Source organism: Comamonas sp. UBA7840, from assembly GCF_002501455.1.
Lineage (GTDB): Bacteria > Pseudomonadota > Gammaproteobacteria > Burkholderiales > Burkholderiaceae_C > Comamonas > Comamonas jiangduensis.
In genome coordinates, this window is sequence record NZ_DLTI01000039.1 from 1 (window position 1) to 53,504 (window position 53,504).

At 59.9% G+C, this 53,504-nt stretch carries 37 protein-coding genes; 14 read left to right on the forward strand and 23 right to left on the reverse strand.

Features of this window, described 5'->3' with window-relative positions:
* On the forward strand, nt 1-301 hold a 301-nt coding region (locus B3R00_RS14470), incomplete at its 5' end, for a hypothetical protein (protein WP_286999601.1).
* Nucleotides 302-375: 74 nt separating this feature from the next.
* Here B3R00_RS14470 and B3R00_RS14475 read toward each other — a convergent pair.
* The 6 genes from B3R00_RS14475 to B3R00_RS14500 form a co-directional block, all read right to left on the reverse strand.
* The gene (locus tag B3R00_RS14475) at nt 376-2,637 is read right to left on the reverse strand and encodes a hypothetical protein (RefSeq protein ID WP_286999602.1); all 2,262 of its coding nucleotides are present in this window, start codon (nt 2,635-2,637) and stop codon (nt 376-378) included.
* A gap of 104 nt (nt 2,638-2,741) precedes the next feature.
* On the reverse strand, nt 2,742-4,298 hold the full coding sequence (locus B3R00_RS14480) for a methyl-accepting chemotaxis protein (RefSeq protein ID WP_286999603.1): 1,557 nt from the start codon (nt 4,296-4,298) through the stop codon (nt 2,742-2,744).
* Between the two features lie 214 nt (nt 4,299-4,512).
* A complete protein-coding gene (gene dinB, locus B3R00_RS14485; protein ID WP_286999629.1) occupies nt 4,513-5,715 on the reverse strand; it encodes a DNA polymerase IV in 1,203 nt (400 codons plus the stop codon).
* 63 nt (nt 5,716-5,778) lie between these two features.
* The gene (locus B3R00_RS14490) at nt 5,779-6,711 is read right to left on the reverse strand and encodes a DMT family transporter (RefSeq protein WP_286999604.1); all 933 of its coding nucleotides are present in this window, start codon (nt 6,709-6,711) and stop codon (nt 5,779-5,781) included.
* 320 nt (nt 6,712-7,031) lie between these two features.
* Nucleotides 7,032-8,210, reverse strand: a complete 1,179-nt coding sequence (locus B3R00_RS14495; RefSeq protein WP_286999605.1) for an alpha-hydroxy acid oxidase — start codon at nt 8,208-8,210, stop codon at nt 7,032-7,034.
* A 141-nt stretch (nt 8,211-8,351) separates the two neighbouring features.
* A complete protein-coding gene (locus B3R00_RS14500) occupies nt 8,352-10,271 on the reverse strand; it encodes a sensor domain-containing diguanylate cyclase (protein ID WP_286999606.1) in 1,920 nt (639 codons plus the stop codon).
* A gap of 381 nt (nt 10,272-10,652) precedes the next feature.
* Between B3R00_RS14500 and B3R00_RS14505 the strand changes: the two genes are divergently transcribed.
* The 3 genes from B3R00_RS14505 to lldD all read left to right on the forward strand — a co-directional run bounded on the left by B3R00_RS14505 (nt 10,653) and on the right by lldD (nt 14,425).
* A complete protein-coding gene (locus B3R00_RS14505; protein ID WP_286999607.1) occupies nt 10,653-12,452 on the forward strand; it encodes an L-lactate permease in 1,800 nt (599 codons plus the stop codon).
* Between the two features lie 69 nt (nt 12,453-12,521).
* The gene (lldR, locus tag B3R00_RS14510; protein WP_286999608.1) at nt 12,522-13,289 is read left to right on the forward strand and encodes a transcriptional regulator LldR; all 768 of its coding nucleotides are present in this window, start codon (nt 12,522-12,524) and stop codon (nt 13,287-13,289) included.
* Nucleotides 13,286-14,425, forward strand: coding sequence for an FMN-dependent L-lactate dehydrogenase LldD (lldD, locus tag B3R00_RS14515; protein ID WP_210929470.1), 1,140 nt, complete (start codon nt 13,286-13,288; stop codon nt 14,423-14,425). The genes lldR and lldD overlap by 4 nt, the downstream gene beginning before the upstream one ends.
* A gap of 32 nt (nt 14,426-14,457) precedes the next feature.
* On the opposite strand, the gene pbpC is transcribed toward lldD, so the two are convergent.
* On the reverse strand, nt 14,458-16,857 hold the full coding sequence (gene pbpC, locus B3R00_RS14520) for a penicillin-binding protein 1C (protein WP_376747608.1): 2,400 nt from the start codon (nt 16,855-16,857) through the stop codon (nt 14,458-14,460).
* 4 nt (nt 16,858-16,861) lie between these two features.
* Nucleotides 16,862-17,743 (reverse strand): endonuclease/exonuclease/phosphatase family protein, encoded by an 882-nt coding sequence (locus tag B3R00_RS14525; protein ID WP_286999609.1) that lies wholly within the window; start codon nt 17,741-17,743, stop codon nt 16,862-16,864.
* Nucleotides 17,744-17,882: 139 nt separating this feature from the next.
* Here B3R00_RS14525 and tenA point away from each other — a divergent pair, with 139 nt between their 5' ends.
* Nucleotides 17,883-18,545, forward strand: a complete 663-nt coding sequence (tenA, locus tag B3R00_RS14530; RefSeq protein ID WP_286999610.1) for a thiaminase II — start codon at nt 17,883-17,885, stop codon at nt 18,543-18,545.
* Nucleotides 18,546-18,692: 147 nt separating this feature from the next.
* Here the strand turns inward: tenA and B3R00_RS14535 are convergent, their stop codons facing one another.
* From B3R00_RS14535 to argH, 9 genes are all read right to left on the reverse strand, one after another.
* The gene (locus B3R00_RS14535) at nt 18,693-19,517 is read right to left on the reverse strand and encodes a carbohydrate ABC transporter permease (protein WP_219162755.1); all 825 of its coding nucleotides are present in this window, start codon (nt 19,515-19,517) and stop codon (nt 18,693-18,695) included.
* The gene (locus tag B3R00_RS14540) at nt 19,514-20,416 is read right to left on the reverse strand and encodes a carbohydrate ABC transporter permease (RefSeq protein WP_219162756.1); all 903 of its coding nucleotides are present in this window, start codon (nt 20,414-20,416) and stop codon (nt 19,514-19,516) included. Before B3R00_RS14540 ends, B3R00_RS14535 begins: the two co-directional genes overlap by 4 nt.
* Before the next feature lie 129 nt (nt 20,417-20,545).
* On the reverse strand, nt 20,546-21,832 hold the full coding sequence (locus B3R00_RS14545; protein WP_286999611.1) for an ABC transporter substrate-binding protein: 1,287 nt from the start codon (nt 21,830-21,832) through the stop codon (nt 20,546-20,548).
* Nucleotides 21,833-21,866: 34 nt separating this feature from the next.
* A complete protein-coding gene (locus tag B3R00_RS14550; RefSeq protein ID WP_286999612.1) occupies nt 21,867-22,907 on the reverse strand; it encodes an ABC transporter ATP-binding protein in 1,041 nt (346 codons plus the stop codon).
* Between the two features lie 117 nt (nt 22,908-23,024).
* Complete coding sequence (locus B3R00_RS14555) at nt 23,025-25,082, reverse strand: BCCT family transporter (protein ID WP_286999613.1); 2,058 nt, start codon at nt 25,080-25,082, stop codon at nt 23,025-23,027.
* A gap of 190 nt (nt 25,083-25,272) precedes the next feature.
* Nucleotides 25,273-25,575 carry a YciI-like protein gene (locus B3R00_RS14560; protein WP_174863515.1) on the reverse strand — a complete coding sequence of 101 codons (303 nt, stop codon included), beginning with the start codon at nt 25,573-25,575 and terminating at the stop codon, nt 25,273-25,275.
* Between the two features lie 89 nt (nt 25,576-25,664).
* Nucleotides 25,665-31,583, reverse strand: coding sequence for an alpha-2-macroglobulin family protein (locus tag B3R00_RS14565; RefSeq protein WP_286999614.1), 5,919 nt, complete (start codon nt 31,581-31,583; stop codon nt 25,665-25,667).
* A gap of 232 nt (nt 31,584-31,815) precedes the next feature.
* Nucleotides 31,816-32,856: a Bug family tripartite tricarboxylate transporter substrate binding protein gene (locus B3R00_RS14570; RefSeq protein WP_376747609.1), complete on the reverse strand. Its 1,041-nt coding sequence runs from the start codon at nt 32,854-32,856 to the stop codon at nt 31,816-31,818.
* A 191-nt stretch (nt 32,857-33,047) separates the two neighbouring features.
* The gene (gene argH, locus B3R00_RS14575) at nt 33,048-34,505 is read right to left on the reverse strand and encodes an argininosuccinate lyase (RefSeq protein ID WP_286999616.1); all 1,458 of its coding nucleotides are present in this window, start codon (nt 34,503-34,505) and stop codon (nt 33,048-33,050) included.
* A gap of 52 nt (nt 34,506-34,557) precedes the next feature.
* Between argH and B3R00_RS14580 the strand changes: the two genes are divergently transcribed.
* The gene (locus B3R00_RS14580) at nt 34,558-35,637 is read left to right on the forward strand and encodes a sensor histidine kinase (protein WP_286999617.1); all 1,080 of its coding nucleotides are present in this window, start codon (nt 34,558-34,560) and stop codon (nt 35,635-35,637) included.
* A 30-nt stretch (nt 35,638-35,667) separates the two neighbouring features.
* Nucleotides 35,668-36,450, forward strand: a complete 783-nt coding sequence (locus B3R00_RS14585; protein ID WP_286999618.1) for a LytR/AlgR family response regulator transcription factor — start codon at nt 35,668-35,670, stop codon at nt 36,448-36,450.
* Between the two features lie 71 nt (nt 36,451-36,521).
* Here B3R00_RS14585 and B3R00_RS14590 read toward each other — a convergent pair whose 3' ends face one another.
* The 3 genes from B3R00_RS14590 to B3R00_RS14600 form a co-directional block, all read right to left on the reverse strand.
* The gene (locus B3R00_RS14590; RefSeq protein WP_286999619.1) at nt 36,522-37,364 is read right to left on the reverse strand and encodes a ZIP family metal transporter; all 843 of its coding nucleotides are present in this window, start codon (nt 37,362-37,364) and stop codon (nt 36,522-36,524) included.
* Between the two features lie 191 nt (nt 37,365-37,555).
* A complete protein-coding gene (locus tag B3R00_RS14595) occupies nt 37,556-37,864 on the reverse strand; it encodes an AzlD domain-containing protein (protein WP_286999620.1) in 309 nt (102 codons plus the stop codon).
* Nucleotides 37,861-38,574: an AzlC family ABC transporter permease gene (locus tag B3R00_RS14600; RefSeq protein WP_286999621.1), complete on the reverse strand. Its 714-nt coding sequence runs from the start codon at nt 38,572-38,574 to the stop codon at nt 37,861-37,863. The genes B3R00_RS14595 and B3R00_RS14600 overlap by 4 nt, the downstream gene beginning before the upstream one ends.
* A 90-nt stretch (nt 38,575-38,664) precedes the next feature.
* On the opposite strand from B3R00_RS14600, the gene B3R00_RS14605 reads away from it, so the two are divergent.
* Nucleotides 38,665-39,789, forward strand: coding sequence for a type I restriction endonuclease (locus B3R00_RS14605; protein ID WP_286999622.1), 1,125 nt, complete (start codon nt 38,665-38,667; stop codon nt 39,787-39,789).
* Nucleotides 39,790-39,902: 113 nt separating this feature from the next.
* On the opposite strand, the gene polA is transcribed toward B3R00_RS14605, so the two are convergent.
* Nucleotides 39,903-42,755 (reverse strand): DNA polymerase I, encoded by a 2,853-nt coding sequence (gene polA, locus B3R00_RS14610; RefSeq protein ID WP_286999623.1) that lies wholly within the window; start codon nt 42,753-42,755, stop codon nt 39,903-39,905.
* 135 nt (nt 42,756-42,890) lie between these two features.
* Here polA and B3R00_RS14615 point away from each other — a divergent pair, with 135 nt between their 5' ends.
* From B3R00_RS14615 to B3R00_RS14625, 3 genes are all read left to right on the forward strand, one after another.
* Nucleotides 42,891-43,226 (forward strand): hypothetical protein, encoded by a 336-nt coding sequence (locus tag B3R00_RS14615; RefSeq protein WP_219162768.1) that lies wholly within the window; start codon nt 42,891-42,893, stop codon nt 43,224-43,226.
* Between the two features lie 68 nt (nt 43,227-43,294).
* On the forward strand, nt 43,295-44,251 hold the full coding sequence (locus tag B3R00_RS14620) for a homoserine kinase (RefSeq protein WP_284213108.1): 957 nt from the start codon (nt 43,295-43,297) through the stop codon (nt 44,249-44,251).
* Nucleotides 44,252-44,401: 150 nt separating this feature from the next.
* Nucleotides 44,402-45,244 (forward strand): BPSS1780 family membrane protein, encoded by an 843-nt coding sequence (locus B3R00_RS14625; protein WP_174863015.1) that lies wholly within the window; start codon nt 44,402-44,404, stop codon nt 45,242-45,244.
* Nucleotides 45,245-45,331: 87 nt separating this feature from the next.
* Here the strand turns inward: B3R00_RS14625 and B3R00_RS14630 are convergent, their stop codons facing one another.
* Nucleotides 45,332-47,779, reverse strand: a complete 2,448-nt coding sequence (locus B3R00_RS14630; protein WP_286999624.1) for a UvrD-helicase domain-containing protein — start codon at nt 47,777-47,779, stop codon at nt 45,332-45,334.
* Between the two features lie 287 nt (nt 47,780-48,066).
* Here B3R00_RS14630 and B3R00_RS14635 point away from each other — a divergent pair, with 287 nt between their 5' ends.
* The 3 genes from B3R00_RS14635 (at nt 48,067) to B3R00_RS14645 (ending at nt 52,372) form a co-directional block, all read left to right on the forward strand.
* Nucleotides 48,067-49,044 (forward strand): GMP reductase, encoded by a 978-nt coding sequence (locus B3R00_RS14635; protein ID WP_286999625.1) that lies wholly within the window; start codon nt 48,067-48,069, stop codon nt 49,042-49,044.
* Nucleotides 49,045-49,257: 213 nt separating this feature from the next.
* Complete coding sequence (locus B3R00_RS14640) at nt 49,258-50,307, forward strand: porin (RefSeq protein WP_284213106.1); 1,050 nt, start codon at nt 49,258-49,260, stop codon at nt 50,305-50,307.
* A gap of 244 nt (nt 50,308-50,551) precedes the next feature.
* Nucleotides 50,552-52,372, forward strand: a complete 1,821-nt coding sequence (locus B3R00_RS14645) for a DUF3413 domain-containing protein (protein ID WP_286999626.1) — start codon at nt 50,552-50,554, stop codon at nt 52,370-52,372.
* A gap of 158 nt (nt 52,373-52,530) precedes the next feature.
* Here B3R00_RS14645 and B3R00_RS14650 read toward each other — a convergent pair whose 3' ends face one another.
* Nucleotides 52,531-53,463, reverse strand: a complete 933-nt coding sequence (locus tag B3R00_RS14650) for an electron transfer flavoprotein subunit alpha/FixB family protein (RefSeq protein WP_286999628.1) — start codon at nt 53,461-53,463, stop codon at nt 52,531-52,533.
* Between the last annotated feature and the right edge of the window lie 41 nt (nt 53,464-53,504).

A 53,504-nucleotide genomic window follows, 5' to 3' on the forward strand; every position in this document is an offset into this window, starting at 1 on the left:
CAAGGCTGCCGCGCCTGCCAAAAAGGCTGCTGCGCCCAAGGCCGCCGCTCCCGCCAAAAAGGCTGCTGCGCCCAAGACAGCCGCTCCCGCCAAGAAGGCTGCTGCGCCTAAGGCTGCCGCTCCTGCCAAGAAGGCTGCTGCGCCTAAGGCTGCCGCTCCTGCCAAGAAGGCTGCTGCTCCCAAGGCTGCCGCTCCTGCTAAGAAGGCCGCTGCGCCTGCAGCAGAAACCACAGCGGCAGTGGCAAAGACCGTGTTGGCACCGCAAGCCGCATGGCCCTTCCCTACAGGCAACAAGCCCTAAGCACTGCACACCACCAAGGTATACACACCTTGGTGAGCGGCCAATAAAAAACCGGCTCCTGAGAGCCGTTTTTTTTATGTGCGCTGCGGTGATGTCGGCACGGGTCTTTCCCAAGGCCAATCATCACGCAGCGCAATCGCATCCGCATAGACTGCATCTTGTTTGCGCACCCACAGTCCCACAGGGCTTTGCTTGAGCACATCCAACTGCGCACCTTCCCAGCGCATAGGAGCGATCACATGCTCCGCGGTCTGCACAGCCCCCCCGTCTTCCAGCGCGGGCATTTCTGCGTCTGACCACTGCACGCCTTGCTGTGCATCCCAAACCTGCAACACAGGCATATATGCCCGCAGCTCCAGCGTCCACACTTCGTGCTTATGGGGACGCAACCAATGCAGCTTCCAATGGTGCGGCTCGCCTTCAGCGCCTCGCGCCAGCCACTCCAGCGATAGCCAACCATCCCCCGCATGGTGCGGACAAGCACTGGGCCCCACACCACATAGCACTGCACCAGACTGTGTCACGAGTACGCCTTCGCAACGTGCTGCCTGGGGGCGCCAGTTGTTGCTCATCTGATTATGCAAACCGCCCCACCACCACAGGGCTTCTCGCGCAGCAGGCTGGCGCCAGACATAGTCGCCATCTGCGCAGGGATGCTGTACCTGGTGCACCTCGCGCCAACGCGGCAGCAGTTGCCACACACCCTGCGCATTCACCGCAATGTCACGCCACTCATAGGCCGGCGTCCAGCCATTTTTGGTCAGGTTGGTTTCATCCGCCACTTGCAAAGGCCAGCGCCACAAACCGCTGCTGGCCAAATTGCTGTTATCGGGCCCACATCCCACCATGACCAGAAGCTGCGCATGTCCTTCCAAGACATGAGGGCGCATACGCAGTACTGGCAGGTTCATTGCGATGGCATACAGCTGCTTCCCATCCCACACCCACGGCACAGGCTTGCCGCCCTGCAAGGGAGAGACGCCCCAAGGGCACAAAATCGCCCAACGCCCATCCACCACCACGTGCTCTAACTCCCACAGCCCGGGCAGCTGTTGCTCGCCGCATTGCACCGAATAAGCAGCCGTCGCACCCGACTGATCCTGGGCGTCATGCACCAGATTCCAGGTTAAAAACTGACCGGCCACAGGCACACTTAGTGCCGTCCAGCGTGCTGGATGGTGCAAATTGCGGCGCCACAAAAATTGGCGCACCGGTATTTTTTTGAGCAGCAAGCGCCCGTCATCACGGTGCTTGGATGGCGCATACAGCTCGCTCATGACACAGCTCAGGCTGCGGCCATCGTGCAAACGCTCCAGCGCTGGCGTGTCCATTTCCATGCGTTGCAGCAGATCCATGTCATCCCAGCTCAGCGGTGGCAACGCAGAGCCTTGCTCATCTGGCAAATACAGCGCAACCGACCAAGGCTTGCGATCTGGTGGCAACCACTCTGACCATTGCTGCCCCCCAAACGTCACGCTCCACACGCCCAGTCGCAAGCCCATTTTGCGCACATCATCCGCTACCGGATAGCCATAGCAGGCAAAGGCCTGTCCATCAGGGCGCCACACCAAAGGACTTTTGCCATCAATGATCCAGGAATGCGCCTCGCCATTGAGCTGCAGTTGCCAGTACGGATGGAGCAAAGGCTCTAAGGGATTTTCCAGCGCCCGGAGTGACTGTGGCCAATGGCGCTGCACACTCACTTGCACCACGGCATTGTCTTGCGCAGGAATCTCCGGGGGCATGGCTTGCGCCTCCGCAGGCACGCAATCTGCCGGTATCCACAAGTCACAGACACCCACCAGAGCATGCGCTTTGGCCCCCACGTTTTTATGGAGCCACGCTTCAAAAGCGGTCTCTGTCAGCACATGGTTGCCTTCTGCAGCGACGCCGTTGCCGCCTGCGCCTTCACCACTCCAATGGGGCAGTCGCCAGTGCAAGTCATCGACCTGCCCTGCCTCCGACACACTCAACACCCATGCGCAGAGATTTTTTCTGTCAATCAATCGAGGGGCGGAGTCTCCGTAAGAGCCGGTGCGAATCCAGCGACCATCAAATGAAGTGTGGAAATCAGACTCCCATACATGCGGCAGGTAAACGCCATCACTGCACAGCACATCACCATAGATAGGGCCCCCGACGCCACGTTCTCCCCGCATGCGAAACTTCACTTCGCTATTGATGGTGGGCGAAACCTCTGGCTCTGGCTCCGGTTTCGACGCCGCAGCCGCAACGCGGCCCTTTGCGCGAGGGGCAATCTGTTTCTTAGGACGAGAACTTCGAAGACCCAACAACAGTAGCGCAATGATCGCCAAAACGATGAACAAGACTTGCATCCCTGCATGCTAACTAAGCTTGCTGCTTTATCGCGCTGATTTTTTGCGCACAGGGGCATAAAAAAAGCAGCCATAAGGCTGCTTTTGCGCGGCATGTCTTGCGATCACACATTGAAAAATGCCACCGAACGCTGCAAACGCGATGCATGAGTGTGCAGCGCATCCGCTGAGCTGGACGACTGCTCAACCATGGCTGCGTTTTGCTGTGTCATGGCATCCAACGAAGCAACGGCTTCATTGACCTGCGCAATACCAATCGATTGCTCACGGGTCGCCAAGCTGATTTGGTGCACCAATTCGCTCACGCGCTGCACGGCATCGACCATGCCATCAATGGTTTTGCCTGCTGCCTGCATGCGTGCATTACCGTCATTGATGCCTGCCACTGTGTTGTTGATCAGACCCCCAATTTCCTTGGCCGCAGTCGCACTGCGCTGCGCAAGTGCGCGCACTTCGCCCGCCACCACGGCAAAGCCACGCCCTTGCTCACCAGCCCGGGCTGCTTCTACAGCGGCATTCAACGCCAGCAAATTCGTCTGAAAGGCAATGCTTTCAATCACGCCGATGATCTCCCGCATGCGGGTGGACGATTGGCGGATACGCTCCATCGCTTCGCCCACCTCTTGAATCGCCTCTCCACTACGACTCACCACCGCCTTGCTCTGGTTGCTTTCTTGCTCCATCTGCTGGGCGGTATCGGCGGTTTGCAGCACCGTGCCGGTAATTTCTTCTATGGAAGCCGCTGTCTGCTCCAGGTCCGTGGCCTGTGATTCCGTGCGTTTGGCCAAATCCAAACTGCCGAGCGAGATTTCCTTGGACATGGTGTTGAAGCCTTGCACCTCGGTCAGCACATCGCCCACCACGGCGCGCAGGTTGATTTGGATTTGCTGCAAACGGGCCATCAAAGTACCTACCGCACCCGTGTAGTTGTGTGCATGGGTGCTGGTCAAATTACAGCTGGCCATTTGCGCGGCCCACATATTGGCCTCTTCAATACCGCTGACACAGCGCGCCTGAAAGCGCCAGGCAATCCATGCACTGCCCAGCAGCAATGCCGCCAAGCGCAGCCCCCACGCCGCCACACCTTGCCAGCCCAACATATCGGGAAGCATGGTGACCGCCACCACCAACGTCAGCATGATGACCATGCGCGCCAGCAAGCCTACATCGCTGCGCTGCGCCCACAAACCGCGCACACCCAGCCGGCGTACCTCTCCGCCACGCAAACGCAAGGTTTCTTGGCCGGATTGTGCTTGCGCATTCATGTCTGCATACAGCGCTTCGGCAGTTTCTATGTCCTGCACGCTGGGCTTGGTGCGTACCGACAAATAGCCCTGGGGCTTGCCCCCTTCCATGATGGGGGTCACGTTAGCCCGCACCCAATAGTGGTCGCCATTGCGCCGACGGTTTTTCACAATGCCCGTCCACGGATAACCGTGGGCAATCGTTCGCCACATATCTTTGAAGGCGGCAGAAGGCATATCGGGGTGACGAATCAGGTTGTGGGGCTGCCCGATCAAGTCTTCGTATTCAAACCCGCTGACACGCGCAAACGCGGGGTTGCAATGGGTAATTTCGCCCTTGGTGTTGGTCACAGAGACCAACAATTCATCACCCGGGAAATCGTAATTATTTTGTGTAACGGGGAAGTTGGCTCGCACTAGGATCTCCAGACTGACAAGCCTGACGGCATTAAAAACACACCATCAGGGAATCCAAACATCATCCCATAACCAGCTTGCATTTGCTGACAATTGACTATTCCAGCTTCCCATGCTGCGAATGCATTACCCACAAAGCAAACGCTCACCCCTCAAACCGTTCGTCGCTTTTGTGACATTTTTTTGACGCACCACAAAGCTTGCAGGCCACGAATTAGTCAAACAGCGGCAGTGACCACAAGTCCCCCTTCGCACCAGCCTTTCGCCCACTGCCCAGTACCTCTCCCTGCGCTTGTTGCTTGGCGGCATCCCAATGCACCAGTCCCCCCACCCGCACCCCCAGCAATCGAATGCTCTGCTCCAGCGGCACGCGCTTTAAGCATTGACCAGCCACACGCCGAATGGCTGACGCTTCTTGGGTGAAGGTATCCACCGTAATTTCACGGGTCACACTTTTGAAATTGGCATAGCGCAGCTTCACCCCAATCGTGCGCCCCGCATAGCCTTTGCGCTGTAAATCGTCCGCCACGCGCTCACACAACTGGGTGAAGATGGCGGTGAGTTCCGCCCTGTCATAGCGGGCGTGCAAATCGCGTGCAAAAGTCGTCTCGCGGCTCATGCTGACTGGCTCGCTTTCTGTGACCACGGGGCGATCATCCAGACCATGAGAAGCCGCATGCAGCCATGCCCCATATGCCTTGCCAAAGTGCTGCACCAGCCAGGGCAAAGGCTGTCGTGCCAAATCGCCAATGCTCACGATGCCCAGCGCCTCTAATTTCGCACCAGCTTTAGGCCCGATGCCATTGATTTTGCGACAGGGCAGCGGCCAGATCTGTGCTTCCAAGTCCTGCGGCTGCAGCACAGAAACGCCTTGCGGCTTGTTGAACTCGCTGGCCATCTTGGCCAACAGCTTGTTGGGTGCCACACCCACCGAGCAGGTCAGCCCCGTGGCCGCAAAAATAGCTTGCTGCAGCTGCAGGGCCAGCACGCGCCCTCCTTCGGCCTGGCCGCCGGGCACGTGGGTAAAGTCGATGTACACCTCATCAATACCGCGGTCCTCCATCACCGGGGCCGTGGCAACAATCACTTCTTTGAAAGCGCGTGAGTACTGGCGATAACGCACAAAATCAATCGGCAGCAAGATGGCCTGTGGGCACAGCCGGGCGGCTTTCATCATGCCCATGGCCGACCCCACCCCAAACTGGCGCGCTGCGTAGGTCGCCGTGGTAATCACCCCCCGGCCCACATACCGGCCCAGTCGCGGGAATGCATCTACAGGGATTTGCTCCAGCGCGCCCCATTGCGCCAGCAGTTGCGCTTCATGCTCGGCGCTGTGGCGACTGCCACCGATGACGACGGGCAAGCCTTTGAGCTGCGGGTAGCGCAACAACTCCACAGATGCAAAAAATGCATCCATATCGAGGTGGGCAATACGGCGGGGCACAGCAGGCGCGGTCACCCCGCTATTGTGAAAGAAGCTTTACAGCCCTTGCAGACAAATCAGCACAAGGCCCAGCACCATCAGCGCCATTCCAACTTTTTCCACTGCGCTGAAGTTTTCACTGAACAGCCGGCGCGAGACCAGGTAGCTGAACACCACCTCCACCATGCCCAGCGTGCGCACCGCTGCCGCGCTTTGCATGGCATAGGCCGTAAACCACGCCAGAGATGCCGCTGCCCCCATAGAGCCCGCCAACAGTGAAACCCGCCACGCGCGGAAGATGGGCATGATGCCTTGCGGCGTTTTCAGCGCCACCCAGGCACCCAGAAAAATACTTTGCAGCGTTTGCGCCACCAGCACCCCCCAGCCGCCTGACAGCCACGGCGTGGCTGCATTCAGCGCCAACGCGCCGCCGCGAAAACCAATCACCGCAATCGCAAAGCACGCCCCGCACAGCAGCCCATACAAAGCCGATTTGCTCATCCATGCTTGCAAAGAAAAAATCTGCCCCCGCGGCGGCAGCGTCAACAGCAGCACCCCTGTGGTGGCCACCACCATGGCCACCAGCGCCCATGCGGTGGGCAGCTCATGCAAGAACACCGCGCCAAACAGGGCGACCTGCAAAATTTCGGTTTTCGACAGCGTGACGGCGACCGCAAAGTTGCGCTCTTTCATCGCCAGCAGCAGCGCCACGGTCGCTGCCACCTGAAAAAATGCACCCAGCCCAATCCAGCCGAAATAGGCGGCGCTCCATTGCGGCACGGCCGGTGCTTGCGCAGGCAACATATACAGCAGCGCCACAAACACTGCAGCAAACGGCAGGCCATAAAAAAAGCGCACCAAGGTAGCAGACAGCGTACCCAGCTGCTGCGTCAGCGCGCGCTGTGCGGTGTTGCGCACCGTTTGAGCCACTGCAGCAAACAGCGTAAACGGCACCCACAACCAAGCGATTTCTTCCAAAGACAATGACATACCCACAATCACCAAGCAGCACCCGCGCTGTGCCTGCAGCATAGCCACCGCCTTGCGATTGCGCCCCACACATTGGCGAGGGTGGGCGCTGTCGTCAGCGATGTGCCGCACCGCATGCATAAAAAAAGTAGCTACTAGCGCTTGATAAACCAAGCTTTCCCAGACAAAAGTATTGGAAAGTCTTTATTTACAAACGCTAGCAGCTACTGTTTTATAGCTACACAGGCACTGCCATGGCATGCCTATGGCGTGCTCATGGCGTACACATCGGGCGCATCAACCCACCCTGCAAGCCCTGCACACCGCAGGCAAGCGCTGCGTTAGGCAGCAGGAAAAGGCTTGGGGTAGGTGCCGGGCACCAAAATTTCTGTGCCCACCTGGTTGATATTGGTATGCCCGCAAAAAGCCATCGTGGTGTCCAGCTCTTTGTGAATGATGCTCAAGGCCTTGGCAACGCCCGCTTGCCCAAAGGCCCCCAGGCCGTACAAAAAGCTGCGCCCAATCAAGGTGCCTTGCGCGCCCAGCGCACGGGCTTTCAGCACGTCTTGCCCGCTGCGAATGCCCCCATCCATCCACACTTCGATGTCTTTGCCAGCGGCCTCCACCATGCTGGGCAGGGCTTCGATGGACGAAGGCGCACCGTCCAGCTGGCGCCCGCCGTGGTTGCTCACCACCAAGGCATCGGCACCAGTTTGCGCTGCCAGCCGCGCATCTTCGGCGTCCATCAAACCCTTCAAGATCAGCTTGCCACCCCAGCGCTTTTTGATCCACTCCACATCGCTCCAATTCAAAGTGGGGTCAAACTGATCGGCCGTCCACGAAGCCAGCGAGCTCATATCGGACACGCCTTGGACATGGCCCACGATGTTGCCCATGAAGCGCCGCTGGGTGCCCAGCATGCCCAGACACCAGCGCGGCTTGGTGGCCAGATTGAGCAGATTCTTGAGCGTGGGTTTGGGCGGTGTGGAAAGACCGTTCTTGATGTCCTTATGGCGCTGGCCCAGGATCTGCAAATCCAGCGTGACTTGCAAGGCCGAGCAGTTGGCCGCTTTGGCGCGGTCAATCAGGCGCTCCATGAAGGCTTTATCGCGCATTACATACAGCTGAAACCAAAACGGGTGGCGCTCAGTGTGCTGTGCAATGTCCTCCAGCGAACAAATGCTCATCGTCGACAGCGTGAAAGGAATGCCAAACGCCTTGGCCGCCTGGGCGGCCAGAATTTCACCATCTGCGTGCTGCATGCCCGTCAGGCCCGTGGGCGCAATCGCCACGGGCATGGCCACATCTTGCCCCACCATGGTGGTGCGCGTGCTGCGCCCTTCCATGTTCACGGCCACGCGCTGGCGCAGCTTGATTTTTTGGAAATCATCTTCGTTGGCGCGGTAGGTGCCCTGGGTGTACGAGCCCGAATCGGCATAGTCATAAAACATGCGCGGCACGCGGCGCTGGGCAATCACGCGCAAGTCTTCAATACAGGTTATTTTGGACAGGTCAGCCACAGGTCAGCCCTTCTTCATTCAGTCATTGCAGTCATGGCGCATATCGTAGTGCGTCGTCATGCACTCCACGCGCTGCCACCACCCAGCCTGGGCATGCACATCGCGCGCAAGCAAGATGGCGAAGATGCCGAAAAGTGTGGCTTACGCCTTGGGGCCGACGACCGCTTGGCCGGCGACTTCAGCGCGCGCCAGCAACGCAGCCTCTGCGTGGACCTGGTACAAGCGAATCTGGTGGCGCCCGGCCTGCTTGGACGCGTACATCGCCGTATCGGCACAGTGCAGCAGCGCATCCCACTGCAGGGCATGGTCGGGGTACAGCGCCACACCACCGCTGGCGTGCAGCACATAGCTTGCACCCTGCCACACAAACGGTGTGGCGCACGCTTGCTGCACTTTGTGCGCAATGTTTTGCAGGTGCGTTTTAGAAGCCAGCTCGCACAGCAAAATCACAAACTCATCGCCGCCCAAGCGGCATACGGTATCGCTTTCGCGCACACTGGCTTGCAGCGCTTTGGCAGCATGCACCAGCGCAGCATCCCCCGCCTGGTGCCCCAGGCTGTCATTGATTTGTTTGAAGCCATCCAGATCCAGATACAGCACAGCAAGCATGTCGCCCGTGCGCTTGCTGTGCGCCATGGCTTGCTGTGCCCGATCCTGCAGTAGTGTGCGATTGGGCAAACCGGTGAGCACATCATGGAACGCCAGGCGCTGCATGCGTGCCTCATGGGCGGCCGCCACCGTTACATCACGCAGCACCGCCACAGCCCCCAGCACATGGCCGTCAAAGGATTTGACCAAGCTGGCCGACTCATCCATCTCCAGCAACTCGCCACTGCCTCGGTGCAGCAAGGTCGTGCGGGAGCGATCTACGGTTTTGCCGCTTTCCAGTGCTCGGCGCAGCGCCGATGCCTGCGCGCCCCCGGCCACGGCATAGGGCAAGGCATGCAAAACTTCGATGGGGTGGTTCTCCACCTCCCGCATCTCCAGACCGGTAATTTGCCGCGCCACCGGGTTCAGGTAGGTGATATGGCCTTGCGCGTCGGTACACACCACGGCATCACCAATGGACTGCAGCGTCAAGCGCATGCGCTCTTTTTCTGTGAACAGATCTGCCTCTGTGGCTTCTCTGCGCGTCAACTCGCGCACAAACAGCACCGCCAAGCCCAGGCAGCTGACCATCAGCAAAGCGGCAAAACCGGCAAGCTGCCACGCATTGCGGCGCCAGGACTGAAAGATGGAATGCGTGGACTGCGCCACATTCACCACCACCGGGAAATGGCCCACGCGGTTGTGGGTGTACAAGCGCTCCACGCCATCAATCACCGCCGTGCCCACAAAGCTGCCTTGGGGGGCCGCCACAAACTGCGCCAAATTACCCGAGCCCGCCAAGCTGTGCGGCGCGGTAGTTTCTTGATAGGGAAAACGCGTCAGCACCAGGCCATCTTCCCGAATGACATTCACCCCGCTGTGCGCTCCCAAATCCATGGTGGAGAGCCAGGCGTTGATCTCTTGCATGCGCAGCATGCCCACCACCACGCCATTGAGCACACCATATTTACCGCGTATAGCACGGGCAATCGGCAATACATATTCGCCCATGCGCAATTCTTTGGTGGGCTGGCCAATAAAAACACCCGGAAACTGGTGAACCCGAAACGCCTGAAAGAAATCATGGGACACAAACTGCTTGCCCACACTTTTCACGCCCAACGCACGGTGTACGACCCGCCCCTGGTCATCCAGCACCAGTAAATCACTGTTATGAATATCGCGCCATAAAGAATCCAGCAATGCGCGGTGTGATTCGCTGTCCTCTTGACCTTCCAGCGCCCGCACTTCATTGAGTGCAATCGCGGTTTTCTGGAGCGACAAATCCACGGCATCCAGGGACCACTCCAGCCCCTTGGCCAAGGTACTGCTCAAGTTGGTGTTGGTGCGCAGCTGGTAGTCCCAATGCTCTTGGTGCATGGCCCACATGGTGTGCGCGAACAGGGCACCAATGCCCAGCGACACAACCACCGCCAGCCAAGCGACGCGGTGTGAAAGAAAACGGAGCAGCATGGACTTCATCATGGACTTGCACATTCTAGGAAGGCCCATCACGTTGCGCTTAGATGCAGCGCAATCCCTGTGCTGCATTTTTAAAACACTGCATTACCGAATGCCATCGATGGGGTGCCAAAGCGCGGCTATGGAGCAGCACCCATATGGGGGGTGGCAGTACATTTATCCCCTGCATCAACTGGTATTACCAATTGGCAAAAAACAAGGGTAAACCACGAATAAACAGGCAAAAAACAAGAAACAGAGTCAATCCAATGACTTTTAAAATCTTCGGCTCAACATTAAATAATATTGGTACGACCAATTAAAACCATGCAAAGGTGACGTGGCATTCATAAGCCACGCGCCCGTGCGCAGCCACCCTTGGAGACATCACACATGAATATTGGACACACGCTTTTAGCCCTCACCCCGATTGCGGTGGTGTTTCTTTTGATGGTGGTTTTAGGGCGGTCGGCCAAACTCTCCATGAGTTCGGCATACTTGGTCACAGCGCTGCTGGCAATGTTTGTGTGGCAGGCGCCCGGTGCGGTAATCGCTGCTGCCACCATCAACGGAGTGGTAACGGCAATCACCTTGCTGTTTATCGTTTTCGGCGCCGTGTTGCTGCTCAACACCCTCAAAGAAAGCGGTGCACTGCTGGCCATCCGCCAAGGCTTCATGGATGTCTCTCCAGACCGTCGCGTGCAAGTCATCATCGTGGCGTGGCTGTTTGGTTCGCTGATTGAAGGCTCGTCGGGCTTTGGCACACCTTCCGCCGTGGGCGCTCCTTTGCTGCTGGCCCTGGGCTTCCCAGCCATGGCAGCGGTTATGGCGGTGCTGGTCATCCAGTCCACCCCTGTGTCCTTTGGCGCGGTAGGCACACCCATGCTGGTGGGCGTGCGCTCGGGCATTGACAACAAGACCGATGTGGCGCAATTGCTGGCCCCCATGCAGCCGCTGGAGTACCTGCAGCAAATAGTGGAAAACGTGGCCATGATTCACGCGCTGGTGGGTTTCGTGATTCCGCTGATTCTGTGCGGCATGCTCACCCGCTTCTTCGGTGCCCAACAATCCTTCACCGAAGGCCTCAAGGCTTGGAAATTTGCACTGTTCGCCGGCGTGGCCTTCACCCTGCCCTACTACCTGATTGCCCGCGTATTAGGCCCTGAGTTCCCCTCGATGGTCGGTGCACTGGTGGGTCTGGTCATCGTGATCAGCGCTGCCAAAAAAGGCTTCTTGGTTCCCAAACAAAGCTTTGACTTCCCTCCCCGTGCAGCCTGGGAGCAAAAGTGGCTGGGCACTGTCTCTAACGATGCCGACAGCTCTGCAACCACCGCTGCCAAGTTCTCGGTACTGCGTGCGTTTTCGCCCTATGTGCTGGTAGTTGCACTGCTGATCCTCACCCGCACCGTGGCACCGCTGAAGGCCTTTTTGACCGGCCCGATGACCACGCTGAAGATTCCTGCGCTGTTTGGCACCAATATCTCGCCCTCGGCACAGTTCCTGTACTCGCCCGGTTTCATCCTGATCCTGGCATCGCTGGCCTGCATCTTGATCTTCAGCATGAAGCAAGGCCAATATGGTCGCGCTGTGAAGTCTTCCGCACACACCATGGTGGAGGCGGCTCCCGCTTTGCTGCTGGCCGTGCCGATGGTGCAGGTGTTCATCAATTCCGCATCGGCTGACGGCTCGATGCTGAGCATGCCTTTGGTGCTGGCACAGGGTGCCGCCGCCCTGGCAGGCAATGCATGGCCCAACGTGTCGCCTTGGGTGGGTAGCCTGGGTGCATTCATTGCAGGCTCCAACACCGTCAGCAACATGATGTTTGCCTACTTCCAGTTCTCTACCGCACAGCAAATTGCGCTGAATCTGGATCAATCGGCCATTGTGGTGGCATTGCAAGCGGTGGGCGGTGCTGCAGGCAACATGATCTGCGTGCACAACGTGGTCGCTGCGGGCGCTGTGGTTGGCATGATGAACCGTGAAGGTGAAGTCATCCGCAAGACCTTGGTTCCTATGGCCTACTACTGCATTCAAGCGGGCTTGATTGGCCAAGCGCTCATCACCGGTAGCCTGGGTTGGTGGATGGCTGCTGCCGTATGGCTGGTGGTGGTGCTGGTGGCCCTGTCGATGACCAAGGGCAAGCCTTTGGCAGCTGGCAGGCACCAAGGCCAAAACCTGGCCGCTGCACGCTAAAGCAGCTGCCTCGGCTATCTCGACGGGATCAACGAATTCGCTGTGGGCGTTATGGACCGAGTCACCAACATGCGAATTTCCGATCAGATAGCCGAGCAGCTCCACACCCTCATTCAGCAGCGCCAGCTGCAGCCCGGCCAGCGTCTGCCCGCCGAGCGACAGCTGGCCGAAGAACTGGGTGTGTCGCGCACCGCACTGCGCGAAGCCATTCAAAAACTCTCCAGCCGCGGCTTGCTGGAGAGTCGTGTCGGGGCTGGCACCTTTGTGCAAACCCCACCCAGCCAGCCCAACTGGCATGAGCAGGTCATCTCCCCGCTGGTCCCACTGATGCGCGATGACCCCCAGTACCGCTACGACGTACTGGAAACCCGCCAAAGTCTGGAAGTCAGCACCGCCTGGCATGCGGCCCAACGCGCAACCGCCCAGGACAAGACGCGCATTCAGCGCAGCTTTGACGCCTTGCTGCACTACCAGCACCTGCAAGATACCGAAGCCTCTGCCCACGCCGATGCGCAGTTCCATCTGGCGATTGCGGAGGCTTCCCACAATGCCGTTATCGTGCAAGTCATGCGCAGCCTGTTTGAGTTGATGCTCAACACCGTGGCCGAAAACCGCCGCCTGATGTTTGTGCATGACAACACCAAAGTACTGGAGCAACTGACGCAACAGCACTACCAGCTCATGCAAGCCATTTTGAATGGCGAGCCGGAGCAAGCCCGCAGCGTGATCAGCGATCACCTGAATTTTGTCCACGACAAACTCACCCAAGCCGATGCAGACACGGCCCGGCTTCAGCGCCTGGGCCGCCTTTCACCTTCTGTTGCGACCTCGTCATGATTATTTCCTCCACCACCGACTACCGTGCTGCAGCACAAAAGCGTTTGCCTCCGTTTCTGTTTCACTACATTGACGGTGGTGCTTATGCAGAAAAAACGCTGGCCCGCAACGTGGATGACTTGGCCAACGTGGCCTTGCGCCAGCGCGTGCTCAAAGACATGAGCCAGCTGGACACCAGCATTGAGCTGTTTGGCGAAAAGCTATCGCTGCCCGTGACGCTGGCCCCCGTCGGCCTGACGGGCATGTTCGCGCGCCGCGGTGAAGTGCAGGCCGCCATGGCCGCTGACCAAAAAGGCATTCCCTTCACCATGTCCAGCGTCTCGGTCTGCCCGATCGAGGAAGTTGCCCCCAAGCTCAACCGCCCCATGTGGTTCCAGCTGTACGTGCTCAAAGACCGTGGCTTCATGAAAAACGCACTGGAGCGCGCGCAGGCGGCCGGTGTTTCCACCCTGGTATTCACTGTCGACATGCCCGTGCCGGGAGCGCGCTACCGCGACGCACACTCCGGCATGAGCGGCCCCAACGCGGCCATGCGCCGCTATGTGCAGTCGGTGCTGCACCCACAGTGGGCGCTGGATGTGGGCCTGCTGGGCCGCCCCCACACCCTGGGCAATATCTCCACCTACATGGGCAAAAACGTCAGCCTGGAAGACTACATGGGCTATCTGGGTGCCAACTTTGACCCCTCCATCTCGTGGAAAGACCTGGAATGGATTCGCGATTCCTGGAAGGGCCCCATGGTCATCAAGGGCATTCTGGACGCGGAAGATGCCAAGGATGCCGTGCGCTTCGGTGCCGACGGCATCATCGTCTCCAACCACGGCGGCCGCCAGCTCGATGGTGTGCTGTCTTCGGCCAGCGCCCTGCCCGCGATTGCTGACGCGGTCAAAGGCCAGATCAAGATTTTGGCCGACTCAGGCATTCGCAACGGCCTGGACATTGTGCGCATGCTGGCGCTGGGCGCAGACTGCACCATGATTGGCCGCGCTTTCATCTACGCACTGGCCGCCGAAGGCGGCGCAGGCGTGACCAACCTGCTGAACCTGCTGGAAAAAGAAATGCGCGTGGCCATGACGCTGACCAGCGTGAAAAACGTGGCCGAAATCACCGGCGACTTGCTGGTGCGCGAGCGCTGATTCTCTTCGCCCGATTGGGCCGCCCCACGCCTTCAGCGCGAACGTGCTGAAGGCACAGATGAAGATGCCGCCTGTGGCTGACGGGCCCCTGCACCGCGCACTTCCAGCTCCACACTGTCTTGCAACTGGCCTGCGGCATCCCGCAGCTCCAGCCGGTGGCGCCCCGGCCAAGGCAACCACGCCACAGGGCTGCCACGCCCCAGCTCTTGGCGCACGGCTTCACCCTGCGGCTGGCGCGTGACCAACTGCCAGCGCAGCCCCTGCGGCTGCCAACCTGCACTGCCCGCCCCCACCGGCCGGGCCTGCAGCTGCACCCGCTGGTGCTGGGGTGGAATGTCGGGGTCCAGCGCCAAGATGGTGCCGCTGACCGGCTGTGCAATCTGGGCATGCACGGCAGGCAACACATTTTTGATAGCTGCTTGCGCTTTATTCATAGTCTTTTCAGATACTTTCATACCTGGAGTGCTTGAATATCGAGCGCCAGCAGCTTCACCTTCTATAGCAAACACGGGCTGCTGCGTTCCCTCCAGAAACCACTCTTTGCGTCCCGGCTCTAGCGCCGCGGCACCCGCAGCCGCCACAAATTGCACCGCCTGCGTGCGCAAGCCTGGGGGCGCTGACGGCGCACGGCTGGGCAGCCGCGCATGCAGCGCGGTCATGATGTCGGCCCAGATGGGCGCTGCACCGCTGCTGCCACTGACGCCATGCATGGCCTCGCCCGAGGCATTGCCCACCCACACGCCCACGGTGTAGCGCTGCGACCAGCCCACCGCCCAGTTGTCACGCATGTCTTTGCTAGTGCCGGTTTTCACCGCCGTCCAAAACCGTGTGGCCAGCACACTATCCAGCCCGAAGGTGCTGGCGCGGGCTTGGGCATCCGACAATATATCGCCCACCACAAATGCGGCCTGCGGCGACAGCACCTGCACCGGCTTGGCGCGCTGCGCTGCTCCCAAAACCGCAGGTGCCACGGGCGCAAACTGGCCGCCGTTGGCCAAGGCCCGGTAGGCATTCGTCAGATGCAGCAGCGGCACTTCTGCACTGCCCAGCGCCAAGCTGTAGCCGTAATACCCAGCGTTTTCACGCAGCGGCAGCCCCAGCTGGCGCAGTTGGTTAAAAAACGCATCCGGCGTCACCATCACCAGCGTGCGCACGGCGGGCACATTCAGCGATGCTGCCAGTGCCATGCGCACCGACACCCAGCCTTTAAAGCGCCGGTCGTAGTTTTGCGGAATGTACAGGCCCGATGGCGTAGCGATCTCGGCCGCAGAATCCTCCAGCAGCGAGGCAGCTGTCAGGCGGCGCTCATCCAGCGCCTGCGCATACAGAAAAGGCTTGAGGGTAGAGCCCGGCTGGCGCCACGCCAGCACACCATCCACCTCGCTGGCCTGGCTGAGCGTGCCCGATGAGCCCACCCACGCCAGCACCTCACCGCTGCGGTTGTCCAGCACCACGGCCGCGCCGTCTTGCACATTGCGCCCTTGCAGCTCTCGCAAATGGCGCTGCAAACTCTCTTGCGCCGCACGCTGCACCAGTGCGCTGAGCGTGGTGACGATACCTTGCTGGGGAATGGCTTGTGCATGGTCATAGCCTGCCCACACACGCTGCGCCCAGTGCGCAGCGTCACCTTCTGTCGCGGGCCAAAGGCGTGCCCGCAAGGCCTGTTCGGTGCGCCATTGCACCGTGGTGCACCCCGCTCGGGGGGCTACATGTGAGGCGGCATTGGGTGCACCGTTCGTGGAGATCGCATGCTGCTGCAAGTCTTGCCACACTGCACAGGCACGCTGCGCCACCACGGCCGCACTGGCATTGGGGCCGCGCACCAAGGCTGCGGCAATCGCAGACTCCATCTCATCAAGGCCATGCGCAGCTTTGCCAAACAAGGTGCGGCTGAGGGCATCAATACCCACCAGCTCCCCCTTGAAAGGCAGCAGGTTCAGGTAGGCCTCCAGAATTTGGTCTTTGCGCCAGCGCCGCTCCAGCTGCGTCGCAGCCAGGGCCTGACCCAGCTTTTGCCCCATGCTGCGCCCGCTGGCACTGGCGCGCCAGTCCTCGTCCAGCAGCCCCGCCAATTGCATGGTGATGGTGCTGGCACCGCGTGTTTTGCTGTTCCACAGATTGCCCCAGGCCGCAGCAGAAACAGCGCGCCAGTCCACCCCGCTGTGGGCATAAAAACGCTGGTCTTCGCTCACCAGCAAGGCCAGGCGCAAAGAAGGCGATACCTCACTCAAGGCCACCCAGGCTCCTCGACGCACCTGACTGTTGGTGCGCAGGCGCTGCAGCACCTCACCTTCGCGCGAGAGGATGTACGTTTCTGAAGACTGAAAGCTGCTGCGCACTTCGTGCGGCGTGGGCAGGGCCCAAGCCCACGCGGGCAGGCACAGCACGCCCAGCGCCGCCAGCCACCGCCAGCCTGCAAGAGAGACTGGCAAACGCTTAACCCAGCACAACGCGCACAGGCTGGTGGTCTGAGGCCTGCGTTTGCTGGTTCACTTCAAAGCTGCGCACCTTGTCGTACAGGCTGTCGCTGACCCAGACAAAATCGCAAGCGCCTGGCTCAGGGCCAAACTGGCGGTCAAACAATCGGAAGGTATCGGGCTGGGGCTGATGGGTGCGCAACACGCGCCATGCATCATTCCAGGCCGCGCCCACCACCCCTTCAGGCCAGCCCGCCTCGAGGCACTCAATCACTGCCGCGGGAGAACTCAGCGCCGCGTACTCCAACTCGTGCGACTCGAAGTTGAAGTCGCCACACAACACGGCATGCTCTGTGCGCGGTTTGCGCTGGAAAGGCGAGCCGTCGTCCGCGAGCGGCGGTGGTGCAAACACCTGCGACAACGCTTCAAAGTGCATGCGACGCAAATACCGCGCTTGCGCCATGCGCTGGCGTTTGGAGTAGTACTCCAAGTGCGTCGTCAGCACGTGCACCGTGCCCAGCAGCGGGTCTTGCACCGTCACCACGGTACACATGCGCTGCATGGTGCGCACGTGCTGATCGCCCGGGTAGGGCAGCGGATAGTGCTGCACCTGCAACACCGGCAGCCGCGTGGCAATCAGATTGCCAAACTGTTGCTCACCAGTCTCGGTCCATTCGTGCACGGCAGCGCCAAAAAAAACCGACCAGCCGGGCAGCAGGGCTTGCAACTGCTGCACCTGATGGGCGGCACCACCCTGCAGCTGGGGGTAGTTGATGGCAATTTCCTGCAGGCACAACACATCGCATTCGCCCATGGCTTGCACGGTCTGGACAATGCGCTCGGGGCGCACCTCACCGTCCAGACCACAGCACCATTGGGTATTCCAAGTGACTAAATGCATGACACACTCTCATTAAGCATGGTGAGACGAACCGTGACGACACGCTCACACTGGCTGAAACATACCTGTTCTTGTCGCCCTACAGTGCATTTCATCCGAATTTGAGATTTTTTTCTGCTATTTCATCACCTTTACAACCATGACTTTTTGTGAACAAGCATGGCAGCGCAATCTGCCACTGTTTAACGCCACCGTGGCCCTGCCTTTCAACCAGGCACTGGCCAACGGCAGTCTGACGCGTGACGCTTTCCAGCATTACATGATCCAAGACGCCCACTATCTGGTGGCGTTTGGCCGCGCCTTGGCGATTGCGGGCGGCAAGGCCGATGATGCCGAAGGTGTGGTGCAGTTTTCGCAAGCCGCCAAAGAAGCCGTGGTAACCGAGCGCCTGCTGCACGACAGCTTTATGCGTGCCTACGATGTCACGCCAGAGATATTCCAGCGCACACCGCTGTCGCCCGCCTGCCACCACTACTGCCACTTTTTGCAGTCCACGGCGTGGAGCCGCCCCTACGCGGTAGCACTGGCGGCGCTGCTGCCCTGCTTTTGGATTTATGCCGAGGTCGGGGTCGAGCTGCAAAAACGCAGCGTGCCGGGCAACCCTTACCAAGGCTGGATCGACACCTACGGCGGCGAGGAGTTCCACGCCCACGTGCGTGCCGTGCGCGAGACCGTCGATGCCGTGGCCGCGCAGGCAGACGCCAAAACTGTGGCGGAGATGCACCAAGCCTATACCGATGCAGCGCGACTGGAATGGATGTTCTGGGACAGCGCTTACCACATGGCGGTGTGGCCCTGCTGAACGCACAGGCTGAGCCTGCATGCTCGCTACATCAACAAAAAAGTAGCTTGTAGCGCCTGAAAGACAAGGGTTTCAGATAGAAAAGTATCTGAAACCCTTTTTTCATCAGCGCAACCAGCTCTCTTTTTATGTGATGACAGGGTGGAGTTACTTGATCCCCGCACGCATAAAACTTTGCACAAACTGGCGCTGGAACAGGATGAAGGCAATCAGCAGCGGCGCCGAAGTCATCAACGTGGCGGCCGTGATGGTGGACCAATCCACCCCCTGCTCCACGCTGGAAAACACCTGCAACCCCACGGTGAGCGGGCGCGACTCCACGCTGTTGGTGATGATGAGCGGCCACAGAAAATTGTTCCAGTGAAAACTCACCGACACCAGCGCAAACGCGGTGTACACCGGTTTGGCCAGCGGCACATACACGCGCCACAAAATTTGCAGCGTGCTGGCACCTTCCACGCGGGCAGCCTCATCCAGTTCTTTGGGAATGCCCATGAAGGTTTGGCGCAGCAAGAAGATCGCAAAGGCCGAGGCGAAGTACGGCAGGCCGATGGCCAGCAAAGTGTCCACCAGCCCCAGCTTGGCCATGGTCTGGTAGTTCTCCACCAGCAAGATGTCCGGCATGATCATCAGCTGCACCAGCACCAGCGCAAACGCCACATGCTTGCCGCGGAACTCATAGCGCGCAAACGCAAAAGCCGCCAAGGTGGACAGCACCAGCTGCACCGCCAAAATCAGCAGCACCAGCACCGTGGTGTTGAAAAAATAACGGGCAAAGGGGGCCGCTTCCCAGGCGTTGCGAAAGTTTTGCAACGTCCAAGGCGCGCTCAGGTCAAAACGAATCGCGTAATCACTGGGGTGAAAGGCGGTCCAAAACGCATAGGCCAGCGGCAAGATCCACAACAGCGCCAGCGTCCACGCAGCCAGGGTATCGAGCCAGGTGTGGCGGTAAATCACAGCGGGTGCGTTCATTGGTAATGCACCTTTTTATCCAGCACGAAAAACTGAAACAGCGCCACGCCCGCCAGCACCGCCACCAACACCACCGTGATGGCCGCCGCGTAGGCCGTGTCCCAGAACTTGAAGCCCACCTCATACAGGTGGTACAGCAGCAGCGTGGTGGCATTGTCGGGGCCGCCGCGCGTGAGGATGAACACATGGTCCACCAGGCGGAAGGCATTGATCACCGCATTGATCAGCACAAACAGCGTGGTCGGCATGAGCAGCGGCCACTGCACGCGGCGAAAGAAGTACCAGCGCGAGGCACCCTCAATGGCCGCTGCTTCTTTCAAACTGGGGTTCAAGGTTTGCAGTGCCGCCAGATAAAAAATCATGAAAAAACCGGCCTCTTTCCACACCGCCACCAGTGTCACGCAGGCCAGGGCTGTGGCCGGATCACCCAGCCAGTTGTGTGACGCAAAGCCCAGCGCGCCCGTGAACTGCTCCAGCAGCCCATATTGCGGGGTGTAGAAAAACAGCCAGATATTGGCCACGGCAATCATGGGCAACACCGTGGGGGTGAAATACGCCATGCGCAAAAATGTGCGCCCGGCAATACGCTCATTCACCCACACGGCCATCAGCAGTGCCAGCCCGATCGATGCCGGAATGGTGGCCGCCGCAAACCACAGGTTGTTGCGCACCGCCTGCCAAAACACGGGGTCATCGGCCATGACGGCGTAATTCTCCAGCCCCACCCACTGTGCCGGCCGCGCGCCCTTGGGCGTGGAGAAAAAACTATCGATCAGCGTGGCCACGGTGGGCCAGTGCGTAAACGTCACCAACAGCACCAGGGCTGGCAACAGCAGCAGCCACGCATGCATGCTGCGCTGGCTGGCACCAGCCATAGGTGATGAAACAGAACCTGACATGCGTTCCCAACTTCTCACATCAAACAACAAGCGCCTTGCCCGAATGCGCGGTCTTATACACCGCATCCGGCAAGGCGTGATGCAGACAAAGCCGCAGCACAGGGCTGCACCCGCTTTGTCCGCGCGGCATCAGCGGTAGTTGCGCAAGATGCGATCGGCTTCTTTTTGCGCATCTTTCATGGCTTGGGCAGAGGTCTTGGTGCCGTTGAGCGCGGCTTGCACGGCATCGTTGAGCACCTTGGTCACGCGCTGGTTTTCGTGGGTCGAAAACTCCGCTACCGAGACAGGCAGCTGGTCACGCGCCACCAATGCCTGCGGAAATTCTTGGCCGTACTTTTTTAGCACCGGGGTGTCATACGCTGCTTGCGACACGGCCACGTAGCCGCTGTCCATGCTCCACTGCGCCGCGCGCTCGGGCTGGGTGATCCACTGCGCAAACTTGAAAGCCGCTTCTTGCTGCGCCTTGGGTGCGCTCTTGAAGATGTAGAAGTTGCCACCGCCGGTGGGCGAGCCCTTGCGCACATGGCCCGCAATCTGGCCCACGCCAAAGTCAAACTTGGCATTGGCTTTGATGTTGGTGAGGTTGCCGGTCGTGGTTACGATGATGGCGGCCTTCTTTTCCATGAAGTCCTTGGGTGTGGTGCCCCACTCGACCACGCCTTTGGGGTGTACGCCATCCTTGGCCAGGTTGACCCACATCTCCAGCGCTTCGATGACCTTGGGGTGGTCAAAGGTCACCTTCGTGCCCGCTTCGTTGGCCAGCAGCACATCGTTGGGGGTGGTGAAGGTTTGCAGCATCCAGTAGGCAAAGCCTGTGGACGGAATTTGAATGCCGTACTGCGTGACGTTGCCGTTGGCGTCTTTCTTGGTCAGCTTTTTGGCGGCGTCCTTCAACTCCGCCCAGGTCTGGGGCGCCTTGCTGGGATCCAGCCCCGCTTCCTTGAAGGCTTCCTTGTTGTAGTACATCACCACCGTGGAACGCTGAAACGGCACCCCCCAGGTCTTGCCACCCGTCTGGCTGTTGGCCATGAACGCCGGGTAAAAGCCCTTGAGCCACGCCTTGTCGGCATCGGTCTTCACAAAATCGTCAATGGGCACGATGGCATCTTCATCGATCAGCGTGAACATGTCGGTGGACAGCAGCACCGAAGTGGCCGGCGCCTTGCCCGACTTGTGTGCGGTCAGCGCCTTCACAATGGTTTCTTGGTAGGTGCCCGCATAAATCGGCACGATTTTGTATTCCGGGTGGGCCTTGTTGAAGTCTGCCGCATAGCCGTCAATCGTTTTGGTGATGGGGCCACCTACGGCAACCGGGTAATAAAACGGCACTTCCACAGGCGTTTGCGCCCAGGCTGCGGCGGTCATGCCCAGCACTGCGGCTGCGGCCGAAGCCTTCAGGAAGGTCTTGCGTTGCATAGTGATTGCTCCTCGCGGGTAGAAAAAAATGGATTCAGGCGGCCATGCGCTGGCCGTGGGTGTCAAAGAAGTGCATATCCGCACGGCGCCAGTGCAGCGGCACCTGCTGCCCTATTTCCGGCAGCAGGCTGCCGGGCGCGCGCACCGTCAGGGTTTCGTGTCCAACCTGGCAACGCAGCACCACATCAGGGCCCAGATACTCTTGCCCGGTCACTTGCGCCTGCACCGCCACGCTGTCTGCGGTGGGGGCTTCGCCCCAGTGCACGGCTTCGGGCCGCAGCCCCATGCTGGCGGCGGCCACGCTGCCCGTTTGCAACGGGCTGCCTACAATGCAGCCGTCTTGCAAACGCAGCAAATTCATGGCGGGAGTGCCAATAAAGCGTGCAGCAAAAGTTGTAGCAGGCTGCGCATACATGGCGCGCGGTGCGGCGTATTGCTCTACCTTTCCCTGGTGCAGCAACACCACTTGGTCGGCCATACTCATGGCTTCGGCCTGGTCGTGCGTGACGTACACCACGGTCAGCCCCAGGCGCTGTTGCAGCTCACGCAGCTCGGAGCGCATTTCCTGGCGTAGCTGGGCATCAAGGTTGGACAACGGCTCGTCCATCAGGCACACATGGGCCTGGGCCACCAGGGCACGCCCCAGCGCCACACGCTGCTGTTGACCGCCGGACAGCTGCCCCGGTTTGCGATCCAGCAAATGCGACAGTCCCAGCAAATCCGCCGCTTCTGCCAAGCGCTGCTGCGCTTGGGCCTTGGGCACTTTGCGCACTGACAAGCCAAAGCCAATGTTTTCGCGCACGCTCAGGTGCGGGAAAAGGGCGTAGTTTTGAAACACCATGGCAATGCCGCGCTCGGCAGGCGGCAGGTGCGTGACATCTTTGCCACCAATCCGCACGCGGCCGGAAGTGGCGCTTTCCAGCCCAGCAATTATGCGCAACGTGGTGGATTTACCGCAGCCCGAGGGGCCGAGGAGCACACAGAAAGAGCCTGCGGGAATCTGCAAATTCATGGCGCGCAAGGCCGTGGTGTCTCCCCACGACTTGGCGACTTGTTCGAGTTCGATGGTCGACATAGCGAACCAGTTTATGCAGGCTATATGTCTATGTCATGACGACTTCGTCGGTGATAACCCTCTAAAAATCACGCATCGTCACAAATACTTCATCAACCCATCGCTCCACACCACTGCTCAGGGCTCGGTATGCCCAGGCGCCCGGTTGAGCAGTACCGCGCGCTGGTCGGCGCTGACTGACAGGTAACGCTCATAGTTGCGCAAAATGTCTGCAATCAATTCTTCATGGCGCAGGTATTGAATGTCATACCCCTCGCGGCCATCGGCAAAGAAGGTCACCGGCTCCACCACATGGCGCCGCTGGTTGACCGCTTCATCGGTCACCTCGGTCAGCATAAAACCAGGCAACTTGCGTGCAAGAGGCCGCACGCCGTAGACAAAGTCACGCAGCTGCGGCGCGGGTATCACCAGGCGCACCGTGCCCGCCTCCGCGCCTTCGGTGCTGGCACTATCGTCATGCACCTGGACCTGCACGCCTTGGCGCTGCAGCTCGGCCGCCACCTCACGCATGGCAGGCAGCACCGTTTTTTGCAAAAAGCTTTTCACATCGCCGGCGGAGGGTTGGCGCACGATCAGCTCCAAGCGCTTGCGCCAGTGCTGGCCCGTCCAGAAATTGGTGGCAGGCGACAGGTCTTGCCGGGCATGCGTCACGTCGGCCTTCATGCCGCGCCACAAGCCAATACACAGCACCCCCATGATGGCCGCCACCGGCATGGCGGCGACCAGCGTCATGGCCTGCAAGGCCTTGAGCCCCCCTGCCAGCAGCAGCACCACGGCGGTCACACCCAGCACCGCTGCCCAGAACAGCCGCTGCCAGATGGGCGACTGCGGATCACCGCGCGAAGCAATGGCATCCACCACATAGGCGCCAGAGTCGGCCGAGGTCACAAAAAACAGCGCAATCAACACAATCGCCAGCCATGACACGGCCCGGGTCAGCGGCAGGTATTCAAAAAAGCGAAACAGCAAGGCATCCACATTGCCAGCGGATTGCGCCAGCGCGCCCTGGGCCACATGGGTGTCGATCCAGATGGCGCCATTGCCAAATGCCGTCATCCACAGCAGATTGAAGGCCGTGGGAATCAGCAGCACACCGATGATGAACTCGCGCACGGTGCGGCCGCGCGAAATACGGGCGATGAACATGCCCACAAAAGGTGACCAGGAGATCCACCATGCCCAGTACAGAATGGTCCAGCCACCAAACCACTGCGGGTCTTGGGCAGGTTCATAGGCAAAGGTGCGCAGCGACATGCTGACCAACTCAGAGGCATAGTGGCCAATGTTTTCACTGAAGGCTTGCAGCAAAAACACCGTGGGGCCGCACACCAGCACAAAGCCCAGCAGCACAAACGTCAGAATCAGATTCAACTCAGACAGGCGACGCACCCCTTTGTCCAGCCCGGAAGCGGCTGACAGGGCTGCCAATCCCACCACGCCCACAATCACGCCGATGCGAAATGCCGAGGTGCTGGTGTCCAACCCCGTCACCAGATTCAAGCCCGCGGCCAGTTGCATGGCCCCATAGCCCAGCGTGGTTGCCAGGCCCGCAATCGTACCCACCAAGGCAAACGCATCCACCCCGTGGCCAATCGGGCCGTTGATGCGGTGCTGCAGCAAGGGGTACAGGCCAGAGCGCATGGTCAGCGGCAGGTTGTAGCGGAAGCCAAAGTAGGCCAGCGTCAAGCCCATCACACCGTAAATGGCCCAGGCGTGAAAGCCCCAGTGAAAGAAGGTGGACGCCAGCGCCTCCTTGGCCGCGCCTGCCGTGCCTGCCATCTGGGTGGGTGGATTCAGGTAATGCTGCAGCGGCTCACCAACGCCAAAGTACATCAGGCCAATGCCCATGCCCGCAGCAAACAGCATGGCCGTCCACGACACAAAGCTGAACTCAGGCTTGGCATCGTCCGGGCCAAGGCGGATATCGCCATAGCGGCTGACCGCAAGCAGCACCAGAAACAGCAAAAACAGCGTGACGATGACGGTGTAGAACCAGTCAAAATGCCCCACCACCCAGGTCTGGGCGCGGGAGAACATGCTGTCGGCCAGCGCGGGAAAAGCGCCACACAGCACCAGCAGCGCTAACAACACCAGCAAAGCGGGCACCACCACCGGGGCTGAGAAGGTCGTCTTGGGTGCAGTGCGTGCACCCGGTTCATTGACTGGAGTGTTCATGGTCGTCACGCGGTGAGAGGACTGAGAGTCGGAGTATGTGCACCCCGCCGCCAAGCAGCACGTCAGACAAAGCACGCAGTCTGGCTACTTGCTTCCAAAAAAGTAACAGCCAACGCTTGTCGTACCTTGTTTTCAAGGTTCAATCACATTAAATCCCTTTAAAAACAAGCGCTGGCAGCTACTTTTTTAATTATTCCGGCCGAATCGGCGTATGCGCCTGATCACCCACCACCGTGGTCCACGGCTGAATGCGGTAGCTGCGCACCAGGCCATTTTGAAAATACGCATCGGCTTGCACAAACTGCTCGACCGCCTGTGCGTTGTCGCAGTCAAACACCAGCACGGCGCTGTCTGCCGGATCACCCACGGCGCCCCCCAGCAGCAATGCGCCGCGCGCTTGCCACTCCCACGCCTGGCGCAAGTGGGCGTTGCGAAATTGGCCACGGCGCTCCAGGTAATCATCGGTGTAGTGGTAGGTCAGCAAATAGTGCATACAACGTCTTTCAGGTATTGGTAAAGCGGGGATTGTCGGCCGGATGCAGGTGCACAGCAGCGTCACATGGCCGACGCAAAGCGTGCGGCTCAAGGCTGCGCCACCTTCCAGCGCGCGTTGGGCAACTCGCCAAACATTTCGGGCGCGTACAGGGCTTCCGCCCGCGTTGGCGGCAGCGCAAAGTCGCCCGCGTTGTTCAAGCGGACGGTGTATTCCACGGCGACGTTGCCTTTGGGCAGATAGCTCCAGTAGACCCGGTAGCTGTCTTCGCCGCGCTCCACAAAATCAGGCCACGCGCCGTCAGCCGCAGCTTCGCCTTGCTGGGCAATGTCCGAGTCGCGTCCCAGGCCACTGCCCAAAATGGTGGCACCAGCAGGAATGGGATCGCTCAACGCCACCCAGGTCATGTCTGCACTGGCGCTCACCTCCAGCCGAATGCGCACCACATCCCCGCGCTTCCAGTTTTGGCTGTTGGCGCCCTGCACTGCCGTCACGGTTTTCTTAAGCACGTAACCAGCATTCATGGCTTGGGTGCGCGGCACGGCAGCCACCGACTGGAAACCCACCCACGGCTTGCCCGTGCCACGGTGTTGCACGCTGAGCTGGCCCATGCGGCGCTCGCCCCACGGCAGGAATACGCTGCGGCCCGTGCTGTCGGCACTTTGCGCGCTGCCGGCGGGCACCGCAGTGGCAGCCACAGGCTCCCCCCCTGACGCTGCAGGCGCAGCATTCCAGTGCACAGTCTGGGTGGCAGTACCCAGCAAGGCGGTGGTGTTGCCCGTGACCGCTTCGCGCTCATAGCGCTGGGAGAACTGGCGCAACGCCAGCCCTGCCCAGGTATTGGCCGTGGTCGTCCCCCAGGAACCCTGCTTTTGGCGGGCCAGCAAGCCCGTCACCAGCCGTGTGCGCTCGGCATCCCATGCCTGATCGTCCATGGTGGTCAGCAGCAGGCGCGCCACGTTCACATCCGCGCTTTGCATCAACCACCACCACTGGTCTTTGGCATCGGTGCTAAAGCCCACTTGAGAGCCTTGGTAGGACAAGCGGGTTTTGAGCAGCTGCTGCACTTCTTCCAAGCGTTCGGCATGGCCAGGCACTTGCGGCATGTGCTGCAAGATGCTGAGCCAGTCGATCAGCGCATGCGTTGGCCACTCTTGTGGTGCAAGGCGAATGCTCTCCAACATGGCAGGCCGTGCTTTGCCACTGCGCGCCAGCACGGCAATGGCCGCCAGCTTGCGCACATCCAGATCTTTGCGCGGGCTCCAGTGCTTGCGCTCTATGCGCCCCTCTACCCAGGCGATCAGGCCCGACTCCATGCGCGCCTGCTCGGCGGCCGGCAATTGCAGGCGTGCATCCACGGCCTTGAGGCTGTGGTGCACCGCCAGCAAATGTGCCGTCAGCGTGTCGCTGCCCTGTGCGCGGCGGCTGTCTTGCGGCGGGAAGTACATGGCCAGGCCATCGTCGTCCAGATAAGTCGGCAACTGCGCCATGGTTTGCTGCCACAGCGCTGGGTCGCGTAAGCCTATGGCCTTGCCCACGGTTTGCTCCAGACAGGCATACGGGTAGGCTGCCCACCAGTCACGCAGCCCGGGCACCCCTTCGTCCTTGTCGGCCAGCTTGTCACTGAACGACAGGCGCACCCCGCCCCTGCCGGGCAGGGCGTTGTCGGGCCAACTCAAAGCTTCCTCCCAGCGACCATCAATTTGTGTGATGGTGGCCTGCTGCACCGCCAGCGGCACAGCGGGCAGCAAGCGCTGTTGCACCACCAGACTGTCTTTGGCACCGGTTCGGGCATCCTGGGCATCAATGCGCCACGGCCACTCGCCCTGGGCGGCTTGTGCCAAACTGTTGGGCACCGTCACCTCCCACGCCACTTCCCGTGCCGCTTGGGCGGGCACCTCCACCGTTTGCGCTTTCAACGCGACACCGCCTGCATGGGGTTGCAACTTGACCTGCATGGACTGGGCGGTGCTGTTGCGCACGGTCAGCATGGCGCGGAACTGATCGCCCTCGCGCACCACCGGCGGCAGACCGCTGATCACTTGCAAGTCTTGGCTGGTGCGAATGTCCACACTGCCCGTGCCAAAGCGCTGCACCCCGTCGTCCGCCACCACCACGATGGTGAAGCTGGTGAGTGCGTCGTTGAGCGGCACCTCAACCACAGCTTGGCCTTGTGCATTCAGCTGCACCTTGGGGTTCCACAGCAGCAGCGTGTCGAGCAGCTCTCGCGTGGGTGCGCCCTGACCGCCGCCACCGCCCGGTGCAGCGGCCTTGCGCCCATAGTGGCGGCGCCCCACCACTTCCATCTGTGCCGTAGCGGTATCCACTACCCAGCCACGGCGCTGCCACATGGCAGCGCGCAAATCCCAGCTGCGGTTGGGCGACAGCTCCAGCAGTGCTTTGTCTACTGCGGCCACAGCCACTTCGGCATGCGCAGCAGGCTTGCCATCGGGCAGCGTGGCACGGATGGTGACTTTGGCCGTTTCACGGATTTGGTAACCACTCTTATCGGCCTGCACGACCACGTGCAACTGCTGCGAGCGGTCTTGCACCTGCAACTCAGCCACACCCAAACGGAACGCGGGCTTGCTCAAATCCACCATGGCGGTGGGTGCCACATATTCTTTGCCGCCATACCAAAACGCGTTCCACCACTGGCGCGGTGCTTTGTAGCCCCAGGTGAAGAAGCTGTACCACGGCACTTCATACAAGCGCCCACGCAAGGCCAGCACACTCACAAAGACATTCGGGCCCCAGCCAGCTTGCACGGGCAATGCAATCGTTGGATCTTTGCCCTCCAGCTGCATGACCTGGGTGTACAGCACGCCTTCACGCTCCACACTCACCAAGGCCGTCGCTTCACGGAAAGGCATGCGCACTTGCAGCTTGGCGGTTTCTCCGGGGCTGTAGCTGGTTTTTTCCGCCAGCACATCCATACGGTCATGGTCTTGCCCCCCAAACCACAGCTCGCCTTGCCCCGTTACCCATACGGTGTCCGCCGCCTGCGCGGTATGACCTTGCTGGTCTTGGGCAGAAGCAATCAGCTCCACCTCCCCGGCTTCCACCACCTGCACCTCGCACAGCAGCAAACCGCGTGCGTCGCTCTTGCCGCTGCACACCTCGCCCAAGCTCTTGCTGCTGCGCTGGTTGTCATACGTGTAGAAGCCGCCCACCAAACGCTTGCGGGTGGTGGTGGTGGTGTGCTGCACCGCCTGCACCTTCAATGGCACCCCGGCTTGCGGGTTGCCTTGGGTGTCCACCGCCACCGCCTGCAAACGCATCTTGCGGCCCACCGACATCCACCCCTCGGTGCGAATCCCAGCCAGCACTGCCGAAGGCCACACGCTGCGGCTGCTGCGCAGGGTCTGGATTTCGCCATTCGGGTCGGCAAAGCTGGCCTCCAACACCAAATCTTGTGCAGCTTGGACAGGGGGTAAAGCAGGCAGCGTCACCTGGCCCTGCCCCTGCTCATCCAAGCTCAGGGGCAGCTTATCAGCCACCAAGCGTGCGCCATCGCCACCACTGTCTTCCGCCGCACGATCCACCTCCTGCTGGGAACGCGGCGCACGGAAGCTGTAGCCTGCCCAGCGCTCAAAACTCACCCCACGCTCACGCAGCAGGGCGCTGACTTGCACGGGATGGCCGCTGGCGGCACCGCCATTGATAAAGTTCAGGCTGACCGCCACCGGAATTGCCTTGGGCTGCACCAATGCCGCTTTGTCCACGGGCTGCACGCTGCCTTGAAAGACCGGCAGACGAAATGCCTCCACCCGGAACTCACCCGACTGCAGCACGCGCTGGCCGCCATGGGCCTGCTCTGACCAGCGCAGCTCTACCGTATACAGGCCCAGCTTGGCGGCTGCGGGGGCCACAAAACTGCTGATGGCATTGCGCCCACCGTTGTGCGTGGCCGCCCACTGCAGTGACTGCTTGTATTGCTGGCCGCTGCCGACATGGGTAATCACCAACTCTGCAGGCCAGTCTTGCGGCAGCGCCAGCCCTTGCAAGGTTTGCTGGCGCACAAAGTGCTTCATCGACACGGTTTCACCGGCGCGCACCAGATTGCGATCCAGCACCGTATGCGCCACCAATTCGGGCCCGCGCCCCCAAGAAGTAGGCATATTGAAACGCCATGGCTCAATACCACGCTGCCAATCGCTCCAGACAAACGCCATGTCTGGCACGCCTTTATCGCTGTAGCGTGCGCTGGCAAACCACTGGCCGCTGCCTTCGTGGTTGTTACAGCGCGGCGCCTCCTTGTCCAAATCCTGCAGCATCAGCAGGCCTTGGGCATCGGTCTTGCCTGCAGCGTGGGGCTTGCCCCGGCAATCTGATACTTGCACATCAGCACCCGCCACAGGTTTGCCCTTGTCCAGCGAAGTCACCCACACTGCAGCGCCTTCACGCCCGAGTTTGAGGTGCACCGCCAAATTGGTGACCAAGGCTGAGGTACGCACAAACATGCTGCGCTGGGCCCCCATGCGCTCGTCCAGCAACGCGGCGCCCAGCCGGGGCGATTCCACCTCCAGCACATGAAAGCCCGGGGTGGAAATGGGTATGCCCACCACTTCAAAAGGGCGCGGATCGCCATCCTGGGACTTGGGCAGATGCAAGGTCTGCACGCCCGCTTGTCCTTGGAGCAGCGACACCGTGCGCGGCGCGATGGAGTCGCGATCTTCAGCATCCAGCGGTGCAGGCAGGGGAGATTTCAGATCCCGCTGCGCATCCTTGCGACGCATCCAGCTGCGGTCATAGCGCTGCACCAAGTCCCACCAGCGGATGATGTCGGCATCAGTGCCTACCCGCAGATTCCGCACTTGTGCCCCCGCGGTGCGGGCTGGGGCGCCTGCGCTGCCGTCCATGGCCTCCACCTTGCGCACCGTCACCGGTAACACGGCGGTGCCATCCTCGCCTTCCGCAAAGCGCTCCAGCACGCCAAACGGCGCGACCGCAAACTTCACCAGCGGTGGGGTATCGCCCATGGTCACGGCCATGGGGAAAGCCCCCGCATTCGCCAGACTGCGCCCCGCATCGTCTTGAAAATTTTCGGGCAACACCAACTGGTATTTGCCCAAAGGCTCCAGCGGCGCTGGAAAACGCACCTCGCTGACGGTGGTTAGGGTCTCTTTATCCAGCACCGGCTGAATTTTTTTGCCATGGAGCACCAGTTGCACCTGCTTAGCCTGCGCCTGCGGCACCGGTGCTGAAAAAGACAGCACCAGATCACGAATCGGCAAGCAACCGGCGTTCGCGCGTTCACGCTGGCACTGCAGCTCTGCCGTAAAGGCTGGGCGCACCTGGTAATCCAGCGTTTGAGGGTGCTTGTTGCTCACCCCGCTGGTCATTTGTACGCCGGCGCCATACACCAGCTGCATGCGGCTGCCTGCGGTCAAACGCCGGTTGCACTCCAGCGCCACATAACTGCCTTTGCCCTGGATGTCCAAGGCTTTGAGCACTGCTTGCGTCTTGCTGGCATCCAGCAGGCGCACCGGAATGCGCTCGCCCACACCTTCAGCCCGGCAATGCACGTGCTGCTGCAAGCTGGGGGCGGTGGCTGCGCCGTTGAGCTTGAGTACAAAGGTCTGCGACTCATCCACGGCTTCATACGTGGCTGGCCATGTCTGAATGATGGTGGGCCCAGCAACTTCAAACTGATAGCTAGCAGCGCCCGTCAACACTGCGCCGGAAGGCGATTTGAATGATTTTTCGGGCTGAATCTGGCAACGCGTGCCTGCAGGCACGGGCTGGTTGAATTGCCACACCCACTCGCGCGCATGGTTCCAACGCCCCATGCCTTGGGCAGCCTGTGCTGGCACACACTGCACCCGCACCGGCGCTAGCGCTTGGGCGTTGCCCGGCCGCACCGCATCGGCAGAGGTCTGCACCACAATTTGCTGGACCTCATTGACACTACCGCTGGGCGTCACCTGGCTGATAGACAGCGCATGGGCGCCCCCACTCAGGCCCGCACCAAGCGCTACCAGCCCCCATAACCGTGTCAAATACATGCCCATGCCTCTTTGGAGAAAGCAGCCAACACCATCACTGCACCCTCTTGCGGTGTGCGCAAAGGCGGTCTCAGCTTGTACGCGCCCACAGATGCCAACTGATCTTTGTTAGGAAATGGGCCATAGCCTAGCATTGAGCGAGCACCACTCCTAGCCCGGATACGGGGTAGTTGCCTGCCTCTCAAAAAAGCCGCAGCCTATAGCGCGCGGCTTTGCACCCAAACAAGCGCGGTCACTGGGGCTGAAAACCACTGCTCTGGATGATGCGTTGCCAAACGCCGGTGTAGGCCTGCTCACGCTGGTGCAACTGCTGGGGCGTCATCGGCTCGACAACCAAGCCGATCTCTTCGAGCTGTTTGCGAATGGCGGGCTCTTGCACGCTCTCCGCCAGCGCTTGGGCAAAGCGCTGAGTGAAGCGTGCAGGCACCCCTTTGGGGGCATAAATGCCGTAATACGGCATATCTTCCAGCCCTTGCATGCCCAGTTCACTGAATGTGGGCACCTCGGGCAACAAAGGCTGGCGCTTGCCGCCCAGCACCGCCAGCACGCGCAACTTGCCTTGCTTGTGGTAGTGCACAAAGTCTTGCACCGACCCGATGCCTGCCTCAATCTGGCGGCCCAGCAAGTCCGCAATCATGGGTGCACTGCCCTTGTAAGGTGCAGAGATCAGATCCAGCTGATAGCGGCTGGCCAATTGCTTCACCAAAAACTCGGGGGTGGAAGCTGGCGCTGGAATACCTACCGCGCTGCGGCCGCCCGCATCCTTGCGCACCCAAGCCAGATATTCTTCAAAGGTTTTGGCAGGGTGCAGGGCCGATACGGCAAAGGTATTCACGAATGAGGCAAAGCCACCCATGGGCTCAAAATCTAGCCCTGGCACAAAACCAGCATGGCGCACCACCTGCGGCAAGATAGAGATGGTGTGGTCATGCGTCAAAAACAAGGTGCTGCCATCCGCTGGCGAGGTTTTGAGCAACTGGGCGGCAATTTGACCGCCCGCGCCGGGCTTGTTCTCAATCATGACGGTACGGCCCAGGCGCTGGCTCAAAGGCTCTTGCAGCAAACGCGCAATTACATCGGTGCCGCCACCGGGAGGAAAACCGACCAAGATGCGGATGGGCTTGTCAGCAGCCCACGACCATCGCCACCCGGCCCCACTGGCAACTGCCAGCACTGCCGCTTGTTGCGCAGTTTGGGCCAGGAATCGACGACGAGATGCGTGGGTCACAAATTTCTCCAACAATGAAAAGCAGAAAAAGCCATACACGGCCATCTGCTAGCCTAGCAGGCAGAAACTCAATAAATCACGAAAAATTAATAGCAAATAGCGATGCATCACATCACTATTTGCCAACCAAACACCGGCTTGTCCACCAGCCACAAACAAAAAGGGACGCTACTGCGTCCCTTTTTGTTTGCTTATCGCTCTGCCTGGCAGATCCAGGCGTGAGCTACCGCTGTGATTTAGCCCAACCGTGCACGGTGCTTGGCCAGTTGCATGCGCACTTGCGCTGGGGCTGTGCCACCCAAGGTGTTGCGCGCGTTCAGCGAGCCTTCCAGGCTCAGCACGTCAAACACGTCGGCCTGCACATTCGGGTTGAAGGACTGCAGCTCAGCCAAAGGCAATTCGCTCAGGTCCACACCCTTTTGGGTGGCCAGTTTCACGGCGTGTGCCACGGTTTCGTGGGCGTCACGGAAAGGCAGGCCCTTTTTCACCAAATAGTCAGCCAGGTCAGTCGCTGTGGCATAGCCCTTGAGTGCCGCTGCACGCATGTTGGCCGCGTTCACGGTGATGCCACCTTCCTTGGTGCCAGTCGCAGGATTGAGCTGGCCGCCGATCATTTCCGCGAAGATGCGCAGCGTGTCCTTGAGCGTATCGACGGTGTCGAACAACGGCTCCTTGTCTTCCTGGTTGTCCTTGTTGTAGGCCAGGGGCTGGCCCTTCATCAAGGTGATCAGGCCCATCAGATGCCCCACCACACGGCCGGTCTTGCCACGCGCCAGCTCGGGCACATCGGGGTTTTTCTTCTGAGGCATGATGGACGAACCAGTGGTGAAGCGGTCGGCAATCTTGATGAAGCCAAAGTTCTGGCTCATCCACACGATCAGCTCTTCCGACAGGCGTGAGATGTGCACCATGCACAGCGAAGCGGCTGCCGTGAATTCGATGGCGAAGTCGCGGTCGGACACGCCGTCCAGGGAGTTCTGGCACACACCCTCCATTCCCAATGTCTTGGCCACGCGCTCGCGGTCCAGCGGGTAGGTAGTGCCAGCCAGTGCGGCAGAACCCAGGGGCAGCACGTTCACGCGCTTGCGCACGTCCAACATACGTTCAACATCGCGCTTGAACATTTCCACATAGGCCAGCATGTGGTGACCAAAACTCACGGGCTGCGCCACTTGCAAGTGGGTAAAGCCGGGCAAAATCACGTCCACATGCTTTTCTGCCACTTCGACCAGCGACAGTTGCAGTTCCTTGAGCAGACCTTCGATCAAATCGATTTCATCGCGCAACCACAGGCGCACATCGGTGGCCACTTGGTCATTGCGGCTGCGGCCGGTGTGCAATCGCTTGCCTGCATCACCCACCAATGCCGTCAGGCGCGCTTCAATATTCAGGTGCACGTCTTCCAGATCCAGCTTCCACTCAAACGCGCCAGATTCGATTTCTTGCTTGATCTGGGTCATACCCTTTTGAATGGCTGCATAGTCATCTTGACCAATCACACCTTGGGCTGCCAGCATTTCAGCGTGGGCCAAAGAACCGGTGATGTCCGCCTTCCACATACGCTGGTCAAAGAACACGCTGGAGGTGTAGCGCTTGACCAAATCGCTCATAGGCTCAGAAAACAACGCGGACCACGCCTGCGCCTTGGTATCGAGCTGGTTGTGGGAGGGCTGGGTGGTGGTGTTATCAGACATGGGCGGGCAGAATTTCCAATTACGACAGACACCCGGAACACCCGGATGCCCTATGCACAAGCCGCAAATTTTATCGAGCCAATTGCCAACCGACGAATATTCAGAAGCGACAACCCCTCAGCCTAGTGCAGCGCTGCCGGTCTTGATCTTCGATGCCTGCCATCTGGGCGTGGTGCTGCGCGCCGTTTTAGGGGTGGAATTAACCTTGGCGATTGCAGCGCTCTATACCAGCCACAACGCATGGGATTGGCTGATGCATACCGCCTGGCTCACCAGTGGCGGGCTACCCGGCACCCTTGTTTGGTTGCTGTTGGCCTGCAGCCTCAAGCGCGTTTTGCACCGCATGGACAGCCCACACCAGTACGCCATCGGCATTGTGCTTGGGGTCGTAGCGGGGCTTTACGCCACCGCGATGCTGGCCATTTCTGGGGAGGTAGTGCGCATGCACTGGCTCGCAAATGCCATCACCGGCGGCATCTTGGCCGCAGTATTGGTGGGCTATTTGGTGCTGCGCGCAGAAGGCCGAACGCCTGCGGCCACCAAGGCACAACTCACGGCCCTGCAAGCGCACATACGCCCGCATTTTTTATTTAACGCCCTCAACAGTGCGATTGCCCTGGTGCGCGACGAACCCTCCAAAGCCGAGCGTTTATTGGAAGATTTGAGCGATCTGTTTCGTGCCACGCTGCAAGACCCTCGCAGCACCATTCCACTGAGCGAAGAGATTGCGTTGGCACAACGCTATTTGGATATTGAGCAAACCCGCTTTGGTCCACGACTGCAAGTGCAATGGGATTTAGACCCCCACGCCCTGCACGTTCGGCTGCCTCCGCTGCTGCTGCAGCCCCTGGTAGAGAACGCCGTCAAGCATGGGGTGGAACCCTCGCAGATTGGCGCAAAAGTAACAATCTCCGCGCAACTCACTCAAAAAAAATTTCTTTTGCTACGTGTCACCAATACACTGACTTCGTCCAAACATCTCGGCGATAAGCCGTTGATACATAAAGGTCAGGGGATTGCTCTTGCTAACGTAGAGCGACGTTTGCGCCTGTTGCACGATGTCGATGCCACATTCAGTGCAGCACCCAAACACGGTGTTTTTGAGGTTCGTATTTCTCTACCGTCCAGTTAAATGCACAACCATAACCATCGGAGATAAGAGATGCATGTGCTGATTGTTGATGATGAACTGTTGGCCCGCAATCGTTTGCGCGTTCTGCTCAGTGAGTGTGAAGACCCCGCCGCCCCTTTTGTGGTGGAAGAGGCCGCCAATGTCGCGCAAGCCCAAGAATTTTTGCGGCGCACTGAACTCCCCGTGGATTTGCTGTTGCTCGACATCCAAATGCCGGGCCAGGACGGCATGGTGCTGGCACAAACACTGCGCACCATGGCACAGCCTCCAGCCTTGGTGTTTGTCACTGCGCACTCCATGTATGCCGCCAGTGCTTTTGAGGTAGAAGCGGTGGATTACCTCACCAAGCCCGTGCGCTTGGAGCGGCTGCACCAAGCTATTGCCAAAGTGCGCCGCCTGCGCACCCTGGAAGGCGCTGCCGACCACAGCGAGGCGGCGCCCGCGCTGGTAATTCGTGATCGCGGCCGTGCCGAGCGCGTGCCTTTGCACCAAATCGTGTATTTAAAAGCAGAGCAAAAATATGTCACCGTGCGCACTGCTGCACGCACCTACATTTTGGACAGTTCATTGAGTGAACTGGAACACCGTTTTCCGAACCAGTTTCTTCGTATCCACCGCAATGCCTTGGTCAATCCTGCCCAGATGCTCAAGCTGGACAAGCATTACAACGATGAAGAAGGGGAATGCTGGGCCATGCGCCTGCACAGCGTGCCTGAAATCTTGCAGGTCTCGCGCCGCCAACTATCCACAGTGCGGGCAGCCATTCAAAACGTGGGGCGCCGCACTGATGCGCCACAAACAGAACCTGCGTAAACCATAGTCCATCCAACCATACCGGCATAAAAAATGGCACCCCAAGGTGCCATTTTTTATGGTGCCAGCCTTCAGTGCCCGTGGCCGCCATGCGCCAGACCACTGACCAGCGTGACCAAGACAATGCCCGTGACCAGCCACGCCACTTGCACCAGGCTTTCTTTGGCAGACAGGCGTTTTTGCAGCTGGGGAATCAAATCTGACAGCGCCACATACACAAAGCTGCTCGATGCCACCACCAAAAAATACGGCAGCGACTCTTCCAGATGGCCGACCAAGAAATAGCCACAAATACCGCCCAGTGCGGTCACAGCCCCAGCCAGTGACACCTTGAGCAAGGCCAAATTACGGTGCTTGCTATTGCGCAGCACCACCAAGTCGCCAATGTGGTGCGGCACCTCGTGGGCCAACACCGATACTGCGGCAATCAGCCCCAAGCGAATATCAGCCACAAAAGCAGAGGCAATCAAAATACCATCGCCAAAACAGTGCACGCTGTCACCGGTGAGCAGCGACCAGCCACTGCTTTTCGTGCCGTGCTGGTGACCGTGTGCATGTGCATGTGCGTGGTCATGGGAATGTGCGTGCGCCTCATCATGGTCGTGGTAGACATGCCCATGATTGTGTTCATGTCCGTGGTGCCACAGCTCCGCCTTGGTCAGCAAGAAAAAGAACACCACGCCAATCAGCAGCGTCATGAATAAATCGTGCGCGCTGGCTTCGCTGTTGAAGGCCTCCGGCAGCAAGTGCATGAACGCCGTGGCCAGCAAAGCGCCGGCAGCCAAACTCAACAAACCCTGTTGCGCGCGGTCACTCTGGTTTTTGCCAAAGCCCACCTTCAAAAGCAAGTTAGCCACCCACACGCTTCCAATCCCGGAAGCCAGGGTGGCCAAAATAATAGCGACCAATGTCATAGATGTTTTCTCTCGGGACGGTGTCCCCAAATGCGCAGCATTTTCTCTAATCCCCGCAAGCAGTGCAGCGATGCCTGCGGCTGACTGAGTGGCTCACGTGGGTGCTCCGCACGTTGGTGAACCACTTCACAGAACAGCGTACACAAGCTGTCAAGAGGCCAAGCCTGCAAATTGCACGCAACCAAGCAGCTTCAATACCCCAGCCACCGCAGCAGCGCTGCACTTGCAGCCCCCAGCACCACCACCAGCAAAAATGGCGCGCGCAGCCATAAAGCCACAGCCGCCACCAGCAGGGCGGCCAATCGTGCATCCAGCGCCAAGCTGTCACCCTGGGCAAAGGTATTCATGACCGTCAATGCCGCCAACAACGCTACGGTCATGCACGCGGCAATGTGCGTCATGCGCGGGTTTTGCAAAAACCGTGCGGGGATGGCGTAACCCAGCCATTTGGTCGCAAACGCGACGCCACAGGCCAACACAATCCAGTGCCACAAACTCATGCTGCCACCGCCTCTTTCACCGCATCCTGGGCCAGCCGTGCACTGCGCCACCACCCCCAGGCTGCACCCACCACGGCAGCGACCAAAATCGGCAAGCCCGGCGGCAACAGCGGCACCGCCAAAGCCGTGACCACGCCGCACAGCACAGCCAGCGCCACCGGCTCGCGCTGCTGCAAACGCGGCCACAGCAGCCCCAGAAAAGCCGCCACGGCCGCACCATCCAGCCCCCACTGGCGAGGGTCTCCTAACGCATCGCCCAGCATGGCGCCGAGCAAGGTAAACGCATTCCACAGCACAAACACACCAATGCCTGCTGTCCAGAAACCGCGCTGCTGCTCCGCAGGGTCACGCTGCCCCGAGGCTGTGGCCGCAGATTCATCGATCGTCACCTGCGCGGCCAGCCATTTGCGCCAGCCCAAGGGCTGCAGCATGCGATTCATCTGCATGCCATACACCGCGTTGCGCACGCCCAGCAAGCTGGCCGCCCCCAAGGCGGCTGAGCCTGCCCCGCCCCCGGCAATCACACCGATGAAGGCAAATTGCGAACCACCCGTAAACATCAGCGCACTCAAGGCCATGGCCTGCCATACGCTCAAGCCGGCAGCCACCGCCAGGGCACCAAAGGAAATGCCGTACAGCCCGGTGGCCACGGAAATCGACAGCCCCATGCGCACCGCAGGGGTAAACCTACTTTTTTGATTTAGAAACATTTCAACCCATAAAACAAACACTGGGGTTTTCACTGCACTCACAAAGCGTGTGTATTCCATACCTTCGTTCGACAAAGGAGTGAGAAAACCATGGAAATTGTTGAAAAACTCAATGCTCTCAGCACCAAGCTGCAAAGCATTCAAGCCACGATTCAAACCGAAGAAGCCACCAAAAATGCGTTGGTCATGCCCTTCATCCAATCTGTACTTGGATACGACGTTTTTGATCCGCACGAAGTTGTCCCCGAGTTCACGTGCGATGTCGGCACCAAAAAAGGGGAAAAAATTGACTATGCCATTTTGAAGAACGACGAGGTGCAAATTCTCATTGAGTGCAAAAAGCTCGGTGAAACTTTGAACGTCAACCATGCTTCGCAGTTATTCCGCTACTTTCACGTTACGACTGCTCGCATCTCCATACTGACGAATGGTCGCCACTATAAGTTTTTCACCGATTTGGATGCCGTCAACAAAATGGATGAAAAGCCATTTTTAGAACTGGATCTGCTGGATCTTGATGAGCATGTGATTCCCGAGCTCGCCAAGCTGACCAAGACCGCCTTTGACCTGGAATCCATCATCAACTCGGCCGAAGAGCTGAAGTACATCAGCCAAATCAAGAAGCAACTGGCCAATGAATTCACCCTCCCCTCAGAAGCCCTCGTCAAACTGATTTGCGCCCGCGTGTACGACGGTATCGTGACGCAAAAAGTACGGGACCAATTCACGGCGTTGACCCGAAAAGCCATGGTGCAGTTTTTGAATGACCAGATCAATGACCGCCTCAAGAATGCACTGCACGGCACATCACCCGCTTTGCTAGTGCCCGCGGCTGCGCATATGCCAGCGCAAGCCCCCACCTTGGCGCCCAGCGAAGCCAGCGGCGATGCTGGCGACGACCACGCTGTGGAAACCACGGTGGAGGAGCTGGAGGGCTTCCACATTGTGCGGGCCATCGTGCGCAAGGTGATCGACGTCAAGCGCGTGCACTACAGAGACACACAAAGCTATTTCGGCATCTTGGTGGATGACAACAACCGTCGCCCTATCTGCCGCCTGCACTTCAACCGCAGCCAAAAATACATTGGGTTGATGGACGAACACCGCGTGGAAAAACGCCACCCCATCAACGGACTGGACGATATCTATGCGTTCACCACCGCGCTGCGCAACGCCGCCAAACAGTACACAGAAGAAAGCATCGAAACACCGTAAAGAAATTTTTATAGCTTCTTACGCTTACGAAACAAAGGGTTCAGATACAAATCTATCTGAACCCTTTTGGTATCAAGCGCTAGCAGCTCTTATTTTGATGAGCACATGGATCATTAATGCGCCTTCTCCCAGTTCTGCCCCACCCCCACTTCGGCCAGCAACGGCACCGATAGCTGCGCCACATCCGCCATCACTGCGGGGATGTGTGCACGCAGCCAGTCGGCTTCGCTGGCGGGCAGCTCAAACACCAGTTCGTCGTGCACCTGCATGATGACCATGATGCCGGGCTTCTCCGCATCCAGCTTGGCCTGCACGGCCACCATGGCTTTCTTGATCAAATCGGCGGCCGTGCCCTGCATGGGCGCATTGATGGCCGCGCGCTCGGCGGCTTTCTTGCGCGGGCCGCTGCCACCGTTGATCTCAGGCAGGTACAAACGTCGGCCAAACACGGTTTCCACATAGCCTTGGGCATGGGCCAGGGCCACGGTTTCGTCCATGTAGCGCTTCACGCCGGGATAACGCTGGAAGTATTTGTCGATGTAAGCGGCCGCGGCCTTGGTCTCGATGCCCAGATTTTTGGCCAAGCCAAAGCTGCTCATGCCGTAAATCAGGCCAAAGTTAATCACTTTGGCGTAGCGGCGCTGCTCGCTGGTCACCTCATCCACGCGCACGCCAAAGACTTCGGCTGCGGTGGCCTTGTGCACGTCCAGACCGTGCTTGAAGGCGTTGAGCAGCGCCTCATCGCCACTGAGGTGAGCCATGATGCGCAGCTCAATTTGCGAGTAGTCGGCGCTGGCAATCAGCTTGCCTTCTGGGGCCACAAAGGCTTCGCGCACGCGGCGCCCTTCAGGGGTGCGCACGGGAATGTTTTGCAGGTTCGGATCGTTGCTGGACAGGCGCCCGGTCACGGCCACGGCCTGCGCATAGTGCGTGTGCACACGGCCGGTGCGCGGCAGCGCCATTTGCGCCAGCTTGTCGGTGTACGTGCCTTTGAGTTTGGACAGGCTGCGGTGCTCCAGCAACTTGGCGGGCAGCGGGTAGTATTCGGCCAGTTTTTCCAGCACCTCTTCGTCCGTGCTGCGTGCGCCGGTGGCGGTTTTCTTCACCACGGGCATGCCCAGCTTGTCAAAGAAGATTTCGCCCAGCTGCTTGGGAGATGCCAAATTGAAGGGCTGGCCCGCAATCTCATACGCCTCGTTTTCGAGCTGCAGAATGCGCGCGCCCAAGTCATTGCTCTGGCGCGCCAGCTCTCCGGCGTCAATGCGTACACCGTTGCGCTCAATGCGGAACAGCGCTTCGCTGGTCTGCATCTCCAATTCATAGATCTGCAGCAAGCCGGCGTTGGCCTGAATTTGCGGCCACAGCACGCCATGTACGTCCAGGGTTTGATCGGAATCTTCGCAACTGTAAGCCGCCGCTTGGTCTACAGGCACCTGCGCAAACGGAATCTGGCCCTTGCCCTTGCCGCACAGTGCTTCATAGGTGATGCCGGTGCGGTTCACGTGGCGCAGCGCCAGGCTGGTCAGGTTGTGGGGGCGGTGCACTTCCAGCACATAGGACTGCAGCATGGTGTCGTGCGCATAGCCGCGCACGGTGATGCCGTGGTTGGCAAACACATGCTGGTCGTACTTCACGTGCTGGCCCAGCTTTTTCTTGCTGGCGTCTTCCAGCCATGGCTTGAGCTGCGCCAACACCCAATCCATACGCAGTTGTTGCGGCACCTCCATGCCTTCGTGGCGCAGCGGAATGTAGGCCGCCTCACCCACCTGCACGCTCAAGCTGATACCGACGATCTGCGCCACCATTTCATCGAGTGAATCGGTTTCGGTATCAATCGCCGTCAAGTCGGCAGCATTGATTTTGGCCAGCCAGCTGTGGAACTGATCTTCGGTGAGGATGGTGGTGTAAACCACATCGCGCTGCTGGGCAACCACGGCCACTTCGGTGGCGGCTGCGTCGTCCATGTCAAACATATCGCCCTGGGGCGAGGCGGCAGCAGGCTTGGCCGCTTTCTCTGCTTTGGATGGGGCGGCGGGTTCATCGACAGCGGCGCTGGCGGCACTAGCTGCGCTGGCGACACTGGCAATGGCCCGTGCCAGGCCTTTGAAGCCGTACTGCTCATAAAACGGCAGCAGCTGGGCGTTGTCTGGCGCATCCAGCGTGATGTCGTCCAACGCGGGCAGACCCGGAATGTAGTCGGTCAACTCGCAGTCGGTTTTCATGGTCACCAACTGGCGGCTCAGCGCCAGCTGGCCGTTGGCAATCGCTTCGCGCAGGTTGTTGCCCGCCACGCCCTTGATGGCATCAGCGTTGGCAATCAGGTTGTCCAGGGAGCCGTATTCCTCCAGCCATTTGGCAGCCGTCTTGGGGCCTACCTTGGTCACGCCGGGCACGTTGTCCACGGTGTCGCCCACCAAGGCCTGGTAATCAATCATCTTCTCGGGGGGCACACCAAACTCGGCCGTAACCCCTGCCACATCGCGGCGCTTGCCGTTCATGGTGTCTATGATGGTGATGCGCTCGTTGACCAGCTGGCTCAAGTCCTTGTCGCCGCTGGAGACTATCACCTCCATACCTTGGGCCGCGGCCATGTGGGCCAGCGTGGCAATCACGTCGTCGGCTTCCACGCCGGGCACCGCCAGCACTTTCCAGCCCAGCAGGTCCACCACCTGGTGGATGGGCTCGATCTGGGTGCGCAGGTCATCGGGCATGGGCGAGCGCGTGGCCTTGTACTGGTCGTACATGGCATCACGGAAGGTGGGGCCAGACGTATCGAACACGCACACCGCGTAGTCCGCCACCACGTCTTTGCGCAGCGCCTGCATCATGTTGATCATGCCGCGAATGGCACCCGTGGCCGGGCTGCTCGGGTCGCCGGGCACGGCACGCAGGTCGGGCATGGCATGGTAGGCGCGGTACAGATAGCTGGAGCCGTCTACCAGCACCAAAGTCTTGGATTTGCTCATAGCGGTCGATTGTGCCTGCCGCGCGGCACCGCTGGAATGGGAATGGTTTTGCCGTTGCACGCTTTGACCACCTGCGCCAAAGCCCAACACCGATCCCACATAGCCTGCGCGCCGCAACAGAAATACAATGGCGACATGCGCGCAGCCACCCTCCTCCTCACCTCCCTCCTGCTCTCAGCACCTGTGCTGGCACAGGACAAGGGCGAAAATTCGCCCCAACCCAATGCCCAGGCACCTGAGCAGCTCACCAAATCAGAGCAAAAAGGTGACAAGCGCAACCAGCGCATTGAGCGCATTCGGGTTGAAGACGGTGGCAGCCGCGTGGACGAGCTGCGCGTGGGCGGTGAAACCAAGAACATCACCGTGCAACCCAAGGTCGGTAATTTGCCCTCGTATGAGGTGCAGCCGCAAAACACCGAGGGCAGCGACGGCACCAATGGCCGCCGCGTCTGGCGCGCACTCCAGTTTTAAGCACTCCCATCCCTACGCCTGCTGTCGCGCCTGAGCCACAGCAGGTTTTTCATTTTTTTAGCCTGAGCATGGCCGTTTTTACCGAAGTCTCTGACAAAGACGCGCGCGATTTGCTGCGCCGCGTTCCCCTGGGCCAACTCACCGCACTGCGTGGCATTCAAGGTGGCATTGAAAACACCAACTACTTCCTGACGACGGATCAAGGAGAGTGGGTGTTAACTTTGTTCGAGCGCCTGAGCGCCGAGCAACTGCCGTTTTATCTGTACCTGATGAAGCACCTGGCCCACAAGGGCATCCCCGTGCCTGACCCTCAGGCCGACGAGAAAAGCGGCGACATCCTGCACAAGGTCTGCGGCAAGCCTGCCGCCATCGTGCAAAAACTGCGTGGCCAAAGCCAGCTGCAACCAGCGCCTATGCACTGCGCTGCCGTGGGAGACATGCTGGCCAAAATGCACCTGGCAGGCCAAGACTACGACCGCGAGCAACCCAATCTGCGGGGCCTGCCCTGGTGGAATGCCACGGTGCCCACCGTCTTGCCCCACCTGGAACAAGACGCTGCAGACCTGCTGCAGGCCGAGCTGGCTTTCCAGAACCACACTGCCGCCTCCAGCGCCTACCAGGCCCTGCCCCGTGGCCCTGTGCATGCAGACCTGTTCCGCGACAACGTGATGTTTGATGGTGAAGCACTCACCGGGTTCTTTGACTTTTACTTTGCGGGCTGCGACACCTTCCTGTTCGACCTGTGTGTATGCCTCAATGACTGGTGCATTGACCACGCCACGGGCGCGCACGATGCGGCCAAGGCCCAGGCCATGATTGATGCCTACCAGGCGGTGCGCCCGCTGGAAGCCGCAGAGCGCCAGCTGTTCAACGCCATGCTGCGTGCCGGGGCGCTGCGCTTTTGGATCTCGCGCCTGTGGGATTACTACCTGCCGCGCGAAGCCGCCATGCTGGTGCCCCACGACCCCACGCACTTTGAGCGCGTGCTGCGCCAGCGCGTGGCCTACCCCGTTGTCCTGGCCTAAAGCACGGCACGCACGCCCTGCGCGGGCGCTGCAGCTGTACAGCCTGGGCAGCAGCAGCCCTACACCCTGCTCCACCCCAGGGCAGTGGGGTACAGTTCACCGCGTGGCAAGTGCTGCCGTTTGCAGCCTTAGGCTTGCCTCTTTACAGACATGAAACTTCATATCGTTCCTGCCAGTACCGGCCTGCAATGGGTCAAACTCGGCATGCAAACCTTCTGGCGCCAGCCCATGGCGCTGACTGCGCTGCTGTTCATCAGCATGGCGGCCGTGTCCCTGATCGGCATGTTCCCCATCCTCGGCCCTTACGCCGCACTCATTCTCATGCCCTCGGTGTTCTTGGTCATGATGCTGGGCGCTGCCGAAGTCTCGCAAGACCGCGCACCCCGCCCCAATCTGGTGCTTGCGCCTTTTCGCGGGGGCAAAACCCACATCCAGTCTCTGCTGATTTTGGGCGTGTTCTACAGCGTGGGCATTGTGCTGATTACGCTGCTGACCTCGCTGTTTGACGACGGCACGCTGGCCAAAATGTCGCTGGGCAACGAACCCATGACGCCCGAGCTGGCCGAAGAGCTGGTGCAGCAACCTGGCTTTCAAATCGCGCTGTGGGGCGGCTTTGCGCTGTACAACCTGCTGGCCATGCTGATGTGGCATGCCCCTGCACTGGTGCACTGGCACGGCGTCTCCCCGGTCAAAGCCATCTTCTTCAGCGTGATTGCCTGTGTGCGCAATTTCCGCGCCTTCCTGATGTATGCGCTGGGCTGGTTTGGTCTGGCAGTTGGCGCGGGCTTGGCCCTGTCGCTGGTGACCTTGCTGCTGTCGGCACTGCTGGGCTCTGCCGTCAATCTGGCGGCCAGCATTTTGACCATCATGCTGGGCATGGCCCTGGTCACCATGTTTTTAACTTCTGCAGTGTTCACCTTCCGCGACTGCTTCTCGCCCCCCGACCATGAGCGCACGCTGCACGTGGACGATGTGACGTACGACTACAAATAAGCCGCATCCGCCGCCAATCACCATCAAAAAAGGACGCTCACCAGCGTCCTTTTTTGTGCCTGCAGGCAGGCGCGGGCGCCCGCCCGTTCAATCCACCACCGTCAGCTTGGCAATCGCCAGCGCCAGCCACTTGGTGCCGTGGCGCGGAAAGCTGATTTGCGCACGGGCATCGTCGCCCGTGCCTTCCACCGCCAGCACTTTGCCTTCGCCAAACTTGGTGTGGAACACGGACTTGCCTTTGACAATCCCGTGGCCAGGCACGGCTTTTTGCACGGGCACGACCGGGTTGGCAAAGATTTCCGGGCCTTTCGGCGTATATGCGCCAAATTGGCCTCTAGCGCCCGTCCCATAAGCGCCAGCAGCTGCACTTTTAGGTGCAAAACTCCCAAATCCAGCCTTGGCACTGAGCCACTTGAGTGCGCCTTCGGGCAGCTCATCCAGAAAACGGCTGGGCAAGTTGAACGTGGTGCGGCCATGCAGCATGCGGCTTTGCGAATGGCTCAAGTACAGGCGCTTGCGCGCGCGGGTGATGGCCACGTACATCAGGCGGCGCTCTTCTTCCAGACCACCCTTGTCGCTCATGGCGTTTTCGTGGGGAAACAAGCCCTCTTCCAGCCCGCCGATGAACACCACGTCAAACTCCAGCCCCTTGCTGGCGTGCACCGTCATCAGCTGTACGGCGTCTTGCCCGGCCTGGGCCTGGTTGTCGCCCGCCTCCAGCGCCGCATGCACCAAGAAGGCTTGCAGGGGCGAGAGGGTTTCACCGGTTTCGGCATCGGTGCCCGCTGCGGCCCCCACGCCGCCCAAAGGCAAGTCCAGCATGGGCAAGCTGCTATCAATACCTTGGCTGGCGGGGCTTTGCGTCAGTGCTTTGCCCGTTTCATCCACCGGCAGCGCCACGGCATCCTTGCCAAACCCTTCCTGGGTGACAAAGCTTTCGGCCGCGTTGATCAACTCCTTCAAGTTTTCAATGCGGTCAGCGCCTTCTTTTTCGGTGCTGTAAAAATCAATCAGACCACTGACTTCCAGCATGCGCTCGATGGTCTGGCGCAGGGTTTTGCCTTCGGTTTCCTCGCGCAGCACATCGATCTTGGCCACAAAACCTTGCAGCTTGGTGCCCGCAGCGCCGCCCACGGCGGTGACGGCGTCGCTCAAGGAGCAGCCCGCCGCACGCGCGGTTTCTTGCAGGGTTTCAATGCTGCGCGCGCCAATGCCGCGTGCGGGAAAGTTCACCACCCGCAAAAAACTGGTTTCGTCGTGCGGGTTCTCAATCAGGCGCAAATAGGCCAGCGCATGCTTGACCTCAGCACGTTCAAAAAAGCGCATGCCGCCATACACGCGGTAGGGAATGCCGGCGTTGAACAGCTTGCTTTCAATCACCCGGCTTTGGGCGTTGCTGCGGTAGAGGATGGCGATTTCCTGGCGGCTGTAACCGTCATTGCGCACCAGGTCTTTGATCTCACCGACGATCCAGCTGGCCTCATCCAAGTCGGTGGGCGACTCCATCACGCGCACCGGCTCACCGGCGCCTTGGTCGGTGCGCAGGTTCTTGCCCAGGCGCTGGCTGTTGTGCTCGATCAGCGCGTTGGCGCTGTCCAAAATATTGCCGTAGCTGCGGTAGTTTTGCTCCAGCTTGATCTGGTGCTGCACGCCAAACTCGCGCACAAAATCACTCATATTGCCCACGCGCGCGCCGCGGAAGGCGTAGATGCTCTGGTCATCGTCCCCCACGGCCAGCACACTGGAGCTGCCTTGCAGCTGGCCATTGACCATCTCACCGGCCAGCTGTTTCAGCCAGGCGTACTGCAGCTTGTTGGTGTCCTGAAACTCGTCCACCAAGATGTAGCGAAAGCGCCGCTGGTAATGCTGGCGCAGGTGTACATCGTCACGCAGCAGCTCAAAGCTGCGCAGCATCAGCTCGCCAAAGTCCACCACGCCTTCGCGCTGGCATTGCTCTTCGTAGAGCTGGTACAGCTCCACCTTCTTTTTGGTGTCCGGATCGGCCGCCACCACGTCTTTGGGGCGCATGCCCTCTTCCTTGCAGCCGGCAATGAACCAGCCCAGCTGCTTGGGCGGAAAGCGCTCATCGTCCACGTTGTACTGCTTGCACAGGCGTTTGATGGCCGAGAGCTGGTCCTGCGTGTCCAGAATCTGAAATGTGGCGGGCAGCCCCGCCGCCTGGTGGTGGGCCCGCAGCAAGCGGTTGCACAGGCCGTGGAAAGTGCCAATCCACATGCCGCGCACGTTGTAAGGCAGCATGGCCGACAGGCGCGTGTTCATCTCCTTGGCGGCCTTGTTCGTGAACGTCACGGCCATGATGCCGCCGGGCGAGACCTGCCCGGTCTGTAGCAGCCACGCAATGCGTGTGGTCAGCACCCGCGTCTTGCCCGAACCTGCGCCCGCCAGCACCAGTGCATGGCCTTGCGGCAGGGTCACGGCGGCACGCTGTTCGTCGTTCAAGCCTTGCAGCAAGGGCGAATTCTGGGAAGGGGGCGTGCCGTCATGGGCACCGTCAAGCAGGTCGATGGGGAACATAGCCCTCCATTGTAGAAAGTGCCGCCGCCCCTTGGGCGCAGCCGTGCATGCAGCCTGCCCCCACAGCGGTATACACCTAGGCGTATAGCGTTCATTCACCCCAGCCTGTACTGCGTGCATGCCCCGACGTATAGAATCAATCACCGGGCCCAAGTTTTTGTGGTCCGGTTTTTTTTGGCCCAAATTTTTGTCGGGGCCAGCCAAACCGGGCACCAAGCCAAGCGCCTTTCTTTTGAAATGCAGGTGGGTGAGACTCCCGCCATGACCTTTTTCTGGAGCTTGGAACCATGGAAATCTTCGACTACGACAACATCCTGCTGCTGCCCCGCAAGTGCCGCGTGGAAAGCCGCTCGGAGTGCAACGCCAGCGTAGAGCTGGGTGGCCGCACTTTCCGACTGCCTGTCGTGCCTGCCAACATGAAGACCGTGTTGGACGAGAAGATCTGTAAGTATTTGGCGCAGCACGGTTACTTCTACGTGATGCACCGTTTTGACATCGACAACGTCCAGTTCACCAAGGACATGCAGTCGCAAGGCCTGTACGCCTCGATCTCGCTGGGTGTCAAACCCGCCGACTACGCCACCGTCGACAAGTTTGTGGAGCAGGAAATCTGCCCAGAGTACATCACCATCGACATCGCCCATGGCCATGCCGACAGCGTGAAGAACATGATCCAGTACCTGAAGGCCAAGATCCCTGACGCCTTCGTGATTGCCGGCAACGTGGCCACCCCCGAAGCCGTGATTGACCTGGAAGCCTGGGGCGCCGACGCGACCAAGGTGGGCGTAGGCCCCGGCAAGGTGTGTATCACCAAGCTCAAGACCGGTTTTGGCACGGGCGGCTGGCAGTTGTCGGCCCTGAAGTGGTGCGCGCGCGTGGCCACCAAGCCCATCATTGCCGACGGCGGTATCCGCAGCCATGGTGACATTGCCAAGAGCATTCGCTTTGGCGCCACCATGGTGATGATCGGCTCCCTGTTTGCAGGCCATGAAGAGTCGCCCGGCAAGACCGTGGAAGTGGATGGCGAGTTGTACAAGGAATACTACGGCTCGGCGTCGGACCACAACAAGGGTGAGTACAAGCACGTGGAAGGCAAGCGCATTCTGGAGCCCATCAAAGGCCCGCTGAAGAACACGCTGATCGAGATGGAGCAAGACGTGCAGTCCTCCATCAGCTATGCCGGCGGCACCAAGCTGATGGACATCCGCAAGGTCAACTACGTCATCTTGGGCGGCGACAACGCCGGTGAACACCTGCTGATGTAAATCCGCAGTCTCCCCCTTCAAAAAGCTGCCTCGTGCAGCTTTTTTTACGCCTGCATTGAGCGCGCAGTAGCAACCGCTGCTGCTGCCTGCGGGCTATGTAAACCTACGTAAAGAAATTGCAAACACCCGCAACAGTTTGTAGCCATGACGAACTTTTACAGCGAAGCAAGCACCAACACTACGCAAGTTCATTTGTTTGATTGGAGTTCCTACATGAAGAAAAAAATCATCGCTTCTCTGCCTTTGTTGGCCATGGCAACCACCGGTGCTGCATTTGCGCAGTCGTCCGTGCAGTTGTACGGCAACATCGACCAGGCAGTGACTGTGGTCGATGGGCAAAACACATGGTCTGGCCTGAACTCTGGGGGCAACAAAGACAGCTACTTTGGCCTGCGCGGCACCGAAGATCTGGGCAACGGCCTGAAAGCGCAGTTTGTACTGGAGTCGGGCATCAATGCAGACACCGGCAATGGGGACAGCGGCAGCGGTCTGGACTTCAAGCGCCGCGCCACCGTGGGCCTGCTGGGCAACTTCGGTGAAGTACACCTGGGCCGCGATGAAACCGCCGCCTACAAGGCGATGCAGCGCTATGACGTGTTCAACCACGCCGGCATCGGCGGCACGCAATCCTGGGGGCTGGGCAACAACGATGACAAGCGCAAAGACAACCTGATTGGCTACGTCTCGCCCAACTTTGGCGGCCTGACCTTCGCGGCCAACTATGCGTTCGGTGAGCAGTCCAACAGCACCTGGAAGACCAAGGCTTACTACGACGCCGCCGTGTCTTACGCACAAGGCCCATGGTCTGCCACTTTTGCGGCGGAACAGCAAAACAACAGCCTGCTGGGTGGCCTGGACACGCGCCAACGCTCTTACGCACTGGGCGCAGGCTATGACTTTGGCGTTGTCAAAATGGTGGGCGCTTACCGCCAGACCAACAACCAGCCCCAAGGCATGGCGGACTACAAGGACAAGACCTACACATTAGGTGCAGCGGCCCCCGTGGGCGCCGCAGGTGTGGTGAAGGCTTCGTACAACCGCTACGAGCGCCACAACATGGCCAGCCTGGATGCGCAAAAGGCCGACCAGTTCTCACTGGGCTATGAGCACAACCTGTCCAAGCGCACCGCGCTGTACGGCACGTACTCCTACCTGAAGAACAAGGACGGCGGCACCATGAGCCTGGTGGCTGACTCGGGCGCCACCCTGAGCGACAGCGGCAAACAGCATGCCGTGCAAGTGGGTCTGCGCCACTCCTTCTAAGGTGTGAACTTCCTGGTGGGGAAAGGAGTCCTTCGGGGCTCCTTTTTCACTACCTGAATTGATAGCTTCCAGCGCTTGAAACACAAGGGCTGGAAGCTATTTTCTTGTGTCATTCCGGACATGGCCGCACGCGCCTGCACTGCGCCATTCGCCATCTGCACACGGCTTTGGCTGGTGCGTTCAGGGCAGATAGGGAGAAAGCGGCACAATCGGTGCCTTAGTTTGTGCGTGTGCCCGGATTTCTATGCTGAAAATCAGAAACTACGGAAAATTCATTTCCATCAATATCTTGATAGCGTCGCTGATCGCTACCCGTTATTTTCATTTTTTGCCTGAAATACCAGACAGCCTGCTCGACTGGCTGTTCATCATCACAGGCACGTTCTCTCAGATGGCGCTGCTGGGCGCCGCCGTGGCATTGCTGGCGCTGCCTTGTGCCTTTTTGCCAGGGCTGGCCCGCAAACTCAGCATTTCTGCCGCAGCAACGCTGGTGATTGCGCTACTCTTTGTAGACACAAATGTGTTTGCACAGTACCGCTTCCACATCAATGCGGTGGTGCTGGAGATGTTCATGGCCGGCCAGGTGATTGAGTTCCCCATCTCCATGTGGCTGATGGCGGGGGCTGGCATTATCTTGCTGTGGGCACTGGAATATGGGCTGCTGCATTTTCTGGAACGCAGCCCCACTGCGCAAAGCCTCAAGACCACGCGCAAATTCGGCATGCTGGCCATTCTGTCGCTGCTGACATGCAACTCCATGCATGTCTGGGCTGCAGCCCACGCTTACCAGCCCATCACCCAGATCAAGCGCTACCTGCCGCTGTTCTATCCTGCCACCTCCAACAGCACCATGCGCAAATATGGCTGGGTGGACGAAGAAGCGCTGGAGCGCCAGAAACTACTGACCGCACAAAAGCAAAACAGCGATTTGCGCTACCCCGTCCAACCGCTGCAAGTGACTGCCGTGGAAAAGCCGGTGAACCTGGTTTTCTTGGTCATCGACTCCTGGCGGGCAGAAACCTTCAATGCGGAAAACACGCCCAACTTGTGGAAATTTGCGCAGTCAGGCCGCATGCTGAACCAGCACATGTCAACGGGCAATGCCACACGCGTAGGCATTTTCGGCATGTTTTACGGGCTACCCGGCTCCTACTGGCACAGCATGCTGGACAACCGCACCAGCCCGCTGTTCATGGATCGCCTTCAGGCGCTGAACTACCAACTCGGCATTTTTGCTTCCGCACAGCTCAACAATCCCGAGTTTGACCAGACGGTGTTCTCCAAGGTTCCCAACCTGCGCACCGCCAGCCCCGGCGCCACCGTCGTCGAGCGCGACATCGCCATCACGAATGAATGGATCGACTGGTTCAAGCACAGCAACCCCAACCAGCCCTCTTTCTCGTTCCTGTTCTACGATGCGCCGCACGGCTACGAATACCCCAAGGACTACCCGCACCGCTACGAACCCCTGCCACAGCGGCTGGACTACACACAGCGCACCCCGGGTGCCGACACACAGCCCTGGATCAACGCATACAAGACCAGCGTGCATTTTGTCGACAGCCAGGCCAAAAAAGTACTCGACACCCTGCAAGCCTCGGGTGCGCTGGACAACACCATCGTCATCATTACCGGCGACCACGGCGAAGAAATCAACGACAACGGCCTGAACTACTGGGGCCACAACAGCAACTTCTCCGACATACAGGTGAAAGTGCCGTTTGTGATGGTGGGCCAAGGGCTGGCAACCGATGCGCGCTGGCAAGGCCTTTTCACCAGCCACGCAGACATCGTGCCGACCCTGATGAAGAACTACCTCGGGGTGCAAAACCCGGCGCAGGATTTTTCTACCGGGATTGACCTGCTGGGTACACCCAGCGATCGCGACTGGCTGCTGTCCTCTGGCTACAGCCAATACGCCATCGTTGGCAAAGACCGCATTCTGGAAGTCGGCTCGGCAGGACAGTTCCAACTGGTCGACAAGCGCTACCGGCCACTCAAAGACTCGCCCAACTTTGAGCATGTGCAGCAGGCGATGGAACAGATGAGCCGTTTCAACAAATAAATAGGCGGGCATGGGCAGCGCTGGTTCTGCCCCTTCAACATACTGCCGATATACCCTCAAACAGGCGCTGCCGCTTGTTCTGCGGGCGCTGGTAGTTACAAAAACAAAAGGAGCCATTCGGCTCCTTTTGTCATTCTGTGCTAGGGCTGAAAAGCTTTTTACAGCTTGCCCACCATTTCTGGCACTGCCGCAAACAGGTCGGCTTCCAGACCGTAGTCCGCCACCGAGAAGATCGGCGCTTCGGGGTCCTTGTTGATCGCCACGATCACCTTGGAGTCCTTCATGCCGGCCAGGTGCTGGATGGCACCGGAGATACCGGCAGCAATGTACAGCTGGGGCGCCACGATCTTGCCGGTCTGGCCCACCTGCAGGTCGTTGGGGGCGTAGCCCGCATCGACGGCCGCACGGCTGGCACCGATGGCGGCGCCCAGCTTGTCGGCCAGGGGGGTGATGACTTCGTTGAACTTCTCGGCGCTGCCCAGGGCACGGCCACCGGAGACGATGATCTTGGCGGCAGTGAGTTCGGGGCGGTCGCTCTTGGTCACTTCACGGCCCACGAAGGCGCTCTTGCCAGCGTCGGCCACAGCGGCGGCTGTTTCCACCGTCGCAGAACCACCGGTGGCTGCTGCGGCGTCAAAGCCGGTGCCACGCACGGTGATGACCTTGGTAGCGTCAGCGCTTTGCACGGTGGCAATGGCGTTGCCCGCGTAGATGGGGCGCTCGAAGGTGTCAGCGGCTATCACGGCGGTGATGTCGCTGATCTGGGCGACGTCCAGCTTGGCAGCCACGCGAGGGGCGGCGTTTTTGCCGCTGGCGGTGGCGGGGAACAGGATGTGGCTGTAGTTGCCAGCAATGGCCAGCACCTGGGCGGCGATGTTCTCGGCCAGGCCGTCCTTGAGGCTGGCGCCATCGGCGTGGATGACCTTGGACACACCGGCGATCTGGGCGGCTGCAGCGGCTGCAGCAGCGGCGCCTTCACCGGCGACCAGCACGTGCACGTCACCACCGCAGGCCTTGGCCGCGGTTACGGTGTTGAGGGTGGCGCCCTTGATGGAGGCGTTGTCGTGTTCAGCGATTACGAGAGAAGTCATATCAACTCCAAAATTCTTTACGTTCTTGCGAAGTCTGCGCA

What these genes read in the sequence shown, in the direction of transcription:
- B3R00_RS14475 (WP_286999602.1), bottom strand. Translation starts at nt 2,637, where the DNA reads ATGCAAGTCTTGTTCATCGTTTTGGCGATCATTGCGCTACTGTTGTTG.
- dinB (WP_286999629.1), bottom strand. Translation starts at nt 5,715, where the DNA reads ATGGATGCATTTTTTGCATCTGTGGAGTTGTTGCGCTACCCGCAGCTC.
- B3R00_RS14490 (WP_286999604.1), bottom strand. Translation starts at nt 6,711, where the DNA reads ATGTCATTGTCTTTGGAAGAAATCGCTTGGTTGTGGGTGCCGTTTACG.
- B3R00_RS14500 (WP_286999606.1), bottom strand. Translation starts at nt 10,271, where the DNA reads ATGCTGCTCCGTTTTCTTTCACACCGCGTCGCTTGGCTGGCGGTGGTT.
- B3R00_RS14505 (WP_286999607.1), top strand. Translation starts at nt 10,653, where the DNA reads ATGAATATTGGACACACGCTTTTAGCCCTCACCCCGATTGCGGTGGTG.
- lldR (WP_286999608.1), top strand. Translation starts at nt 12,522, where the DNA reads ATGCGAATTTCCGATCAGATAGCCGAGCAGCTCCACACCCTCATTCAG.
- lldD (WP_210929470.1), top strand. Translation starts at nt 13,286, where the DNA reads ATGATTATTTCCTCCACCACCGACTACCGTGCTGCAGCACAAAAGCGT.
- B3R00_RS14525 (WP_286999609.1), bottom strand. Translation starts at nt 17,743, where the DNA reads ATGCATTTAGTCACTTGGAATACCCAATGGTGCTGTGGTCTGGACGGT.
- tenA (WP_286999610.1), top strand. Translation starts at nt 17,883, where the DNA reads ATGACTTTTTGTGAACAAGCATGGCAGCGCAATCTGCCACTGTTTAAC.
- B3R00_RS14535 (WP_219162755.1), bottom strand. Translation starts at nt 19,517, where the DNA reads ATGAACGCACCCGCTGTGATTTACCGCCACACCTGGCTCGATACCCTG.
- B3R00_RS14540 (WP_219162756.1), bottom strand. Translation starts at nt 20,416, where the DNA reads ATGTCAGGTTCTGTTTCATCACCTATGGCTGGTGCCAGCCAGCGCAGC.
- B3R00_RS14545 (WP_286999611.1), bottom strand. Translation starts at nt 21,832, where the DNA reads ATGCAACGCAAGACCTTCCTGAAGGCTTCGGCCGCAGCCGCAGTGCTG.
- B3R00_RS14550 (WP_286999612.1), bottom strand. Translation starts at nt 22,907, where the DNA reads ATGTCGACCATCGAACTCGAACAAGTCGCCAAGTCGTGGGGAGACACC.
- B3R00_RS14555 (WP_286999613.1), bottom strand. Translation starts at nt 25,082, where the DNA reads ATGAACACTCCAGTCAATGAACCGGGTGCACGCACTGCACCCAAGACG.
- B3R00_RS14560 (WP_174863515.1), bottom strand. Translation starts at nt 25,575, where the DNA reads ATGCACTATTTGCTGACCTACCACTACACCGATGATTACCTGGAGCGC.
- B3R00_RS14565 (WP_286999614.1), bottom strand. Translation starts at nt 31,583, where the DNA reads ATGTATTTGACACGGTTATGGGGGCTGGTAGCGCTTGGTGCGGGCCTG.
- B3R00_RS14570 (WP_376747609.1), bottom strand. Translation starts at nt 32,856, where the DNA reads ATGGCCGTGTATGGCTTTTTCTGCTTTTCATTGTTGGAGAAATTTGTG.
- argH (WP_286999616.1), bottom strand. Translation starts at nt 34,505, where the DNA reads ATGTCTGATAACACCACCACCCAGCCCTCCCACAACCAGCTCGATACC.
- B3R00_RS14580 (WP_286999617.1), top strand. Translation starts at nt 34,558, where the DNA reads ATGCACAAGCCGCAAATTTTATCGAGCCAATTGCCAACCGACGAATAT.
- B3R00_RS14585 (WP_286999618.1), top strand. Translation starts at nt 35,668, where the DNA reads ATGCATGTGCTGATTGTTGATGATGAACTGTTGGCCCGCAATCGTTTG.
- B3R00_RS14590 (WP_286999619.1), bottom strand. Translation starts at nt 37,364, where the DNA reads ATGACATTGGTCGCTATTATTTTGGCCACCCTGGCTTCCGGGATTGGA.
- B3R00_RS14595 (WP_286999620.1), bottom strand. Translation starts at nt 37,864, where the DNA reads ATGAGTTTGTGGCACTGGATTGTGTTGGCCTGTGGCGTCGCGTTTGCG.
- B3R00_RS14600 (WP_286999621.1), bottom strand. Translation starts at nt 38,574, where the DNA reads ATGTTTCTAAATCAAAAAAGTAGGTTTACCCCTGCGGTGCGCATGGGG.
- B3R00_RS14605 (WP_286999622.1), top strand. Translation starts at nt 38,665, where the DNA reads ATGGAAATTGTTGAAAAACTCAATGCTCTCAGCACCAAGCTGCAAAGC.
- polA (WP_286999623.1), bottom strand. Translation starts at nt 42,755, where the DNA reads ATGAGCAAATCCAAGACTTTGGTGCTGGTAGACGGCTCCAGCTATCTG.
- B3R00_RS14615 (WP_219162768.1), top strand. Translation starts at nt 42,891, where the DNA reads ATGCGCGCAGCCACCCTCCTCCTCACCTCCCTCCTGCTCTCAGCACCT.
- B3R00_RS14620 (WP_284213108.1), top strand. Translation starts at nt 43,295, where the DNA reads ATGGCCGTTTTTACCGAAGTCTCTGACAAAGACGCGCGCGATTTGCTG.
- B3R00_RS14625 (WP_174863015.1), top strand. Translation starts at nt 44,402, where the DNA reads ATGAAACTTCATATCGTTCCTGCCAGTACCGGCCTGCAATGGGTCAAA.
- B3R00_RS14630 (WP_286999624.1), bottom strand. Translation starts at nt 47,779, where the DNA reads ATGTTCCCCATCGACCTGCTTGACGGTGCCCATGACGGCACGCCCCCT.
- B3R00_RS14635 (WP_286999625.1), top strand. Translation starts at nt 48,067, where the DNA reads ATGGAAATCTTCGACTACGACAACATCCTGCTGCTGCCCCGCAAGTGC.
- B3R00_RS14640 (WP_284213106.1), top strand. Translation starts at nt 49,258, where the DNA reads ATGAAGAAAAAAATCATCGCTTCTCTGCCTTTGTTGGCCATGGCAACC.
- B3R00_RS14645 (WP_286999626.1), top strand. Translation starts at nt 50,552, where the DNA reads ATGCTGAAAATCAGAAACTACGGAAAATTCATTTCCATCAATATCTTG.
- B3R00_RS14650 (WP_286999628.1), bottom strand. Translation starts at nt 53,463, where the DNA reads ATGACTTCTCTCGTAATCGCTGAACACGACAACGCCTCCATCAAGGGC.